This window comes from Micromonospora sp. URMC 103 (genome assembly GCF_051386435.1).
GTDB lineage: Bacteria > Actinomycetota > Actinomycetes > Mycobacteriales > Micromonosporaceae > Micromonospora.
On record NZ_JBPQTR010000004.1, the window covers coordinates 1,018,086 to 1,074,593 of the forward strand.

Below are 56,508 nucleotides of genomic sequence, written 5' to 3' on the forward strand. Positions count from 1 at the left end.
ACGCTCGCGTTCGTCCTGGGCGCGTCCGTCATGATCATCGGTGGGCTCGTGGAACTCGCGCTCGGCGTCCGGGCCGAGGGGCGCTCGCTGGAGGACCTGGCGACACCGCTGAGCGCCGAGGAGGCGCAGGTGCCCGGGCAGCGCGGCGCCGGCACGCCCACGCCGGCCCCGGGCGTGGCCACGGGCTGACCCGCCGTCCCGCTCGCGCCGCCCCCGCCCGGACCTCCGGCGGGGGTGGCGCGCGTTGCGGGGTACGCCGGCTCAGAGCAGCGGGCAGGACTCCCGCCAGGCGTCGAGGGCGCGCTGCTTGCGGACGGACGCGAAGCCGTAGCCGACCGTCGTGACGCAGAAGTCGGCGGTCGAGCCCGTGTACTCGACGTGGAAGACCGGCTTGCCGGCCTCGACGAACGGCAGCAGCTTCGCGCACTGGCCCAGCCGGACGCACTCCTCGTTGACCGCGAAGTCGAAGTCGGGCGCGAGCGCGGCGACCTGGGGCACGTCGTTCATCAACCCGGGGGAGAGGTCCAGCGACCGAGCCAGCCGGGCCAGGCGCCGGTTGAACAGCAACTGGTCGTCGAAGGCCAGGGGAAAACCCGACCGGTGCAGGTACGCGTCCGCGTCGGCCAGCGCCACCGCACCGAACCCCTTCCCGCGGCAGAGCCGCAACCGGTCGGTCAGCGCCGGCTCCAGCGCATCCCACCGCCGGACGTCCAGCCAGCGGCTCTGGGGACGGCGACCGGCCGCGCCCCGGACGCCGTTCGGGAAGCGGGTCGCGTCGGGATCGTCGGGCACCACCGATCCGACGTGCACCTGGCACACCAGCCGCCGGTCGCGGGCGCGCAGCGCCGCGGTCTCCGCCGTGGTGGTCCGGACCGGGTCGAGCAGGAAGACGTTCGCGTCCACGTCCGTGTCGAGCCGGCCGGTGAGCTGCCACTGCCACTGCCAGTGGCGGGCCGACCCGGCCGGCCACGGGGTGGGCGCTCCCGGCGGGGCGACCTGCACCCGGCACCCGTACGCCGGAGCGAGCAGGACCAGGACGGCGCCGGCGGCCAGGGCGCGCCGCAGCCGGACGGCGCGTCGCCGCAGCCGGATCCGCATCGGCAGCTCCCGGGTCCCGGACGGCGCTCCGCCGCCCGCGCCGGTACGCCGTCCCCACGCCGGCGTACCTCACCCGGTGCAACGAGCGCGGACCGGCCGGCGACTCGCCGGGTCAGCGCGGCGTGGCGAAGTCCTGGGTCCAGTACGGCCCGTTGCTGCTCGCGATGCCCACGCCGATTTCGGTGAACGCGCAGTTCAGGATGTTGGCCCGGTGTCCGGGGCTGTTCATCCAGGCATCCATGACGGCGGCCGGCGTCTTCTGGTTCCAGGCCACGTTCTCGCCGTAGGTGCGCCACTCGTAGCCCACCCGCTCGATCCGCTCGCCCGGGTCGCTGCCGTCGCTGCCGTCGTGCGACATGTCCTGGTGGTCGGCCTGGTCCTGGCTGTGCCCCTGGGCCGCGGTCATCAGCTTGTCGTCGATGCTCACCGGGTTGCAGCCGGCCTTCGCGCGCTCGGCGTTCACCAGGTCCACCACCTCACGCGCCTGGGCGCTCACGCCGGTGGCCGGGGCGGCCGTGGTGCTGCCGGTGCTCGGCGCGGCGCGGCGCTCGACGCCGCCCCGCGACGGCGCCGTGGTCCGCGACGCCGCCGGGGTGGGCCGGGTCGTGGTCCGGCTGGCCGACGGGGCGGGCCGGACGGTGCTCGGCGAGGCGGTCGGGGAGGGAGCGGTCGGCGGCTCGACGGGCGCCTCCTCGGTGGGCAGGGCCGGCGCGGCCGCCACGGTGTCGTCGACCGCGCTCGGGCCGGGTGAGCCGCCCTCGTCGCCGCCGGGAAGGGCGAGGGCGCCCACACCGAGGCTCACCACGAGGGTCGCCGCCGCGGCGGCGCCGCCGATGAGCAGGGGCCGGGGGAAGCGCCGCCCGGACGTCCGGTGCCGTCCCTCGGAGCCGGCCGGCCCGGCGTCGGCGGGCCGCTCCCAGGTGTCACCCGGTCGGGCGGCGCCCCCGTCCGGCCGGTGGGTGTCGTGCGGGGTCACCGGATGCATCGGCGCCGTGGCGTCGACCGCCCGCAGCGCGCCCGTGGGCGCCTCGTCCCACCCGCCGGGCCGCGGCCCGTACGCCGGGCTCCCGGCGACGTGCCCGTCGACGCGGTCGTCGGTGTGCCCGGCCGCCCAGTCGTCGGTGTGGCCGGCGGCCCAGTCGCCGGTGTGCCCGGCCGCCCAGTCGCCGCCGGTCCCGCCGGCCCAGTGGCTCTCGGACGGCCACGGCCCGCCGTCCCGCCGGTCGTCCGCGGGTCCGTCCGCCGGCCACCCTGCGGAGCCCCGCGGGTGGCCGGCGGACCCGGGACGGGCCTGCTCGCCGGCCCAGCCACCGGTGGGGAGGTCCCGGTGGTGGTCGCCGGTCGGGCGCCCGTCGTGCGGCGCCGGCTCCTCGTGCCACCGGCCGGCCGGCGCGCCGCGCCACGCCTCCGTCGCCTCCTGGCGCCAGGTCTCCGTCGGCTGGTCGAGGCGCCGGTCGTACGCCGGCTCGTCGTGCCGCCCGCCGTCGGGCTGGTCGCGCCACGCCTCGGCGGGCTCGTCCGGGTCGTCGCCGAACAGGTAGGCCGACCTCGGTGCCGGACGATCGGTCAGCCAGGCGGGCTCGCCGCGAGGGGGCTCCGGGCGCCGGGTCGCGCCATCCGGGTCGTTCGGGTCGGTCCAGCCGTACACGCCTCAGCCTCCAGGGGTCGGTTGCGGGCCGGCAAGACGCTACGGGTGCGCCGCGACCTGCGGCAACGTGGCTAAGAAAGAGTTAAGGGGAACTCGGACGCCGGGGTGCGGACTTCGCGCCATTGCGGGCGTACAGTTAGGGTGTCCGGACAGAGCGTGTCCGTGCCTCCTGGCAAACCCCCCGGCGAGTGGGCAGGTCGACGTGGAGATGATCTACGGCCTGCGGGAACTTGACGAAGGAGGGGTTTGCGGCTCAATATATAGGTGTCGCCAGTCGCGCCCGGCCATGCCCAGATACAGCTGGAATGGCAGTCGCGAACACGTGGGCGCGCGTTGGCCGGCCTTTCCGGCAGCGCATATCAAGGAGTCAACATGGCGAAGGCCCTCTACGGCCACGTAGGTGCAGCGCCCGACCGGCGTCTGCTCGACGAGGTCACCCGGCTGCGTGCCAGGGTTCAGGCACTGGAGTTCGAGCTCGCGCGTGTGCGTGCCGAGAACGATCGGCTCGCCGCCGCCGCGGCGGAGGCGGATGATCTGCTCCGGCTCGCCGAGCCCGCACTGACCTGATCCAGACACGCGGAAAACTGAATCGCACCACGCAGAAATCGCGCGCCGACACCTGTGTGCCGGCGCGCAGCTTTGTCTCCGCGCACCTTTGCGGCCGCCATTCTTTCGATCTTGCCGAGAACCGGCACGGAAGTGCGCCGGGCGCTATCCGGAATGCGCCGCCGCGCCACGGGCCGCGAACGGCCCCAACCTTTTGCGAAGGACGCGTCCGCGAGGCAATTTCGGCACCGCCGCCAGCCGGGTCCGGGCCGCTTGGCCCGCGTACGGGGCGGGTCGCGTACCGGCGCCCCGGGTGTCCCGGGTTAGTCTGCGGGATCAGCAGGTGCGCAGCCGGCGACGGCACGGCGGCCACCGGACGAGGATCGAGAAGGTGCATCTCAAGAGCCTGACGGTGAAGGGATTCAAGTCCTTCGCCTCCGCGACGACGCTCAAGCTGGAGCCGGGGATCACCTGCGTGGTCGGCCCGAACGGCTCCGGCAAGTCCAACGTCGTCGACGCCATCGCCTGGGTGCTCGGCGAGCAGGGCGCCAAGGCGCTGCGCGGCGGCAAGATGGAGGACGTCATCTTCGCCGGCACGGCGGGCCGGGCGCCGCTGGGCCGCGCCGAGGTCACCCTCACCATCGACAACACCGACGGCGCGCTGCCCATCGAGTACACCGAGGTGTCGATCACCCGCCGGATGTTCCGCTCGGGCGAGAGCGAGTACGAGATCAACGGCGACTCGTGCCGGCTGCTCGACATCCAGGAGCTGCTGTCGGACTCCGGCATCGGCCGGGAGATGCACATCATCGTCGGTCAGGGCCGGCTCGACGGGATGCTGCACGCCAAGCCGGAGGACCGGCGCGCGTTCATCGAGGAGGCGGCCGGCGTCCTCAAGCACCGCAAGCGCAAGGAGAAGGCGCTGCGGAAGCTCGACGCGATGCAGACCAACCTCAACCGGCTCACCGACCTGACCACCGAGCTGCGCCGCCAGCTCAAGCCGCTCGGCCGGCAGGCGGAGGTGGCCCGCCGGGCCGCGGCCATCCAGGCCAACCTGCGCGACGCCCGGCTGCGGCTGCTCGCCGACGACCTGGCCACGCTGCGGACCACGCTCGACAAGGAGATCGCCGACGAGACCGCGCTGCGGGAGCGGCGCGAGCAGGTCGAGGCCGAGCACGACGAGGTGCAGCGCCGCCTCGGCGAGCTGGAGGCGGCCCTCGCCGAGGACGCCCCGCTGCTCGCCGCCGCGCAGGACACCTGGTACAAGCTCTCCGCCCTCCAGGAGCGGTTCCGCTCGATCGAGCAGCTCGCCCGGGAGCGGCTGCGCCACCTCAGCGCCACGCCGGACGACGAGCGGCCCGGCCGCGACCCGGACCAGCTCGAGGCCGAGGCCGAGCGGGTGCGCGAGCAGGAGGAGGAACTGCGCGCGGCCCTCACCGACGACCAGATCCGGCTCGCCGAGGCCGTCGAGCACCGCCAGGAGCTGGAACGGCAGCTGGCCGCCGCCGAGCGGGAGCTGGTCGCGGCCGCCAAGGCGATCGCCGACCGGCGCGAGGGCCTGGCCCGGCTCACCGGCCAGGTGAACTCCGCCCGGGCCCGCACCACCAGCGCCGGCGAGGAGATCGAGCGGCTCGCCGCGGCGCACGCCGACGCGCTGGCCCGGGCCGAGAAGGCGCAGGCCGACGTCGACGCGGTGGCCGCCCAGTCCACCGAGGCCGACCGGGACAACGCCGACCTCGACGAGCGGCACGCCGAGGCGGTGGCCGTCCACGAGCGGGCCCAGGCGGCGGTGCGATCCCTCTCCGACGCCGAGCGTGCCGCCGAGAAGGACGCCGCCACGTGGAAGGCGCGCGAGGAGGCCCTCGCGCTCGGCCTGCGCCGCAAGGACGGCGCGGGCGCCCTGCTGGCCCGCGCCGGTGACGTACCCGGCCTGCTCGGCAGCCTCTCCGGCCTGCTCACCGTCGCTCCCGGACACGAGGCCGCGCTCGCCGCCGCGCTCGGCGGGCTGGCCGACGCGGTGGCCGTGACCGGGGTGGACGAGGCCGTCGAGGCGATGCGGCTGCTGAAGATCTCCGACGCCGGGCGGGCCGGCCTGCTCGTGGGCAGCCCCGCCGGCCCGGGCATGGACGGCACGGCGGACGCGCTGCGCCCCAAGCTGCCCGACGGCGCGCGGTGGGCGCCAGACCTGGTCGAGTGCGCCGAGCAACTGCGGCCGGCGGTGCACCGGGCGCTGCGCGACGTGGCGCTCGTCGACGACCTCGCGGCGGCCGCCGAGCTGGTCGCCGACAACCCCGAACTGCGGGCCGTCACCCCGGACGGCGACGTGGTGGGGGCGTACGCGGCGGCCGGCGGGTCGGCGAAGGCGCCCAGCTTCATCGAGGTGCAGGCCGCCGTCGAGGAGGCGCGGGCCAACCGGATCACGGCCGAGCAGACCGCCGCGGAGCTGCGCGACCGACTCGTCGAGGCGCGGGCCGAGGTGGCCGCCGCCAAGGACGCCGTACAGCACGCCGCCGCCGCCAAGCGGGAGGCGGAGAGCCACCGCAACGCCGCGGCCCGGCGGCTGGCCGAACTCGGCGCGGCGGCCCGGTCGGCGAAGGCGGAGACCGAGCGCCTCGGCGAGTCCCGTTCCCGGGCCGAGGCCGCCCGCGAGCGGGACCTGCTGACCCTGGCCGAGCTGGAGGAGCGGCTGCGGCTGGCCGAGGAGACCCCGGTCGACGCCGAGCCGTCCACCGAGGAACGGGACCAGCTCGCCGCCATGGTGCCGCAGGCCCGGCAGAACGAGATGGAGGTCCGCCTCGCGGTGCGTACCGCCGAGGAGCGCGTCTCCTCGATCGCCGGTCGGGCCGACTCGCTGCGCCGGCAGGCCACCGCGGAGCGCGCGGCGCGGGAACGGGCGGCCGCCCGGCGGGCCGCGCGGACCCGGGGCGCGGGCATCGCGCGGGCCGTCGCGGGCGGGGCGCGCGAGGCGCTCACCCGGCTCACCACGTCCATCGCCACCGCCGAGGAGCACCGGGACGAGGTGGCGCGGGAACGCGCCGCCCGGGAGGCCGAGCTCCAGGAGGTACGCGGCGCGGCCAAGCGGCTCGGCGCCGAGCTGGAGCGGCTGACCAGCCAGGTGCACCGCGACGAGGTGGCCCGCGCGGAGCAGCGGCTGCGCATCGAGCAGTTGGAGGCGAAGGCGGCCGAGGACTTCGGCCTCGACGTGGAGAGCCTCGTGGCCGAGTACGGCCCGGACCAGCCCGTCCCGCCCACGCAGGCCGACGTCGCCGCCGCCGAGCGCGACGGCCTGCCGGTGCCCGAGCCGGTCCGTTACGAGCGTCCGGTGCAGGAGAAGCGCGCCGCCAAGGCGGAGCGGGAGCTGGCCCTGCTCGGCAAGGTGAACCCGCTCGCGCTGGAGGAGTTCGCGGCGCTCGAGGAGCGCTACAAGTTCCTCTCCGAGCAGTTGGAGGACCTGAAGGCGACCCGTCGGGACCTGCTCACCGTCGTCAAGGACGTCGACGACCGGATCCTCGAGGTCTTCGCCAGCGCGTTCGCCGACACCGCCCGCGAGTTCGAGCAGGTCTTCGAGGTGCTCTTCCCCGGCGGCGAGGGGCGGCTCGTGCTCACCGACCCGGACGACCTGCTCACCACCGGCGTGGAGGTGGAGGCCCGGCCGCCCGGCAAGAAGATCAAGCGGCTGTCGCTGCTCTCCGGCGGCGAGCGGTCCCTCACCGCGGTGGCCATGCTCGTGGCGATCTTCCGCGCCCGGCCCAGCCCGTTCTACATCATGGACGAGGTGGAGGCGGCGCTCGACGACGTGAACCTGGGACGGCTCATCACGCTCCTGGCACAGTTGCGGGAGAAGAGCCAGCTCATCGTCATCACGCACCAGAAGCGCACCATGGAGGTCGCCGACGCGCTCTACGGGGTGACCATGCGCGGCGGGGTCACCCAGGTGATCAGCCAGCGGCTCAACCGGGCCGCGGAGGACGGGCAGGAGAACAACGGGTGAGTCGGGAACGCGCCACGGCGCTCCTCGTGGACTTCGACGGTGTGCTGCGCCGGTGGGATCCGGCGGTCGCCGCCGGGGTGGAGCGCCGCTACGGCCTCGCCCAGGGGGTGCTCACCGAGATCGCGATGCAGTGGGGACGGCTCCAGCCCGTGCTCACCGGCCAGGTGAGCCACGCCGACTGGGTGACCAGCGTGGCCGACGCGCTGGCCGAGCCGGCCGGCGGGGTCGAGCGGGCCCGGGCCGCCGTCGAGGAGTGGCAGCGGTACCGGGGCGAGGTCGACACCGCCGTGCTCGACTTCGTCCGGGAGGCGCGCGCCGCCGGCATCCGGGTCGGCCTGGCCACGAACGCCACCGACCGGCTCGACGACGACCTCGCCGCGCTCGACCTCACCGACGAGTTCGACGCCGTCGTCAACTCGTACCGGCTCGGGGTCAACAAGCCCGCCAAGGAGTACTTCCAAGCCGCCTGCCAGGCCGTGGCCACACCGCCGGACCGGGTGCTCTTCACCGACGACGAGGACTGGTCGGTCCGGGGCGCCCGGGCGGCCGGGCTGTCCGCGCACCGGTGGACCGGCACCGGCGACCTGCGCTACCTGCGGGCGGCGCTCGCGTACTGAGCCGGGACGGCGGGGCGGCCCCGGTCGGCGGGGATCAGTCCAGGCCCGGCACCTCCGTCACGGTGAACGGTGGCGTGGGCACGGCGGCGTTGAGCTGACTGTTGACCCAGAGCAGGCGACCCGCGTCCCGGGCCAGAGTGGTGGGCGACTGCTCCAGCGGCGCCGGCTGCGAGCGAGCGACCACCCGGGCGGCCCGCCGATCGGCGTCGAGGATCGCCACGTTCACCGCGAAGTGCCAGCCGCCCCGTCCGTCGGGGAAGTTCACCACCCCGTAGAGCCGGTCGCCGTGCAGCAGCAGGCCGTCGGCGCCCATCTGACCGCCGCGCACCTCGACGACGGTGGCCGTACGACGCCGCAGGTCCACCCGGTAGAGGCGTTCGCTGCCGGGATCGCCCGTGCCCTGGTCGGCGACGAGGGCGAGCCGGCCGTCCGCCGTGGCGACGATCCCGTTCAGGAAGCCCGGCGCCGCGGGCAGGTCGTGCGCCGTGAGCCACGGGGTCAGGTCGCCGACCGCGGCGCCGTCGAGGGCCGCGCGCCAGACGGTTCCGGTGGCCGAGTCGGTGACGTAGACAGCCTCGTTGGTGACCACCAGGTCGTTGAGTGCGGCGCCGGCGAGGGCCACCCGCCGGGCCAGCAGGAGACCGCTCGGTGAGTACACGAAGAGGGTGCCGGTGTCCCAGCCGGCGACGAAGAGCCGCCCGCGCCGGTCCGTGTGCACTCCGGCGGCGCTCGTCCGGCCGTGCGAGCCGGCCGGCAGGAACGGCCGGAGCACCGGCTCACGGATGTCGCCCCGGTAGACGGCGCCGCTGGTGACGCTGGTGACGTACATGACGCCCTCGGCGGTGACGGTGATGCCCTCGGGCCGTACCCCCGCCTCACGTGACACGACATAGGTGTCCGGGCGGCCGGCGGGGGCGTCGACGGGGTGTCCGACGGCGACGACCAGAAGGCTGAGAGCGGCGGCGGCCGCCGCGAGTGGAGTGGTCATACGGGGAGGCTCCGCCGTCCTCGTTCCGGCCACCACGCCCTTTCGGTCGAGGCTGAAAGGTGGCTACGGTCGGCGGCATGGTGACCCTGCACCTGAACGCCGCGGATCTCAGCCGGACCACCGTGCGGTCCGTGCCGTCGGTGCTGCTGGAGTTGGCCGCCGCCGGGCAGCGCCTCTTCCGGGCGGCGGTGCCGGAGCATCTCGTTCCCTGGCGGGCGCGGACGCGGGCGGCGCTCCGCCCCTCGATGCGCCCCTACCTCGACCTGTGCCGCCTGCCGGGATGGTTGCCGGACTTCGTCACCCCGCCGGGCCTCGGCGGCGTGTTCCCGACCGCCCTCCGTGACGTGGCCGGCACGCCGCCGGCGCGGCTGGCGCTCGAACTGGCCCCCCGCGTCGAGGCCGGCGACCTGCCGTCACGGGTCGCTGCCCTGGCCCGCGCGGAGCCGGTCGCCCGGCAGGCTCTGCTGGCGGCGATGCGGGCGTTCCACCACGTGGCGGTGGCGCCGTACTGGGCGGCGATCACCGGAGCGGTGCAGGCGGACCGGGTCTTCCGGGGGCAGGCTCTGGCCGAGACGGGGATCGACCGGGTCCTGCGCGACCTCAGCCCCGTCCTGTCCTGGCGCGCGAACGGGACCGGATACGAGCTGTCGTACCGGTGCGAGCACGGGATCGAGCTGGACGTGGTGCCGGACGGCCGGGGTGTGACGCTGGTGCCGAGCTACTTCCTCGCGCAGCCCAGCATCCTCGACGACCCGGACGGTCCGCTCGTCCTGGCGTATCCGGTGCGCCCCACCCGGCGGGAGCCGGCCACCGGTGAACCGCTGGCCGCTCTGCTCGGGCGGACCCGGGCGACGGTGCTGGGAATGACCGCCGACGGTCCCAGCACCTCGCAGTTGGCGTCGGCGCTGGGCATCTCCGTCGCGTCGGCCAGTCAACACGCGTCGACGCTGCGGGCGGCCGGTCTCATCACCTCGCACCGTGACGGAGTGACCGTTCGCCACACGCTCACTCCGCTGGGCGGGCACCTGCTGCGGGCGGGGCGGCCCGGGTGACGCGCGGGTGGTTCAGTCGCCGGTGACCCCGTCGATGCGCTCCCGGATCAGGTCGGCGTGGCCGTTGTGCCGGGCGTACTCCTCGATCATGTGCACGTAGACCCAGCGCAGGCTGAACGTGCGCTTCTTCGGGCCCACCTCGGTGAAGGTTTCGTCGAGCGACCGGCCGGCCGCGGCGGCTCGCGCCAGCTCGACCTCCCGGTGGAAGGTCGCGAAGTCCGCCGCGGCGTCGGCCTCCTCGACCGTGAAGTCGGCGTCCGGGTGCTCGGGGGTGAAGTACGGGTAGTCGACCGGCTGGCCCGCGAAGTTCTCGCGGAACCACCACGCCTCCACCTCGGCCATGTGCCGGACGAGCCCCAGCAGGGTGAGCCCGGACGGCTCGACGCTGGCGGTGCGCAACTGCTCGGGGGTCAGGCCCGCGCACTTGAGCAGCAGGGTCTGCCGGTGGTAGTCGAGCCAGCTCTCGAGCATGGCGCGCTCGTCGCCGACGGTGATCTCAGGGGTCCGGTCGATGGCCGGTGCGGTCCACGTCATGCCGGACATCCTGGCGGGTGGCCCCGACAACGCGCGACGGGGTTTGGTCAGGGCACCACGACGACGGGCCAGCGGCCGGTGCGCACCAGCCGGGTGGCGACGGAGCCGACCAGCCGGTGACCGGCCTGCTCCGACGCGCCGACGACCACCATGTCCGCCTGGAACTCGTCGGCGGCGTCGCGCAGCTCGACGTACGGGTCGCCCCGTCGGCAGACGAAGGTGATCGGCAGGCCCAGTTCGCGTGCGCCCCGCTGGATCTCCTTGCGGATCTCCGCGGTCAGCTCGTCCTGGGTGCGCTGCACCGCCCCGGCGTCCACCCCCGGCAGCAGGGTGGTGAAGCCGTTCGGCGAGTTCACGAACACGACCACGAGTGCCGCACCCTGCCGTCGGGCCAGGCCGGCCGCGTACGAGCCGGCCCGTTCCGACGTCCGGGTGCCGTCCACACCGACGAGGACCACCCGGGGACCGTCCGTGCCGCGCTCGAACGGCAGCGGCCGCGCCTGCGGGCCGTACTCCTCGCGGTCGGGCGCTCCGACGCTCATGATCCTCTCCCTCACTCGGCCGTACGCCCGGCGGCGACGGTGACGGTCGACTCCCGTTCAGGTGCAACGCCTGCGGCGTCGCCGTTGTGCCGGCGCAGCGGCACCTCCTTGATGAAGCTCACGGCGATGAGCGCGATCAGCGCGAGCGGCGCCGCGGCGAGGAAGATGTCGCCGGCCCCGTGCCCGTACGCGCTCTCCACGACGGCGCGGATCGGGGCGGGCAGTGTGCGGACGTCGGGCAGCGCCCCTCCGCCGGCGGAGCCGGAGGTCGTCACACCGAGCCGTCCCATGCCCTCGGCCAGGTAGCCCGTGACCTTGTGGGCGAGCACCGCGCCGAGCGCCGAGACGCCGACCGCGCCGCCGAGGCTGCGGAAGAACGCCACGACCGAGCTGGCCACGCCGAGTTCGTGCGCGCCCACGGTGTTCTGCACCGCCAGGACCAGGTTCTGCATGGTCATGCCGAGCCCGACGCCGATCAGGGCCATGTAGCAGCTCAGGAGCGGGAAGCTCGTGTCCGCACGCAGCGTGCCCATGAGCGCGAAGCCGGCGGTGAGCAGCGCCGAACCGGTCACCAGGTACCGCTTCCAGCGGCCGGTCCGGGTGATCACCCGGCCGGTCAGGGTCGACGAGACCAGCAGGCCGAGGATCATCGGCAGCGTCATGAGGCCGGACATCGTGGGGCTCTGCCCGCGACTGATCTGGAAGTACTGGCCGAGGAAGACCGAGGCGCCGAACATGCCCACGCCGACCGCGACGCTCGCGACGGTGGCCAGGGCGATGGTGCGGGAGCGGAACAGGCGCGGCGGGATCATCGGCTCGGCGGCCCGGGTCTCCACCCGGATCGCGAGCGCGCCGAGCAGCAGCGCGCCGCCCACCATGGCCACGGTCGGCAGGGACAGCCAGGCGAACTGGTCGCCCGCGAGGGAGACCCAGATCAGCAGCACCGACACCGCGGCGGTGATGAGGGTGGCGCCCCACCAGTCGATCTGCGCCTTGCGGCGGACCACCGGCAGGTTCAGCGTCTTCTGGAGCACCACGAGCGCGGCGATGGCGAACGGCACGCCGACGTAGAAGCACCAGCGCCAGCCGAGCCACGAGGTGTCGACGATCACGCCGCCGACCAGCGGGCCGCCGATGGTGCCGACGGCCATGACGGCGCCGAGGTAGCCGCTGTACCGGCCGCGCTCACGCGGGGCGATCATGGTCGCCATGATCACCTGGGCCAGAGCGGTGAGACCGCCCGCGCCGACGCCCTGGAGGACGCGGCAGGCGATCAGCTCGGCGGTGCCCTGCGCGGCGCCGGCCAGCACCGAACCGAGAACGTAGATCAGCAGCGCCACCTGGACCAGCACCTTCTTGCTGGTGAGGTCGGCGAGCTTGCCCCAGATGGGGGTGGTGGCGGTCGTCGCGAGCAGGGCCGAGGTGACCACCCAGGTGTACGCGGACTGGCCGCCGCCCAGCTCGGTGATGATCCGCGGCAGCGCGTTCGAGACGACCGTCGAGGAGAGGATCGCGACGAACATGCCCAGCAGCAGGCCGGAGAGCGCCTCCAGCACCTGCCGGTGGGTCATGTTCGGGGCGGCCGCCCGCGTGGGCGCTGTCGCCTGGGTCATCGTGGCAGCCTCCGGAAGGAAGTCGAAGGGACAGGGTGGGCGAGCCGCGGGGTGTGACGCCCGAGGCACACATTGCCCGAGGCAACCGTATGCATTGGTTGCCTGAAGCAACAACTAGTCGGACGTCACGGGTATTCCGTGCGGTCGTGGATCGACCCGCGCGTGCCGTCCGGCGACGTCAGGCGCCGCCGATCAGGACCAGGCGTCGTTGAACCGGGCCAGCAGCCGGCCGAACTCGGCCACGTCCTCGGTGGGCCAGCTCTCCAGCACCCGCCGGATGTGGCCCATCCGTGCGGCCCGTGCCGCGTCGAACCGGTGCTGCCCCTCCTCGGTGAGGCTCAGCTGGGAGGCCCGCCGGTCGGTCGGGTCCGGCGTCCGGCGGACCAGGCCGAGCGCCTCCAGCCCGCGGATCTGCCGGCTGAGCGTGCCCTTCCCGATCCCCAGCCGGCCGGCCAGCTCGGTGAGCCGGACCGACTCGTACCGGCGGAGCCAGAGCAGCAGCCCGTACGCGTTCGGTTCGAGGTTCGGGTGCACCTCGCGGGCGACCTCCCAGGAGACCGCCCGGCCGCGCCGCAGCAGCGCCGTCAACTCGTGCTCGACCTCGCGGAGCGTCTCCGCCTGCTCGTCCACGCCGTAGAGGGTACGGTCCCGGACCGCTCAGGCCGCGTCGGTCAGCCGTTGCCGCATCACCGGCCGCAGGTGCCCGTCCTCGGTGGTGCCCTCGACGGTCACCTCCGCGCCCCGGCCGCGGTGCACGAGGGTGGCGACGGCGTTGCCGAAGTACGGGCCGGCCAGCTTCCGCCAGCGCACACCGGGACGGCGTACCCCCGCCGAGCGGGCCAGCGCCCGGGCGGCCCCCGCCGGGCCGGGCGACCAGCCGAGCCGCATGAGCGGACGTATGGCGGCGGGCACCTGGTTGTGGATCGGCGAGCAGGTGAGCTGGTGCACCGGTGTCGTCACGGCCGGGTCGTCGAAGCGGGCCCGGGCCACGTACGAGTGGTGCACGTCACCGGAGAGCACGCTGATCGACGCGGGCGGGGCGTACGCCGGCCCGGCGCCCACCGGGTCGCCCGGCGCGCCCGGCGTGCCGCTGCCGATGTGGGCGAACGTGGCGCCGAGCGCCTCGAAGGACCGGCGGAACGCCGCCCAGTGCTCCAGGTCGAGCGCCCGGCGCAGCTTCTCCGACAGCCGGGCGACCCAGGGCCGCCCGGAGTCCGCCAGCTTCTCGTTCCACGACTCCACGTGGTGGATGCCGGGCGGCAGCAGCCAGGGCAGCGACGCGCCGACCACGAGGTGGTCGTAGACGCCGTACACCTGGTCGAGGAACCAGGACCACTCGCCGGGGGGCAGCATCGCGCGGTTGCCGGCGTCGAGCACCCGGCTGCACCGGTTGTCCAGCATCACGAGCCGGGTCCGGCCGAGATCCAGCGCGTAGCTCCACTGGTACTGCACGGCCCGCCAGCGCTCGGTGTCGTGGGCGAGGTCGGACTCCTGGTCGACGCGGTGCCCGAACTCCCGCAGCACCCCGGTGGCGTCCTCCGCGGCGCTGACCTTCGCGAAGACCGGGTCGGCGGCGATCTCGTCGGGGGTGAGGTTGCCCAGGTGCTGGTAGACCCAGTACGAGGCGAGGCCGCTGCCGATCCGCTCCGCCCACCACGGCTGCCGCCGCAGCTCGGCACGCCAGGAGGCGGAGGTGTTCCAGTCGTCGATGATCTCGTGGTCGTCGAAGATCATCACGCTCGGCACGGTGGAGAGCAGCCAGCGGATCTCCGGGTCCCGCCACGACTCCAGGTAGAGCTTCGTGTACTCGTCGAAGCTCACCACCTGGTCGGTCGGCGCCCCGCGCGGCCGCCGCCGGCGACGCCGGAGCAGCCGGCGCACCGTGGGCGAGGTCTCGTCGGCGTAGACCTGGTCGCCGAGCAGCACCAGCAGGTCGGGGAGCGCGGCCGGGTCCGGGTCGGCGATCAGCCGCCGGGCGTACGCGTCCAGCGCGTCCGGGGGCAGCTTGCGGGCCGTGGCGTGCTGGGTGGTCTCCCGGCAGGAGCCGAAGAGCAGCCGGACCGGCTGGTCGCGGTCGTCGGCGGCGCGGGTGCGGATCACGCTCGGCGGGAAGTGGGAGCGGGGCACCGGCCACGCCACCTCGTCGTCGATGAGCACCTCGTACGTCGTGGCGCTGTCCGGGGTCAGCCCCTCCACCACGACGAGCGCGTAGTGGTGGTCGTACGCCGAGAAGGTGGGCGCGGTGCCGGTGGCGCCGTCGGCCGTGCGGACGGTGACCACGGCGGGCGCGGAGGTCTCGACCCAGACGGTGGCCCGCGTGCCGACGACCCGGCGTAGCAGCGGGCCGATGAGCAGATGTGCGGCGGGCATGGCGGACCTCCGGGATGAGCGGACTTCATCTTTACTACCCGGCCGGCGGTCGCACCACTGCTGGCTGTGACCGAGCCTACGCCGCGTCCGGACGTGTTCCCGGGAGCGGTGGCTGGGACGTCCTCGCCGGCATCTGACAGGATTTCGGCATGACGGAATACCTCCTCATCGCACTCGCCCTGCTCGGCGTGCTGATCCTCGGCACGCTCGGGCTGGTCGTGCCGCGCCTGCGCCGCCGCCCGGAGCCACCGCTGCCGACGACGGAGGTCGAGACACGGGCGGAGGAGGACCTCGCCGGCCCGCCGGTCGAGGCGCCCGAGGCCGAACTGTCGACGGGCGTGCTCGTCGAGCCGCCGCCCGTGGTGGAGGCGCCCGCGCCCGTGCTGGAGGTGCCGGAGCCGACCGCCGGCCGGCTCGTGCGGCTGCGCACCCGCCTGTCCCGCTCGCAGAACGTCTTCGGCAAGGGCCTGCTCGGCCTGCTCAGCCGGGAGCACCTCGACGAGGACACCTGGGAGGAGATCGAGGACAGCCTCATCACCGCCGACGTGGGCGTCGACGCGACCCGGGAGATCGTCGATCGGCTGCGCGAGCGCACCCGGGTGCTGGGCACCCGCACCGTCGGTGAACTGCGCGCGCTGCTCGCGGCCGAGCTGGTCAACGCGCTCGACCCGACGCTGGACCGCGCGCTCCGGACCACGGGCCGCGACGGGGTCCCGGCCGTGCTGCTGGTGGTCGGGGTCAACGGCGCCGGCAAGACCACCACCTGCGGCAAGATCGCCCGGGTGCTCGTGGCCGACGGCCGCAGCGTGGTCCTCGGCGCGGCCGACACCTTCCGCGCGGCGGCGGCCGACCAGCTGGAAACCTGGGGCGGGCGGGTCGGCGCCGAGACGGTGCGCGGCCCGGAGGGCGCCGACCCGGCGAGCGTCGCCTTCGACGCCGTCCGGCGGGGCATCGACACCGGCGTGGACACCGTGCTCATCGACACGGCCGGCCGCCTGCAGAACAAGGTCGGCCTGATGGACGAGCTCGGCAAGGTCAAGCGGGTCGTCGAGAAGCACGGGCCGATCGACGAGACCATCCTCATCCTGGACGCCACCACCGGCCAGAACGGCCTGGAGCAGGCGCGGGTGTTCACCGAGGTCGTCAACGTCACCGGCGTGGTGCTCACCAAGCTCGACGGCACCGCCAAGGGTGGCATCGTGATCGCCGTGCAGCGCAAGCTCGGCATCCCGGTGAAGCTCGTCGGCCTCGGCGAAGGGCCGGACGACCTGGCGCCGTTCGACCCGGCGCAGTTCGTCGACGCGCTCCTGGGCACCGAGACCGCGGCGCGGGACGCGTAGTCTCGGGTGAGCACCGACGATCGCGCGTACGCGGGTTGGCGCGACCCCAGCCACCCCTCGCAGCGCCTGGGGAGACCGTACGTGACCTCGCAGGAGATCCCGCTGCACGGCGGCAACGTGAGCACCGTCGTCCGGGTCGGCGACACGGTCCGGCGCAACGCCGGCCCGTGGACCCCCGCGGTGCACGCCCTCCTGCGCCACCTGGAGTACGTCGGGTTCACCGGCGCCCCCCGCGCGCTCGGCATGGACGAGCGCAACCGGGAGGTCCTGTCGTACCTGGAGGGGGAGTGCGGGGAGTACCCGCTCGCCCCCCACTGGGTGACGGACGAGGCGCTCGTGACGGTCGCCACGATGCTGCGGATGTTCCACGACGCCCAGTACGGCTTCGCCCCGCCGCCGAACGCGGTCTGGCGGTCGTTCGGGCCGCCGCCGCCGGACACCGAGGTGATCTGCCACCACGACGCGGCACCGCACAACGTCATCTGGCGGCCGGACGGCACCCTGGGGCTCATCGACTTCGACCTCGCCTCGCCCGGCGCGCGGATCTACGACGTGGCGTACGCGGCGTGGACCTGGGTGCCGATCTTCTCCGACCGGGACTCGATCACGCTCGGCTGGAAGCACCCCGACCGGCCGCGCCGGCTGCGCCTCTTCGCCGACGCGTACGGGTTGATCCCGCGGGACCGGCACCGGCTGATCCGCACCATCCGCAAGCGGATCGTCGACCACGTCGAGGGGATCCGCCGGATGGCGGCCGCCGGCGACCCGGCGTTCGTCCGGATCGTGCACAAGGGCCACCTGCGCCGGCCGATGCGCGACCTGCGGCTGCTCGACTACGAGCGGCACGCCCTGGAGAACGCGCTGCGCTGACCTCCGGCGGTGGATCACGCCGGTCGGCCGATCCACCGCCGTCCACGTCTCGTGCCGTCACACGCACGAAACAGCCCGTCACGGAACGGAAACCGGCCGGGGTCGCTGGGTGAAACAGCCGGCGACGAGGCTTCCCGCAGCCGGCGTACGGGCGACGCTGCCCCGGAAGCCGCGAAGGAGGGAACCTCACCCATAGGAGGCCAGCGTGCCTGACGCACCGACGATCGACCCCGGCAACACCGTGTGGCTGCTGGTGTCGACCGCGCTCGTGCTGCTCATGACGCCCGGGCTGGCGCTGTTCTACGGCGGGCTCAACCGGGCCAAGGGCGTGCTCAACATGATGATGATGAGCTTCACGGCCATCGGGCTCATCTCCGTGCTGTGGTGGCTATACGGCTTCAGCATCGCCTTCGGCAGCGATGTGAACGGGTTCTGGGGCGACCCGGCCGCGTACCTCGGCACCCGGACCTTCCTCGCCGAGACCGACCTCTGGGGCGCGACCGCCGACAACCCGAGCGGGATCGGCGTCCCGCTGTACGTCTTCATGGCGTTCCAGATGGTCTTCGCGGTGATCACCGTGGCGCTGATCAGCGGCGCCGTGGCCGACCGTGCCCGGATCGCCGGCTGGCTGCTGTTCGCCTTCGGCTGGGCGACCCTCGTCTACTTCCCGGTCGCGCACTGGGTCTGGGGCGGCGGCATCATCGGGGGCGATCTCCACGCGCTCGACTTCGCGGGCGGCACCGCCGTGCACATCAACGCGGGCGCCGCGGCGCTGGCCGTCGCGCTGGTGCTCGGCAAGCGGCTGGGCTGGCCCCGGGAGGGCATGAAGCCGCACAACATCCCCCTCGTCGCGCTCGGCGCGGGCCTGCTGTGGTTCGGCTGGTTCGGGTTCAACGCCGGCTCCGAACTCACCGTCGACTCGGTCGCCGGGCTGGCGTTCCTCAACACCCAGCTGGCCACCGCCGCCGCCGTGCTCGGCTGGATCGCGGTCGAGTGGGTCAAGGACCGCAGGCCGACAATGGTGGGCGCCTCCTCGGGCGCCGTCGCCGGGCTGGTCGCCGTCACCCCGGCCTGCGGGTTCGTGGCACCCTGGGCGTCCGTGCTGCTCGGCCTCGTCGCCGGCGCCGCCTGCGCGTTCGCGGTCGGCCTCAAGTACCGGCTCGGGTTCGACGACTCCCTCGACGTGGTCGGCGTGCACTTCGTCGGCGGCTGGATCGGCTCGCTCTGGCTCGGCCTGTTCGCCACCAACTCGGTCAACGGGGCGATCACCGACGTGGTCGGCGCCTCGGACGGCCTGTTCTACGGTGGCGGGCTGACCCAACTGGGCCGGCAGGCCCTCGCGGGCCTGATCGTGAGCGTCTGGTCCTTCGGCGTGGCCTGGGCTATCGCCTTTGCCATCGAGAAGACCATCGGCTTCCGCGTCCGCGCCGAGGCCGAGGTCGGCGGCATCGACATCGCCGAGCACGCCGAGAGAGGGTACGACCTCTCCCCGGCGGGCGGGAGCGGCGGCGCCTTCGCGATGGCCGGCATCGCACCGGCCGCGGCGTCCCCGGGAGCCGCGACGGGCGGCGGTACCCCGGCGGGCGAACCCGCCGAGCCGGTCGGCGAGAAGGTCGGCGGTTAACGTTTCTCCGATGGAGGGGTTGGACATGAAGCTGGTGACCGCGGTCATCAAGCCCTACCAGCTGGACGCCGTGAAGGAGGCCCTGCACGCCCTCGGCGTGGCCGGCCTGACGGTCAGCGAGGTCCAGGGGTACGGGCGGCAGAAGGGGCACACCGAGGTCTACCGGGGTGCCGAGTACACGGTCGAGTTCCTGCCCAAGATCCGGGTGGAGGTGCTCACCGACGAGATCGACGTCGAGAAGGTCGTCGACGCCATCGTGGGCGCCGCCCGCACCGGCAAGATCGGTGACGGGAAGGTGTGGGTGACGGCGGTCGACGAGGTCGTCCGCGTCCGCACCGGCGAGCGCGGCCTGGACGCCCTGTAGGACGCCGCCATGACCTCGTCGACCGGGCACGCCGCGTCGGGAACCCCCGCTCCCGCCCGCGCCGACCGCCCGGTCGACGGGGTCGTGGCCCGGCGGGGCATCGGTGCGGCGGCGCGGCAGCGGCGGGCCGCCGCGTACGACGCGTTCCTCGCCCCGCTGCTGCCGGCCCGGGCCGGGCTGGCGCTCGTCGCCGTCGGCGGGCTGGGCCGGCGGGAGTGCGCCCCGCACGGCGACCTCGACCTGCTGCTCCTGCACGCCGGAGTGCCCGGCGTCGACGAGGTGGCCGCCTCGATCTGGTACCCCCTCTGGGACGCCGGCCTGCGGCTGGACCACTCGGTCCGAACCGTGCCCGAGGCGCTCTCGGTGGCCCAGGACGACGTCAAGGTCGCCCTCGGACTGCTCGACGCCCGGCTGGTCGCCGGCGACCCGGCGCTCGCCGGCACGCTGGTCCGCGCCGCCGCCGACCACTGGCGGCGCACCGCCGTACGCCGGCTCCCGGGCCTGCGCGAGATCACCGCGGCCCGCTGGCAGGCCCACGGGGAACTGGCCTTCCTGCTCGAAGGGGACGTCAAGGAGGCGGCCGGCGGGCTGCGCGACGTCGGTATCCTGCGGGCCGTCGCGACCGCCGGCGTCACCGACGCGCTGCGCCCCGCCGTACGGGCCGCGCACGTGCGACTGCTCGACGTCCGGGACGCCCTCCACGAGCAGGCCGGCCGGCGGGTGGACCGCCTCGTCGCCCAGGAGCGCGACGGCGTGGCCGCGCGGCTGGGGCTGCGCCGAGCCCGGCTCGGGGACGTCGCGCCGGACGCCGGTGGCCGCGACGGGGACGTCCTGCTGCGCCGGGTCGCCGGCGACGCCCGTACCGTCAGCCACGCGCTGGACGACGCGTTCCGCGCCGCCGAGCGGCTGCGCGGTGGCCGGTCCCGCGTCGGCGCCGCCCGCCCGGTCCGCCGGCCCGTGGCGCGGGACGTCGTCGAACACGACGGCGAGCTGGTGCTGGCCCGGACCGCGATCGGCGCCCGGCCCGACCCGAGCCTGTCCCTGCGAGTCGCCGCCGCGGCGGCCACCACCAATCTTCCGATCGCCCGGGCCACCTGCGAGTGGCTGGCCGCGTACTGCCCGCCGCTGCCCGCGCCGTGGCCCGCCGAGGCCCGGACCGCGTTCGTCACCCTGCTCGGCGCCGGGCCCCGGCTGGTCACTGCCTGGGAGACGTGCGACCGGTACGGGCTGGTCGACGGCTGGCTGCCGGAGTGGACCCGGCTGCGCAGCCTCCCGCAGCACAACCCGGTGCACCGCTTCACGCTCGACCGGCACCTCGTGCAGACGGCGTGCGAGGCCGGCCGGTACGCCCGCGAGGTGGAGCGCCCCGACCTGCTGCTGCTCGGCGCCCTGCTGCACGACGTCGGCAAGGGGCTCGTCGGCGACCACAGCACGGTGGGCGTCGGCGTGGCCGAGGCCGTGGCGGCCCGGATCGGCCTGCCGGCGCCGGAGGTGGCCCTGGTCGGCACGCTCGTCCGCCGGCACCTGCTGCTGCCCGACGTGGCCACCCGCCGGGATCTCGCCGACCCGGTCACCATCTCCCGCGTCGCCGAGGCGGTCGGCGACCCGGCCACGCTCGACCTGCTGCACGCCCTGGTCCGCGCCGACGCGGCGGCCACCGGGCCGGCCGCCTGGTCGACGTGGAAGGGACGGCTCGTCGCGGAACTGGTCGCCCGCGTCCGTACGGCGCTCGACACCGGTGCCCTCCCCGCCCCGCCCGCACCGGACCCGGCGCTGCTCGCCGAGCCGCTGCCGGTCGTACGGTTCACCGGGGACCGGGTGGCGGTCGCGGCCGCCGACCGGCGCGGCCTGCTCGCCACGGTGGCCGGCTGCCTGGCCCTGCACCGGCTCGAGGTGGTCTCCGCGGACGCCTCGACGGTCGACGGGCGAGCTCTCGTCGAGTGCCGGGTGCAGCCCCGCTACGGCCTGGCGCCCGACCCCGTGGCGCTCGGCGCCGACCTGCGCCGGGCGGTCGGCGGCGACGTCTCGGTCACCCAGCGGCTGCGCAAGCGGGCCCTCGCAGGCCGCGGTTCCGGGGCCGCCCCGCGCGTCGTGTGGCACCGGGAGGCGGCCACCGACGCGGTGCTGCTGGAACTGCGCGCCGCCGACGCCGCCGGGCTGCTCTACCGGGTGACCCACGCGCTCGACGAGGCGGGCGCGCAGGTCCGCGCCGCCCGCATCGCCACGCTCGGCGCGGACGTGGTGGACGCCTTCTACCTGGTCGGGAGCTGGCCCGACGGCGCCACCCGGGCCCGCCTGGAGGCCGCCGTCCTCGACGCGGTGTGAGTCGGAGGTCGCCGCCGGGCGGCCTTCGTGGCCCGTCCGCTACGTCGGGGCGCGTAGTCGGGAAGCCGCGCGCCGGCCGACGTGCCGGGGCCCGGCGCGCGGAACCCTCGACGCATGAACCTGCCAGTGCAGACCGAAGGACTCACCAAACGGTACGGCGGCCTGACCGCCGTGCAGGATCTCGACCTGACCGTCCGGGCGGGCGAGGTGTACGGCTTCCTCGGCCCCAACGGCGCCGGCAAGACCACCACCCTGCGCATGCTGCTCGGGCTGGTCCGTCCCACCGCCGGCACGGTCCGGCTGCTCGGCCGGCCACCCGGGGCCGGGCAGCTGGCCCAGGTCGGGGCGCTGATCGAGGGGCCGGCCTTTTACCCGTACCTGTCCGGGCGGCAGAACCTGCGGGTGCTGGCGCGCCACGCCGGCGCTCCCGAGGCGCGGGTGCCGCTCGTGCTCGACCTCGTCGACCTCGCCGACCGGGCCGGCGACCGGTACGCCGGCTACTCGCTCGGCATGAAGCAGCGGCTCGGTGTGGCCGCGGCCCTGCTCAAGGACCCACGCCTGCTCATCCTCGACGAGCCCACCAACGGTCTCGACCCGGCCGGCACGGCCGACATGCGACGGCTGATCCGCCGGCTGGGCGCGGCCGGCTGCACCGTGCTCCTCTCCAGCCACCTGCTCGGCGAGGTCGAGCAGATCTGCGACCGCGTCGGGGTGGTGTCCCGGGGCCGGCTCATCGCCGAGGGCAGCGTCGCGGACCTGCGCGGCGTCACCGGCCTGCGGCTGCTCGCCGAGCCGCTGGACGGCGCGGCCGAGCGCGTCCGGGCCCTCGTGGGCGCCGAGCGGGTGCGGGTGGTCGACGGTGCGCTGGAGGTCGCCGTCGAACCGGACCGGGCGGCCTGGCTCAACACGGAACTGGTCCGGGCCGGCGTGGCGGTGCGGGAGCTGCGCCCCCGCGAACGCGACCTGGAGCAGGTGTTCTTCGAACTGATCGAGAAGGAGACGGCCGATGTCCGGTAGCTTCCAGGCGGAACTCGTCAAACTGGTACGGCGGCCGGCGACCTGGCTGCTGCTCGCCATCACGCTGGCGCTCGCGGTGCTCTTCACGTACGTCTTCCCGTACGCCGGCTACGCCGCCGGCACGGCCGGCCCCAACACCGGGCGCGGCCTGGCGGCGTTGCTGCCCGACCGGTTGGTGGGCAACTCGCTGGGCGGGCTGCCGGTCTTCCTCGGCGCGATCGTGCTGATCCTCGGCGTTCTGGTGGTGGGCGGCGAGTACGGCTGGGGCACCTGGAAGACGGTGCTGTCGCAGGGGCCGTCCCGGCTCGCCGTCTACGCCGCCAAGCTGCTGACGCTGGCCGTCGCGTCCCTGGTCGTGGTGCTGGCCGTGTTCGGCGTCGGTGCGCTGAGCAGCGTGTTCATCGCGGCCGCCGAGGCGCAGCCCGTGCGTTGGCCCGGGTTCGGCGACCTGCTCACCGGGATCGGGGCGGGGTGGCTCATCGCGACGATGTGGGCGATGCTCGGTGTCGTGCTGGCCGTCGCGCTGCGTGCCGTGGCCCTGCCGGTCGGGTTGGGGCTGGTGTGGATGCTCGCGGTGCAGAATCTGCTCACGGCCATCGCCGCGCCCCTGCTCGACTGGGTGGCGCAGGTGCAGAAGGGCCTGCCGGGCCCGAACGCCGGTTCGCTGGCGGCGGCGCTGGGCGCCTCCTCGGACACGCCCGGGGTGTTGTCGACGGTCGGTGGCGGGCAGGCGGCCCTGGTCGTGGCGGGTTACCTGGTCGCGTTCGCGGCGGTGGGCGGGTTCCTACTGCGTCGCCGGGACATCGACTGACGGATGGGCACGGTGGAGAGCGACGGGAGGGGCGGCGTGGACCGGCAACGGCCCGGGTGGCGGGAGGGCGTCGGCGACGCCGCCCTCGCCGTCGCGCTGCTCGCCTTCGAGGTCGCGGGCACCGATCCGTCCGCCGCCCAGCGGGGCGTCACGGCCGACGCACGGGCGTACGTCCTCGTGGTGGTGGCCGCGCTGGCGCTCGCGGTCCGGCGGCGGTGGCCGTTCGTGACGCTGGCGGTCGTCACCGTGGCGACCACCGCGTACCTGCTGCTCTACCCGTACGGGCCGATCCTCGTGTCGTTCCTCGTGGCGGTCTACACGGTCGCCGCGCACCGCTCCCTGCGACCGGCGGCCACCGGCGGCGCCCTCGCGCTCGTGCTGCTCACGGTGCACGTCTTCGCCGGCGCCCGGCCGACCGGCCTGCTCGGGCTCATGCCCGCCGCGGCCTGGGTGGTCGTGCCGTTCGCGCTGGGGACCACCGTGCGGCTCACCCGGGACGCGGCCGCCCGCAACCGGGCCGAGGAGGCGCGCCGGCTCGCCGACGGGGAACGGCTGCGGGTGGCCCAGGAGGTCCACGACGTCGTGGGCCACGGTCTCGCCGCCATCCACATGCAGGCCGAGATCGCCCTGCACCTCATGGAGAAGCGGCCCGAGCAGGCGCAGACGGCGCTGGCCGCCATCAGCCGGACCAGCAAGGAGGCGCTCGACGAGCTGCGCGTCACGCTGGCGGTGGTCCGCCGCGGTGACGACGGCACGGCCGAGCGGGCGCCCGCGCCGGGGCTGGCACAGGTGCCGGTGCTGCGCGACCGGCTGGCCGGCACGGGGCTGCCGGTCACCGTGGAGGTCGAGGGCGAGCCGGCGGCGCTGCCGGTGGCGGTGGACCTGGCCGCGTACCGGGTGGTCCAGGAGTCGTTGACCAACGTGCTGCGGCACGCCGGCCCGGCGACCGCCACCGTACGGATCCGCTACGCCCCGGCGGAGGTCGACGTGGAGGTCACCGACACCGGTCGCGGCGCGGCCGGAACCGGTCGTGGCGCCGGCGGCTCCGGGCTGGCCGGGATGCGGGAACGGATCACCGCGCTGGGCGGGTCGTTCGACGCCGGGCCCGTCGCCGGCGGCGGTTTCCGGGTGTACGCGAGGCTGCCCGTGGAGGAGCGGACATGATCAAGGTGTTGATCGCCGACGACCAGGACCTGGTCCGGATCGGCCTGCGGGCCCTCGTGGAGAGCGAGGAGGACCTGAGCCTCGTCGGGGAGGCCGCCGACGGGCTGGCCGCCGTGGCCGTGGCCCGCCGGGAGCGCCCCGACGTGATCCTCATGGACGTGCGGATGCCGGGCGTGGACGGCATCGAGGCGACCCGGCGGATCGTGGCCGACCCCGAGCTGGCCGGCACGCGGGTGATCGTGCTGACGACGTTCGAGCTGGACGAGTACGTCTTCGACGCGCTGCGCCACGGCGCCAGCGGCTTCCTCACGAAGGACACCCGGCCGGCCGAGCTGCTGCGGGCGATCCGGCTGGTGGCCGAGGGGGAGGCGCTGCTCTCGCCGTCGGTGACCCGCCGGGTGGTCCGCGAGTTCGCCACCCGGCCGTCCCGGGTGCCCCGCCCGCACCCCCGGCTCGGCGCGCTCACCGACCGGGAGCGCGAGGTCGTCGGGCTGGTCGGCGAGGGGCTGAGCAACGAGGAGATCGCCGAGCGGCTCGTGGTGAGCCCGGCCACGGCGCGTACCCACGTGAGTCGGGCGATGGTCAAGCTCGCCGCCCGGGACCGCGCCCAGCTCGTCGTCTTCGCGTACCAGTCGGGGCTGGTCCAGTCGTGATCGTCTGGCTGAACGGCGCCTTCGGAGCCGGCAAGACGACGGTGGCCGCGCGGCTGTGCCGGGCGCTTCCCGGCGCCCGCCGGTTCGACCCCGAGTGGGTCGGTTTCGTCCTGCGCCGGACCCGTCCGGTCCCCACCGGTGACTTCCAGGACCTGGTCGCCTGGCGGCGCTGGACGGTACGGATCGTCGGGCTCGCGGCCCGGCGGCCCGGCCCGCTGGTGGTCCCCATGACGCTGCTCCGCCCCGACTACCGGGCCGAGATCCTCGACGGCCTGCGGGAACGGGGGACGCCCGTGCGGCAGGTCGTGCTCCGGGTGCCCGCCCCGGTGCTCCGCGCCCGGATCGACGCCGACCGCGTGGAGGTCGCCGCCCGCGCCTGGCGGCACCGGCACGTCGAGCGCGCGCTGCACGAGCTGACCGGCCTCGCCGAGCGGGAGGTCGACACGATCGAGATCGACAACCACGGCCGCACGCCCGAGGAGGTGGCCGCGGAGATCGCGGCGCTGCTCGGCGGGCGGACCTGAACCCGGGTCCGGGGCCCCGGCGCGCACGATCAGGCGCGAACCCTGATGTCGTGGCGTCCCGGGCGTGCCGGAGGCCACGACATCCCGGAAACAGCGCGATCATGCGGCGCGGAGCGTGGGTGTCTGCGGCGGGCTACCCTAGCGGTGGCCGGACTCGAGGGAGCCGGCCGGCTTGTGCCCGCCGAAACACTGACATACGGGATGTTCGCGTGTTTGACACCTTGAGTGACCGCCTCTCCGGGATCTTCACCAAGCTCCGCGGCAAGGGCCGGCTCACCGACGCCGACATCGACGCCACCGCGCGCGAGATCCGCCTCGCGCTGCTGGAGGCGGACGTCGCGCTGCCGGTGGTCAAGGGCTTCATCGCCAACGTCAAAGAGCGGGCGCGTGGCGCGGAGGTCTCCCAGGCGCTCAACCCGGCCCAGCAGATCGTCAAGATCGTCAACGAGGAGCTGATCAACGTCCTCGGCGGCGAGGGGCGGCGGCTCCAGTTCGCCAAGCAGCCGCCGACCGTGATCATGCTGGCCGGTCTCCAGGGTTCCGGTAAGACGACCCTCGCCGGCAAGCTCGCCCGCTGGCTCAAGGGCCAGGGGCACCAGCCCATGCTCGTCGCCGCCGACCTCCAGCGCCCCAACGCCGTCGGGCAGCTCCAGGTGCTCGGCGGTCGGGCCGGCGTCGAGGTGTACGCCCCGGAGCCCGGCAACGGCGTCGGCGACCCGGTGCAGGTGGCCCGGGACTCGATCGAGCACGCCCGCCGGGCCGCCCGGGACATCGTCATCGTCGACACCGCGGGCCGGCTCGGCATCGACGCCGAGATGATGCAGCAGGCCGCCGACATCCGCGACGCCGTGAACCCGGACGAGGTCATCTTCGTCATCGACGCGATGGTCGGTCAGGACGCGGTCCGCACCGCGGAGGCGTTCCGGGACGGCGTCGGCATCACCGGCGTGGTGCTCTCGAAGCTCGACGGCGACGCCCGCGGTGGCGCGGCGCTGTCCGTCCGGGAGGTCACCGGGCAGCCGATCCTGTTCGCCTCCACCGGCGAGAAGCTGGAGGACTTCGACGTCTTCCACCCCGACCGGATGGCCAGCCGGATCCTCGGCATGGGCGACGTCCTCACTCTGATCGAGCAGGCCGAGGCGGCCTTCGACGCCGATCAGAAGGAGAAGATGACCGCCAAGCTGATGGGCGGCGAGCAGTTCACCCTGGAGGACTTCCTCGACCAGCTCATCGCGGTCCGGCGGATGGGCCCGATCGCCAACGTGCTGTCCATGATGCCGGGCATGGGGCAGATGAAGGACCAGCTCGCCGAGCTGGACGACAAGCACTTCGACCGGGTCACCGCGATCATCCGGTCGATGACCCCGGCCGAGCGCACCAACCCGAAGATCATCAACGGGTCGCGCCGGGCGCGCATCGCCAACGGCTCCGGTGTCACCGTCATGGACGTGAACCAGCTGCTCAACCGCTTCGCCGACGCGCAGAAGATGATGAAGCAGATGGGCGGCATGATGGGCCTGCCCGGCGGCCGGCGCAAGGCGACCAAGTCGCCGAAGAACAAGCGCAAGGGCACGAAGGGCGGCGGCCGGCCGCGCACCGGGGCCGGGATGCCCGGCGGTTTCCCGGGTGGCATGCCGCAGCTGCCGGCCGGCATGGACCCGAACGACCTCGCGGGCCAGGGGCTGCCGCCGGGCTTCAAGCTGCCGAAGCTGGACTTCAACAAGCTCGGCAAGGGGGACAAGCACCCCGGCTGAGCGTGTCGTGACGGCGGGCGACGTCATCGCGCTGACCGAGTACGCCCTCGGCGCGGGCCGGGGAGTGCGAGCAGGTGCCCCACACCCGAGGACCTGTTCGTCACCGAGCGGCCGGGGAAGGTCTGCGCCGACCTCGCGGCGCTGACCGCGCGACGCGACGGCCTGGTCCCCACGGCCGGGGAGTGATCGGGTAGGACTGTGCACATGGCTCTGCATGTGCGCGGTGTGCTGCTCCCCGACGACGAGGTCCGCGACCTGTGGCTGGTCGGCGACCGGGTCACCTTCGACCCGGTGCCGGGCGCCGAGACGGTCGTCGACGGCGGCTTCATCCTGCCGGGGCTGACCGACGCGCACTGCCACATCGGCATCGCCCGCGGCGGAGCCCCCATCGTCTCCCTCGACCAGGCCCGCGAGCTGGCCCGCGTCGACCGCGACGCCGGTGTGCTCGCCATCCGCGACGCGGGCTCGCCCTACCCGTACCCCGAACTGGACGACGCCGACGACCTGCCCCGGCTGGCCCGCGCCGGCCGGCACGTGGCCCCGCCCAAGCGCTACCTACGCGACATCGGGTTGGAGGTGGGCGCCGCCGAGGTGGCCGAGACGGTGACCGCCCAGGCGCGGGCCGGCAACGGCTGGGTCAAGCTGGTCGGCGACTGGATCGACCGGGGGGTGGGCGACCTCGCCCCGGCCTGGGACGCCGCCACCATGACGGCGGCCGTCGAGGCCGCGCACGCCGCGGGCGTACGCGCCGCCGTGCACACCTTCTCCGAGTCGGCCGTGGAGATCATGGTGCGGGCGGGGGTGGACTCGGTCGAGCACGGCACCGGCCTGAGCGTGGACCTCATCGACCTGATGGCCCGGCAGGGCACGGCCCTGGTGCCCACGATGATCAACATCCGGACCTTCGGCGGGATCGCGGACCAGGCGCGCGGCAAGTTCCCCGGGTACGCCGACCACATGCTCGCCCTGCGTGACCGCTTCCCGACCGTGGTCCGGTCCGCGTACGAGGCGGGCGTGCCGATCTTCGTGGGCACCGACGCGGGCGGGGGCATCGACCACGGGCTGGCCGCCGAGGAGATGCTGCTGCTGCACGAGCAGGCGGGCATGGCCCCGGTCGACGTGCTGGCTGCCGCGTCGTGGCGCGCCCGGGAGTGGCTCGGCTTCCCCGGTCTGGTGGAGGGCGGCCTCGCCGACCTGGTCGTCTACCCCGAGGACCCGCGCGCCGACCTGCGCGTCGTCCGCACCCCGGCGCGCATCGTCCTACGAGGCCGCGTGATCCGCTGACCCGCCCGCTGACCCGCCCCCTCCGCGCCCGGGACCGCGGTGATCAAGAGGTTTGCGTCGGAATCCGCCCCGATCCTGACGCAAACCTCTTGATCACCGCGCCGGGGGCGGGGGGCGGGGGCGGTGCGGTGGGGGTGGGTGGGCGTGGGCGGTCGTTCGGGGGCGGGTGTGGGCGCATAGGATGTGCCCTCATGGCACGCGTGCTCACTCCCCGTGCGGAGGACTTTCCCCGCTGGTACCAGGACCTGATCGCCAAGGCGAAGCTGGCCGACAACGGCCCGGTCCGGGGGACCATGGTGATCCGACCGGCCGGCTACGCCATCTGGGAGCGGATGCAGGCCGAGATGGACGCCCGGATCAAGGCGGCCGGCGCGGAGAACGCGTACTTCCCGCTGTTCATCCCGGAGAACTACCTCAAGCGCGAAGCCGAGCACGTCGAGGGCTTCTCGCCGGAGCTGGCGGTGGTCACCCACGGCGGCGGCAAGCAGCTCGCCGAGCCGGTCGTGGTGCGCCCCACGAGCGAGACGGTGATCGGCGAGTTCATGGCCAAGTGGGTCGACTCGTACCGGGACCTCCCGCTGCTGCTCAACCAGTGGGCCAACGTCGTCCGCTGGGAGCTGCGCCCCCGCATCTTCCTGCGGACCAGCGAATTCCTCTGGCAGGAGGGGCACACCGCGCACGCCACCCGGGAGGACGCCCGCGCGTACGCCCGGCGGATCCTGCACGAGGCGTACGAGGACCTGATGGTCAACGTGCTCGGCATCCCGGTGGTGGTCGGCCTGAAGACCGCCCGGGAGCGGTTCGCCGGCGCGACCGCCACCTACACCTGCGAAGCCATGATGGGCGACGGCAAGGCGCTGCAGATGGGCACCAGCCACGAGCTGGGGCAGAACTTCGCGAAGGCTTTCGACATCACCTACTCGTCGGCCGAGGGCGGCCGGGAGCACGCCTGGACCACGTCCTGGGGCACGTCGACCCGCATGCTCGGCGGCCTGATCATGTGCCACGGCGACGACAACGGCCTGCGGGTGCCGCCGCGGGTGGCGCCGGTGCAGGCGTACGTCATGGTCGTCAAGGACGGCGAGGGCGTCGGCGAGGCGGCGGCCAAGCTGCGTGACGGCCTGCGCGACGCCGGTGTCCGGGTCGCGCTCGACGACCGCACCGACACCCCGTTCGGCCGCCGGGCCGTCGACGCCGAGCTGCGCGGTTATCCGGTACGCGTCGAGGTCGGCCCGCGTGACCTGGCCGCCGGCAACGCGGTCGTGGTGCGGCGTACCGACGGGTCGAAGTCCCCCACCCCGGTCGCCGAGGTGGTGGCCGCGGTGCTGGCCGCGCTCGACGCCGACCAGAAGGCGCTGTACGACGAGGCTCTCGCGAACCGCCAGAGCCGGACCGTGGAGGTGGCCACCCTCGCCGAGGCGATCGAGGCGGCCGCGACCGGCTGGGCCCGCGTGCCGTGGTCGGCGGTGGGCACGGCGGGGGAGGCCGAGGCCAACGGCCAGGGCGTCACGGTGCGCTGCCTGCTGCGGGCCGACGGCTCGGTGCCGGACTCGGAGGACGAGCCGGACCTGGTGGCCGTCCTCGCGCGCGCCTACTGACGTGCGGCCCGAATCTTCCGCCCGGCGGTTCGCGCCGGGGCGGCTGGTCGTGCACCGTAGCGTCCACCGCGGCCGGATCGGCTGGGTCCGTACCGCCCGGGTGGTCGCCGACGACGACCGGGGCCTGCTGCTGTGGGTCGCCCGCGACGCGCCGGTGGCCAACGAGGTGACCGAGGCCGGCCTCGGCATGCGGGCCGTGCCCTTCGCCGAGTGGATCGCCTCGTCGTACCGGCTGCGGGTCGGGCGGTGGAACGGGCCGCCCGTGCTGAAGTTCCTACCCACCGGGGCCGCGCACTCGGTCTGGTGGTTCCGGGACGCGGCGGGGCGCTTCGCGAACTGGTACGTCAACCTCGAGGAACCGGGGGTGCGCTGGGACGACGGCCACCTCGCCGGAGTCGACGTGGTCGACCAGGACCTCGACGTGGTCGTCCGCCCGGACCTGAGCTGGGACTGGAAGGACGAGGGGGAGTTCGTCGAGCGGTTGGCGTACCCCGACCACTACTGGGTGACCGACGAGGCGGCCGTCCGCGCCGAGGGCAAGCGGGTGATCGCGCAGGCCGAGGCGGGGGAGTTCCCGTTCGACGGGACCTGGTGCGACTTCGTGCCGCCGGCCGAGTGGGACGTTCCGCCCGAGCTGCCGGCGGGCTGGGACCGCCCTCCGGTGCGCTGAGTCGACGCTGTGGCCCGGATCACTTTTCGGGTCGACCCGTGAGCTGGGCCGTCCGGTGTGAGACATCGGCGCCGGATCTGGCAGAATGGGTCGCTGGTATCCGGCGCGCGTCCGGCGCCCTCTAACCCGGGCGCGTCGCCAGTCCACCGAGCAGTCTCCGGCCCAACCCCACTGTGCCGGTCGGCGCTCACCCGTGCACACCGCCCGTACGGGCCGGTGAGATCGCAACAGGAGCGAAACAACTGTGGCCGTAAAGATCCGGCTTCTGCGGATGGGCAAGATCCGCAACCCGCAGTACCGCATCGTCGTCGCCGACTCGCGCACCAAGCGCGACGGCCGGGCGATCGAGTTCGTCGGGATCTACCAGCCGAAGGAAGAGCCTTCGGTGATCGAGGTCAAGTCGGACCGGGTCCAGTACTGGCTGTCCGTCGGCGCTCAGCCGAGCGAGGCGGTGCAGCGGCTGCTGGAGCTGACCGGTGACTGGCAGAAGTTCAAGGGCCTGCCGGCCCCGCCGCCGCTGAAGGTCGCCCCGGAGCGGGCCGACCGCACGGCGGCCTACGAGGCCGAGGCGAAGGCCGCAGCCGGGCTGGGCGAGGCCGAGGCGAAGCCGGCGAAGAAGGCGGCCAAGGCCGCCGAGGCGCCGGCCCAGACCGAGGAGCAGGCCGGTGCGGACTCCGGCGAGCAGGCCTGACGTGGCACTGCGTCCCGCCCTGGAGCACCTGGTCAAGGGCATCGTCGACCACCCGGACGACGTCCGGGTCCGCATGGTCGACTCCCGCCGTGGCAAGCGGCTCGAGGTGCGCGTGCACCCCGAGGACCTCGGCACCGTGATCGGCCGGTCCGGCCGCACGGCCAAGGCGCTGCGCCAGGTGATCGGCTCCATCGGCGGGCGCGGCGTGCGCGTCGACATCGTCGACTCGTACTGATGCTGCTCATCGTCGGTCGGATCGGTAAGCCGCACGGCATCCGCGGTGAGGTCACCGTGGAGGTGCGGACCGACGAACCGGAAGCACGGTTCGCCCCTGGTTCTGTCCTGCGTACGGAACCAGGGGCGAAGCCCCCGGCCGAACCCGCCGCGTCCGGCGTCGTCTATCGCGTGCCCGCCGAGCTGACCGTCGAGTCGGCCCGCTGGCACCAGGGGCGGCTGCTCGTGGCGTTCGAGGGCGTGCTCGACCGCGACGTCGCCGAGGCGTTGCGCGGCACGCTGGTCGGCGTGGACAGCGCCGACGTCGCGCCTCCGGAGGATCCGGAGGAGTTCCACGACCACCAGCTCGTGGGGCTGAGCGTCGTGACGCCGGCCGGTGAGCGGCTGGGCGAGGTGGCCCGTATCGACCACGCTCCCGCCTCCGACCTGCTGGTGCTGCGCCGTCCCGAGGGCGGCACGGCGCTGATCCCGTTCGTGAAGGCGATCGTCCCCGAGGTCGACCTCGCCGGCGGTCGCGTCGTCGTCGACCCGCCCGGTGGCCTGCTCGACCTCTAGCCAGTGGAGCACCCCCGCATGCGCGTCGACATCGTGTCGATCTTTCCGGAGTACCTCGCCCCGCTGGACCTGTCGCTCATCGGCAAGGCCCGGGCCAACGGCACGCTGCGGCTGGCCGTACACGATCTGCGGACCTGGACCCACGACGTGCACCGCACGGTCGACGACACCCCGTACGGCGGCGGCCCCGGCATGGTGATGCGTCCCGAGCCGTGGGGTGAGGCGTTGGACGCCCTCGCGCCGCCGGAGGTGACGCCGCCCCGCCTGCTCGTGCCCTCCCCGGCGGGCGCGCCGTTCACCCAGGCGATGGCCCACGAGCTGGCCGCCGAGCAGCACCTGCTGTTCGCCTGCGGCCGGTACGAGGGCATCGACCAGCGGGTGCTCGACCACGCCGCCACACGGATGCCGGTCACCGAGGTCTCCCTCGGCGACTACGTGCTCTTCGGCGGCGAGGTCGCGGTGCTGGTCATCCTGGAGGCGGTCACCCGGCTCCTGCCCGGCGTGCTGGGCAACGCGGGCTCGCTGGACGAGGAGTCGCACGCCCACGGGCTGCTGGAGGCGCCGGTCTACACCAAGCCGCCGAGCTGGCGGGGCCACGAGGTGCCCGAGGTGCTGCGCTCCGGCGACCACGGGCGGATCGCCCGCTGGCGGCGGGAGGAGGGGCTGCTGCGCACCGCCGCACGCCGCCCCGACCTGCTGGCCGCGCTCGATGCCGAGCGCCTGGACAAACGGGACATCGCCGCGCTCGACCGGGCCGGATTTCAGGTGCCGCCGGGAGATGTGGCAAAGTAGAGGGGTTGCCGCAGTCGGCCGCGCCGCGGGCGGCTGCGAGGATCCTCGACCGGCGTCGCCACCCGGGGATCAGAATCACCCATCCGCGCACCGACTGACGGTGCGCCGTGAGCCTCACGAGGACGCAGCGATGAACATCCTGGACGCCCTTGACGCCCAGTCGAAGCGGGTCGACCTCCCCGACTTCCGCGCCGGTGACACCGTGAAGGTGCACGCGCGGGTCGTCGAGGGCAACCGGTCCCGTGTCCAGATCTTCCAGGGCGTGGTCATCCGCCGCCAGGGTGACGGGCTGCGCGAGACCTTCTCGGTCCGCAAGATCAGCTTCGGCGTCGGCGTGGAGCGGACCTACCCGATCAACAGCCCGGCCATCGACCGGATCGAGGTCGTGACCCGCGGTGACGTCCGCCGGGCCAAGCTCTACTACCTGCGCGAGCTGCGCGGCAAGAAGGCCAAGATCAAGGAGAAGCGGGAGAAGCAGCCGGCGAGCTGACGTCCCGCCCGCCACGCCCGAGCTGCACCCGTGCCGCGCCGACCGCACCCCACTACGCTGGTCGGCGCGGGCGCAGCCCGGCGTCGGCCCCGCCGCACGGCGGGGAGTTGTCCACCGCCGCCCGCGGGGCCTCACCGAGGCCCCCGGGCGGTGGTGTCGTTTCTGGGGATCGGGGAGTGGCGTGGCGCAGTCGGTTGACGAGGACGGCACCGTCGACCCGTGGCGTCGCCGGGTCCGCCGCGCCCGCCGTCAGATGCCGCTCTGGCAGGAGCTGCCGCTTCTTCTGGTCGTCGCGTTCTGCCTCGCGGTCCTGATCCGCACGTTCCTGCTCCAGGCGTTCTTCATCCCGTCCGGCTCGATGGAGGACACCCTCCTCGTCGGCGACCGCGTGCTGGTCAACAAGGTCGTCTACGACGTACGCGACCCCGAGCGCGGCGAGGTGGTGGTGTTCCGGGGCACCGACCGGTGGGCGCCGCAGGTGGCCGGCGAACCGGCCCCGGGGTTCCTCGGCAAGCTCGGCCGCACCGTCGGTGACCTGGTGGGGGTGAGCCGCCCCGGTGAGAAGGACTTCATCAAGCGGGTGATCGGCGTGCCCGGTGACCGGGTGCGGTGCTGCGACGAGCAGGGCCGGGTCACCGTCAACGGCACGCCGCTGGACGAGCCGTACGTCATCCGCAACTCCCCGCTGGACATCCCGCCGAGCCCCACCGAGTGCCGGTCGCGGCGCTTCGACGAGGTGGTGGTGCCGCCGGGCCAGATCTTCGTGATGGGCGACCACCGGCTGGTCTCCCAGGACGCCCGCTGCCAGGGGCCGGTGCCCATCGACAACGTGGTGGGCCGCGCGTTCCTCGTGGTGTGGCCGTCCTCGCGGTGGAACTCCCTCCCGGTGCCGGAGACCTTCGACGGCGTGGCCGGGTCGGCCGCCGCGGCGCCGGGCGGTCCGCCCCCGGTCCGGCCGTCCCTGGAGGGCGGTGTGCTGCTGATGCTCCCGCTCGCGGCCGCGCTGCGCCGTTCTCGCGCGTTCCGGACGGTGACGTCCAGCCGGGCAACGTAGGCTCCTTGGCGTGATTGACGAGCAGACCGACAAGCCGCGCAGCTCCTTCTGGAAGGAGCTGCCGATCCTGCTGGGTGTGGCGATCCTGGTCGCGGTGCTGGTGCGCGCCTTCGTCCTGCAGACGTTCTTCATCCCCTCCCCGTCCATGGAAAACACCCTCAAGATCGACGATCGGGTGCTGGTCAACAAGTTGGTCTACGACTTCCGCTCACCACACCGTGGCGAGATCGTCGTCTTCAAGGCGCCGACCGAGTGGAGCGGGAACCCCGAGGGGGAGGACTTCATCAAGCGGGTGATCGGCGTGGGCGGCGACCACGTGATCTGCTGCGACCCGCAGGACCGCATCACGATCAACGGTCAGGCGCTGGACGAGCCGTACATCTTCTCCGCCGACGGTGAGCGCGACCGGCCGGCCGACCAGGAGTTCGACATCACCGTGCCGAAGGGACGGCTGTGGGTGATGGGCGACCACCGCTCGGCGTCGGGTGACTCGCTGGAGCACTGGCAGCAGTCCGGGCAGGACATCACGGCCGCCACCATCGACGAGGACGAGGTCGTGGGGCGCGCGTTCACCGTCTTCTGGCCGGTCAGTCGGGCCACCTGGCTGACCGTGCCGAAGCAGTACGACGGCATCCCGAACTCGTAGCGACCCGGGCGGGCGTGGGCGATCGGCGGCCCGTCTGGCAGTCTGGTGCGGTGACCGTCTACACCCCTCGGCGCGCGGCGCGTGTGCTGCTGGTCGACGCGACCGGCCGGGTGCTGCTCTTCGCCGGCTTCGACCCGGCCCGCCCCGAGCACCGGTACTGGTTCACACCGGGCGGTGGCCTCGACCCGGGCGAGTCCCCGGCCGCGGGCGCGGCCCGCGAGCTGGCCGAGGAGACCGGGCTGCGGCTCACGACCGCCGAGCTGGGCGAGCCGGTCTGGCAGGACACGATCGAGTTTCCGTTCGACGGCGTGTGGTACCGCCAGGAGCAGGAGTTCTTCCTGGTCCGGGTGCCGTCCTGGGAGGTGGACACCGCGGGCTTCAACGCCATCGAGCAGGCCACCACGACCGGCCACCGCTGGTGGTCGGCCGCCGAGCTCACGGAGACCGACGAGCGCTACTACCCGTCCGACCTCCCCGGCCTGCTGGCCCGCGTCTTGGGCGGCGAGTCCGGGGGCGGGCTCGCCGGGGGTGGTGCGTCGTGCTGACCCCGCCGCGCACCGTCGTGCGCCGGGAGGCCGGGCTGTATGCGCTGGAACGCGCGCTGCAGCGGCGCGGTTTCCGGCACGTGGCGGGCGCCGACGAGGCGGGCCGGGGCGCCTGCGCGGGTCCGCTGGTGGCGGCCGCCGCCATCCTGCCCGAGGGGCGCCGCGGTGAGATCGAGGGCCTCGCGGACTCCAAGCTGCTGACCCCGGCCAGCCGGGAGCGGATCTACGAGGAGGTCGTCGCCCGGGCGCTCGCGTACGCCGTGGTGGTCATCCCGGCCGAGGAGGTCGACGCCCGCGGGCTGCACGTGTGCAACCTCGCCGCGATGCGCCGCGCGCTCGCCTCGCTGAGCACGCGGCCGGAGTACGTGTTGACCGACGGCTTCGGCGTCGACGGGCTCGACGTGCCGGGTCTCGCCGTCTGGAAGGGCGACCGGGTGGCCGCCTGCGTGGCGGCGGCGAGCGTGCTCGCGAAGGTCACCCGGGACCGGATGATGGTGGAGCTGGACGCCACGTTCCCCGCGTACGGCTTCGCGGAGCACAAGGGTTACATCACGCCCGAGCACAGCGCCGCCCTGCGGGAGCACGGACCGTGCCGGGAGCACCGCTTCTCGTACGTGAACGTGGCGAGCGTGTCGGGCCGCGACGGCCAGCCGCCCCGCGCCCGCCGGCCCCTCCTCGCCGGCCGGCACGTGGCGGCCGCGGACGACGGCCCGGAAGGGCTCTTCGAGTTGGCTGCGGAGGGTTTGTCCGAGCCTGACCCGGCGGGGCCGCCCGAGGGCGCGGACGAGCCGATGGAGCGCTCTTGCGCCCCAGGGAGTACCGTCGGCGTGGCGTTGAGCGAGCGGCCTCGGCCGCCGGCGCCGGTGGGGGAAGATGTGGTCATGGAAGGCGGAGAGCGATGAGCGCGGAAGATCTCGAGAAGTACGAGACCGAGATGGAGCTGCAGCTCTACCGGGAGTACCGCGACATTGTCCGCCAGTTCTCCTACGTGGTGGAGACCGAGCGCCGGTTCTACCTGGCGAACCAGGTCGACCTGCACGTGCGCAACTCCGACGGCGAGGTCTACTTCGAGGTCGAGATGCACGACGCCTGGGTGTGGGACATGTATCGTCCTGCCCGTTTCGTCAAGAACGTCCGGGTGATGACCTTCAAGGACGTCAACGTCGAAGAGCTGGAGAAGCCGGACATCTCCCTGCCCGCCGACTCCGGCTTCGGCGGCTGACCGCACCGCGACCTGCCGGCGCCCCGCCGCCGGTGAACCCCGCGCGCGCGAACCGGCGTCCCCACCGCCGGTTCCGCCCTCCTCGCCGCCGCCCTGTCGCGGGTGCCCGGCCTCGCGGCGGTGCCCTGCCTGGCTGCGCTCGCCTCTCGCCGGTGATCATGAAGTTATTGCCGGCCGGGACGGCGTGTCGCGGCAATAACTTCATGATCACCCGGCGGAGGGGCTGGCCGTACGGGGTGGGTGGCCGTTCCCGGTGGTTACTCGGGGATGACGGCTACCTCGACTCGCTGGACCAGGTTGTTGGCGAAGCCGCCCCGGTTCCACGGCTGCTCCACCGGCTGGGTCCGCCCCGACGCGTCGGTGGCCCGGGCGCCGAGGACGTGGCGGCCCGGCTCCGCCGTCCACTCGTACCGCCAGCGCCGCCAGGCGAAGTCTCCGCCGGTCGGCTCGTCCAGTGTGGCCGGCGCCCAGGTCGCGCCGCCGTCGGTGGTCACCTCGACGCCGACGATCGGGGCGTGACCGGACCAGGCGCGACCGTCCAGGGTGCACGGCCCCGGGCGGACCACGCGGGTGCGGGACATGAAGTCGGGAAAGCCGGGCGGCCGGACCAGGGCGCGTGGCTCGATCCGGGTCACCGGCACGCCCGGGTCGCCGGCGTCCTGCCGCAGCCGGTACGCCGACGCGTTCTGGTAGCCCTGGAACTGCTCGGTCAGCACGCTGATCGAGCGGAGCCACTTCACGTGCGCCATGCCGTACCAGCCGGGCACGATCAGCCGCAGCGGGGCGCCGTGCTGCGGCAGCAGGGGAGCGCCGTTCATCTCGTACGCCAGCAGCACCTCCTCGCGCAGCGCGTCCGTCACCGGCAGCGCGCGTTGGAAGTCCTGCTCGACGCCGCGTTCGACACCGTGGTCGGCGCCCGTGAAGACGACGTCGACGGCCTGCGGGTCGATCCCCGCCTCGCGCAGCAGCGGCGCCAGTGGCGTGCCCGTCCACTCCGCGTTCCCGACCGCTTCCACCAGCCAGGGCTGGCTCACGGCACGCGGCTCCAGCAGGGTGCGGCCGTTGCCGGCGCATTCGAGCGTGACCCGCCGGGTGACCCGGGGCCGCTCGCGGAGCTCCGCGAGGCTCACGGTCAGCGGCCGGTCCACCGCACCGTCGACGGTCAGCGTGTGCGTCTCCGCGTCCAACTCCGGGATGTCGTAGTGGATCAGCAGGTAGTGCAGCCCGGCCGGGGTCACGTCGTAGCGCAGCGCCTCCAGCGGGATGCCGTGGTTGCGCGCGGCGAGCTGCAACTCCTCGGTGGTGATGCCCTCTCCCGGCTCGGCGAGCCGGGCGGGCCCGCTGACCTCGCTCACGGCCGGCACGTTCAGGTCGTCGACGGTCGTCATGCTGGTCTCCCCGTCCCCACGGCGGCGGCTCCACCGTGCCCGAACCCAGCTTAGGGCGGCCGATCCGCTCGCCCCGGACCCGGTTCGCCGTGGCCAGCTCGCCCGCCCTCGCCGTGCCCGGCGTCGGCGCCCCGTCCATGCCCGGCGTCGGCGCCCTGCCGTGCTCGCTGTCCGCGCCCCAGCACGATCGTGCTGGTTCCGGGATGTGGTGGCCTTTTCGAGCGCCGGATGCCACTACATCCAGGATCGAGCGTGATCTCCAGGAGTCCGGCCGGCGGTGTGTCCGCGTCGCTTCTCAGGTGCGCTCGACGAACTCGAACATGCGCACACCGGCCGGGAGTGGCCGGGGCCGGCCGAGGAAGCGGTGCACACCCACGCCGACCCCGTCGGCCGGAGTGGTCACCGCCACCGGGACGAACCCCTCCTCCTCGAACCAGCGGCAGATGGCGGGCACCAGGTCGGGAGCGCGCCGGTGCCGCGTCCAGAGGACTGTGCCACCGGTCGCGCAGAGCGCCGCGCAGTGCCGCACGGTGGCGTGGATGTCGCCGTCCGACACGTTGCCGAACACACCGCACACGAGCACGAGATCGGCCGGAGCGAGGTCGGCGTACGCGTCGGTGCGGGCCGCGTCGCCCACGAGGACCTGCACTCCGCCCAGCCCGGCGTCGCGGGCGGCCGCGGTGGCGATCTCGGCGTTACGGGGATCCCGCTCGACGAGCCGGGCGGTCACGTCCTCGCGGCGCGGATGGGTGGCGAGCACCGGGATGAGGTCCCGCCCCTGACCGGCGCAGAGGCTGATGACGCGCAACGGGCCCGCGGGCGCGCGGTCGAGCGCGTCGCGGACGTGCCGCCGCACCTCGGTCAGCCGGCGGGCCAGTGACGACCCGGCCCGGTCGTAGTCGTCGTGCCAGGCGTACCAGTCCCGCGTCATCCGTGCAGCCTAGGCGACACCGCATAGCAGATCGACAACGCCCGCGGGGAGTGTCCACAGGGCACCCGCTTGTCCACAGGGGAGGTGTGGAGCAGGGCGGGTGGGCGTCGAGGCGGGGCACGCTGCGTTCATGCGACCACCGTCCGCCCGCACCACCGCCCGTCCTCCCGTCCGGTCGCGTGGCGCCGTCGCGCCGCGTGGCGCCGTCGGGCCGCGTGGCGCCGTCGGGCCGCGTCGCGCCGTCGGGCCGCGTCGCGCCGTTGTGCCGCGTCGCGCCGTTGTGCCGCGTCGCGCCGTTGTGCCGCGTCGCGCCGTTGTGCCGCGTCGCGCCATCGGGCCGCTGTGCCTCGCGCTGCTCCTGGCCTCGGCGTGGACCGCTGCGGCACCGGTCGGCGCGGCGCCGGTCGGCGAACGCCACGGACCCCGGGCGGTCCGGGCCGTCGCGCTCACGCCGGTCCCCACACCTCCCGGGGCTGCCGATCCGGCGCTGACTCCGGTCCGCGCGCGTTTCCACGTAGCCGATCCGGCGCTCGCGGGCTCGTTCCGGTGGCCGCTGGACGGCACGCCACGGCCGGTACGCCGCTTCGACCCGCCACCGCGACCGTGGCTGCCGGGACACCGCGGGGTGGACCTGGCTGCCGCGCCGGACGCGCCGGTGCGGGCCGCGGGCGTCGGAACCGTGCTCTTCGCCGGCATGGTGGCGGGACGGCCCGTGGTCAGCGTGGGACACGCCGGCGGGCTGCGGACCACGTACGAGCCGGTGCGGCCCGCCGTCACCGCCGGCGAGCAGGTCACCGCCGGAGCGTCGCTGGGCGTGCTGCTGCCCGGCCACCCCGGTTGCCCCGCCGAGGCGTGCCTGCACTGGGGGCTGCGGCGCGGCGAGGAGTACCTCGACCCGCTGGCACTGCTCGGCCTCGGGCCGCTCCGGCTGCTGCCGATCGACGGCCTGCCCGCGTGGCGGCCCGCCGGCCGGACGTCCGGTCCGGGTGCGCCGGCTGCCTCCCGTCACGCCTCCACACGGGCTCGTTCGCCCGCGGCTTCGTCGAGGATCCCGGCGGTCGCCGGTCGTTCGCCGCCAACGTGGGTGGACGACGGTGCTGCGTCGCCGGTCAGCGCTGGGCGAGCAGCGGGGGCAGCCGGACGGCGAGGCGCTCGTACTCGTCCGGCGAGTTGTAGACCTGCCCGCAGAGCCGCAGCCAGCCCTGGTCGTTCCAGGCCATCACGGCGACCTCGGTGGCGAGCCGTTCGGCGATCCGTTGCTGCAACGCCCGCGCGCCGTCGATGGTGGTGGCGATGCCCGGTGGCAGCGGGATGATCCGCATGGCGACCTCCGGTCCGCCGGGGTCCGGCAGGTGGGTGGGTGCCACGCCGAGGGCGTCGCCCACGACCCGCTGGGCGTACGCGGCCAGCGCCGCGTTGTGGGCGCGTACCCGGTCGACGCCGAGGCTGCGCAGGGTGAACAGCCCGGCCGGTGCGGCCAGCCAGGAGGTGTAGTCGAGAGTGGCCTGCCATTCGAGGCGGGCCGGGAAGCCCGTCTCCTGTTCCCAGGAGACCACCAACGGCTCGATCCGGTCCCTCCACGGCGGCGCCACCACCAGCACGGCGGTGCCGCGTGGCGCGTACCCCCACTTGTGCAGGTTGCCCACCCAGAAGTCGGCGCCGACGCTCGCCACGGTGGCCGACAGCATGCCGGGCACGTGCGCGGCGTCGACGAGGACGGGCACCCCGTGTTCGCGCGCCAGCCCGACGATGGCGGCGACCGGGAAGAGCCGGGCGGTCGCCGAGGTGAGCTGGTCGACGACGAGCAGCCGGGTACGGCCGGGGCGCAGGGCGGCCCGGACCGCCTGGACGATTTCCTCGTCGGTGGCCGCCAGCGGGATGGGGAGCACGCGGCTCTCCGCCCCGGTGCGCCGGCACTCCCGCTGGATGGAGAAGCTGACGGCGCCGTACCCGTGATCGGTGCTCAGGATCTCGTCGCCGGCGCGCAGGCCCAGCGACTGGAGCACCACGGCCACACCGGTGGTGGCGTTGCCGACGAGCGCCGTGCCGTCGGGGTCGGCGCCGAGGAAGGTCGCGAGGTGCCGGCGGGTGTGCGCGACCCGGTCGACCAGCCCCTGCGTGAAGAAGCGCAGCGGGTTGGCCTCCATCTCGTCGCGCAGCCGCTGCTGGGCGCGCTGCACCCCGATCGGCACCGCCCCGAACGAGCCGTGGTTGAGATGGCTGACCGCCGGGTCCAGCGAGAAGAGCAGGCGGGCGCCCGGAATCGGCTCGGGAGGCTGCGGGACGCTCACCCGGTGATCGTAACCGTCCGTCGATCACCCCCGGTGGGTTCGGGTCAGGCGCGGGGGTGGGCCTGGCGGTAGGCCGCACGCAGCCGCTCCACCGACACGTGCGTGTAGATCTGGGTGCTGGCCAGCGATGAGTGGCCCAGCAGCTCCTGCACCGCGCGCAGGTCCGCACCGCCTTCGAGGAGATGGGTGGCGGCCGAGTGGCGCAGCCCGTGCGGGCTGGTCCGGGGCAGCCCGGCGGCCTCGGCGTAGCCGCCGACGATCCGCCGGGCGGTGGTCGGGTTGAGCCGGCCGCCGCGGGCACCGAGGAGCAGGGCGTCACCCGAACGCGGCGTGGCCAGGACGGGCCGACCGTGGCGCACCCAGTCGTCCAGGGCGCGCTGTGCGGGCACCCCGTACGGCACCGTCCGCTCCCGGCCGCCCTTGCCGAGCACCCGTACCACCCGCCGGGCCGGGTCGAGGTCCGACAGGTCGAGTCCGCAGGCCTCGCCGATCCGGACGCCGGTGGCGTAGAGCAGCTCCAGCAGCGCCCGGTCGCGGTGCCGTACCGCGTCGGGCACCGCCGGCGACGGGTCCGGGGCGTGCTCGGCGGGGACGGCATCGGGGACCGGTCGGGCCGGGGTCTCGACCAGCGCGGCGGCCTGGTCGGCGCGCAGCACGCCGGGCAGCTCCCGCCGGGCACGCGGGCTGGCCAGCGCGGCGCCCACGTCGGTCGGCAGCAGCCCGCCGCGGTGGGCCCAGGCGCTGAACACCCGGGCCGAGGCCGCGCGGCGGGCCAGCGAACTCCGGGCGGCGCCGGTCGTCCGCAAGCGCGCCAGCCAGCTGCGCAGCACACCGAGGTCCACGCCCGCGACCTCGACGCAGCCCATCCGGGCGGCGTGGTCGAGCAGCGAGACCACGTCGGTGACGTACGCCCGCACGGTGTGGGCGGAGCGGTTGCGTACGCGGGCCAGGTGGTCGGCGAACTCGTCGACAGCGTCGCGCATCGCGGGCGGAAGCGCCTGGTGCGCGTCGCGCGTGCCGCCCGCGCCCCGGCTCATCGCCGGCCCGCGTGTCGACCGGGCCGGGCCTGCGGAGACGCGGCCCCGCGTCGGCGACGGTCCAGCGGAGGCCGCAGCGTCGAACCGGCTGTCATGGCGCCAGCCTACGGGCGCAGTACCGGACATGCCGGGGTGGCGCTCCCACCGTCGCCCCGTTCACCCGGGTCGCCGTGCGTTCCTCCCGGGCGCCGGCGCGAGCGCGTACCCGTCGTCGCGGCGGACCACCATCGCGAGCTCCTCGAGCAGCGACAGCTTCCGCAAAACCGTGCGGACGCCCACACCGGCGCGACCGGCCAGCCGTTCCGCGCCGACCGCTCCCCGACGGGGCATCGCCTCCAGCACCGACCGCGCGTCGTCGTCGAGCGCGTCGATGGGCCGGTCCGGCCCGCGCGCCGGCGGCGCGAGGTCGGCCCCGATGCGGCCCACCTCCTCCAGCACGTGCGCCAGGCCCGTCACCAGGCGGGCGTCCGGGTGGTCCCGGAGCAGCTCGTGGGTGCCCACCGACATGGCCGAGGTGACCGGGCCGGGCACCGCCATGGCCGGGCGTCCGATGGCGAGGGCCCGGTGTGCGGTCTGGGTCGCGCCGCTGCGGGCCGACGCCTCGACCACCACCGTGCCGAGGGTGCCGGCCGCGATGACCCGGTTGCGGATGAGGAAGCGCGGACGCAGCGGTTCCGCGCCGGGCGGCCACTCGCTCACGAGCAGCCCGGTGTCGGCGATCCGGTCGAAGAGCGCCGCGTTGCCCATCGGGTAGGGCCGGTCCACACCGCACGCGAGAACCGCGACCGTGACGCCACCGGCGTTGAGCGCGCCCCGGTGCGCCGCGGCGTCGATGCCGAACGCGCCCCCGGACACGACCGTCCAGTCCCGATCGGCCAGGCCGTACCCGATCTCCGTGGCGACGTGCGTGCCGTAGCCGGTGGCGGCCCGGGCGCCCACCACGGCCACCGACCGGTCCAGCGCGTCGACCAGCGGCCACGACCCGCGGACCCAGAAGCACAGCGGCGGCGCCGTCTCGGTGTCCACCCTGCGGTACGCGCCGGAGAGCCGGAGCCGTTCCAGGTGCGCCAGACGCGGAGGCCACTCCTCGCTCTCGGGTGTGACGATCCGCGCGCCGAGCCGCTCGGTGCGCGCCACCGCCTCCGCCGCGACCGCCCGCGCGTCGCCGTCGGCGACCCGGCGGCGACCGTGGCGCGCAGCTTCTCGTCCGGCGCCCCGCCGTCGAGCAGCAGCTCCAGCGCCGCCACGGGACCGAGCTCGGCCACCAGCCCGTGCACCGACCGGGTGCCCGGCTCGCTGAGCCACGTGAGCGCGATCCGCGCGAGCGTCCGCTCCTCCTGGGTGCTCATGTCGCGTCCCCCGTCCGCAGTTGGATGGCCTCGAGCACGTCCTCCCGGTCCGGCCGCTCCCGGCCGTCGAGGTCCGCGATGGTCCAGGCCAACACAAGGATGGCAACATGGCGTAGGTGGACACCGTGATTTACCTCCGACAGAGCCAGGACCGGACCGGGGATGAGCTGGGCGTATCCCGCCAGCGGGAGGACACGCGGAAGCTGTGCGAGCTTCGCGGCTGGCGCGTGGTGGCGGAGTACGTGGACAACGACACCAGCGCGGCGGGCAAGCGCCAGCGGCCAGGGTTTGAAGCTGTCCTGGCCGCCGTCCAGGAGGGCCGCGCGGCGTGCGTGGTGGCCTGGGACATGACCCGCCTGACCCGCAACGCCAGGGACCGCCTCCGCCTCCTGGAGCTGGGCAAGCGCCAGGGCCTCACCGTGGCCTTCGTGCGCGGGACGGACCTGGACCTCAGCACCCCGGCGGGCCGGCTCACGGCGGACATCCTGGGCTCCGTGGCTCAGCATGAGATCGAACAGAAGTCGGACCGCCAGAAGCGGGCCGCGCTCCAGGCGGCGGAACAGGGCCGCCGCATCGGAGGCCGCCGACCCTTCGGGTATGAGGCGGACGGCGTGACCATCCGGGAGTCGGAGGCCGCCGCCATCCGGGACGCCTATGAGGCTGTCCTGGCCGGCGTCCCGCTGGGCCGCATAGCGGCGGACTGGAACGCGCGGGGCCTCACCACCCCCCAGACGAAGCGCGACGGCTCCCCGTCGCTCTGGTCCGCCCAGACGGTCCGCCCCACGCTCCTGAATCCCCGGTACGCGGGCCTCCGGGCCCACGTCACGGAAGCGCTCCGAGAGGCCATGGACCCCCGGGCGGCCAGGCTAAAAGCCATCGTGGGGCCGGCGGCCTGGGAGGGCCTGGTGTCGGAGGAGACCTGGCGCGCGGCCGTGGAGCTGATCACGGACCCGTCCCGGGCCAACCCAGCGCGCGGCGGGAAGGGCCTCCTGACCGGCGTGGGGCTGTGCGGGGTGCCGGAGTGCGGGGCCACCGTCCACCGTGGCGCGGCACCGGCCAGGAGAGGAAAGGAGGGTCACCCCACGTACCGATGCCGGGCCGCCCTGGGCCACGTCGGGCGCGCGGTGGGTCCGGTGGACTGGTGGGTAACAGAGGTTGTCATCGGACGCCTGGAGCGCCCGGACGCCGCCCTCCTCCTGGCCGATGACAGCCGGCCAGACGCCGCGAAGCTCCGCCGGGAGGCCCGCGCGCTCCGGGTCCGTCTGGACAACCTGGCGGGGCTCCTGGCGGACGGGGTGCTCACTGAGGCTGGCGTCCGGCGGGAGTCCGCGAAGCTCCGCGCGAAGCTGGCGGAGGTGGAGGCCGCCCAGGCGGACGCCGGACGGGCGGACATCCTGGGGCCGCTGATCAACGCTCCGGACGTGCGGGCCGCCGTGGAGGCCCTGGACACGGACCGGCTCCGGGTGGTCATTGACACGCTGATGACCGTGCGGCTCCTTCCGCCTGGCCGTGGGGTCCGGTTCGGCCAGGACATGGCGGCCTGGGAGCGCCAGGCGGAACGGATCAGCGCGTCCATCGTGATCGACTGGCGCTGAGTTACGCCCGGCCAGTCCAGGCGACCGCTAGGACTGACCGGGCGTACGTGTCGCGTAGTGGTCTGGCCGGTTACCGGCCATCCGGCGGGCCTTCAGGCGGTCCCGGGCCCAGGCCAGGGAGCGGCATGCATCCTCCTGGCCGGCGCACCGTTCGCAGTAGCCCAGAATCCAATGCCGCCGGATGATCACCTTCGCCAACTCTGGCACCCAGACTTCCCGGGGTAGCTCCCTCTCGATCATGCCCACCTCCTGAAACGGCAGGTCCGGGCACGGAGCCCCGCTCACGTACCCGGACCGCTACTGGGTGTTGCCTGTCCAGGGGACCGGATGGCGATACCCCCTGTCAAGTATGGAAGTGGACTGGCTACGCATCCGGACTGGTCCTGATCAGCGCTTACGGGTGACCTCACCAGGGGTTTCAGGTTCGTAAGGGGGTCATGTCGAGATGCTTCGGGGATGGCCTGGCGGCGGAGGTTGTACGGCTCAGCGGAGCTACAGGAGCGCCTGGGCGTGTCGCGCGTCCGGGTAGTCCAGCTCACCAGCCGTCCCGACTTCCCGGAGCCCTTCGATCACCTGGCCGGCGGGACCGTCTGGCTGGTGGAGGACGTGGAGCGCTGGATCACGGAGCACCAGCCATGGAAGGCCAGGGGAGCGGACGAACCACCACCGCCGGAGAGCTGAGCGGGACGCCAGCCCCACTCAGGAGAGCAGACACGGAACGGCCCACCCCCGGAGGCATGGGGGCGGGCCGTTGTCCGTGCGGGGCTCAGGCGGCGGCCTTCACCTTCCTGGCCGGCTTCTCCTCCGGCTTCGCGGCGTAGCGGGACAGCGGGGCCAGCGTCTCCGCCACCTTCTCCCGGACCTCCCGCGCGGCGGCCCGCGAAGCGTTCACCTGGCCGGAGAGCGTGGAGCCCTGGGCGAAGACCCGGCGCGCGTGGAGGGGCTTCTCCACGTTGGCCCGCATGGCGTCCACCGCCATCAGGTCACCCAGGGCGGCGTCCAGCGCGGCCAGCGCGGCGTCCATCCGGCCCAGCGCGGCCCGCCCCTGGCCGCCCAGGTACGCCAGCCACTCCGCCCGGTTGTCCTCCACCGCCTTCACCACGGCGGCCTGGGTCTGCGCCAGGGCGTCCTCCGTGCCCTGGGCTACCGCCTTTGCGGCCTCCGCCTCCAGCTCCAGGTCCCGGATGGCCAGGGCGGCCTTCGCGGCGTCGGTGGCGCGGCCAGAGAGGGCGGCCTGGGCGGCCTCCCTCCGGAGGTCCTGGGGAGCGGTCTCTGCCCGCTCCTGGGCCTCCCTGGCCGCCCGGCTCAGCTCCGCGGCCTTCAGCGACAGCGCCTGATACGCGGCCAGGGAGGACTGGACGGCGGGGTGGACGTGGCGACCCGGGACGCTCACGTGGAGGCCCGCCGCGCTGAAGCTGACCGGCTCCGACTCCCAGACCTTCGGGGCCTCCTCGCCGTCCGCCAGCGGCTGGAGCGGGCCGGCTCCGGCGGGGAAGGGCTGGGTGAGCCCCCAGAGCTGGCTCAGGCCGTCTCCGCCGCGCTCCACCAGTTCCTTCGCCCGGCGCTCCCCGTCCACGTTGCGGAGCGGGCACTGGTGGCCCTGGTGCTCCTCGCCGGTCCCGGGGGCCACCTGAATGCGGCCACCGTGGCCGATGACCATGAGCCGGCTGTCCGTGCCCCGGGTCTGGGTCACGAAGTGGCCGTAAGGCCGTGTCGGGACCCGGCGCTGGGGGCCGTCCCAGAACTGGTCCAGCGGGTCACACGTGCAACCCTCCAGCGCGGCCCCCGCCTCCCTGGCCTGGAACATGGCCCAGCCCAGGATGCCCTCTGCCTGGCCGGGGGACACGGCGGTCATGCCGCTCATGTTCACGGTCCAGACGCCCAGCTCCGGGGAGTAGCGGACCCGCTCATCCTTGATCATCAGTTGCTCTCCTTCAGTCCGAGCATGAGCCGGCGGCGTGCCTTCGCCGGGTCGGTGGGGGTCTGGTCAGTGGTGGCGGTCTCCGCCGGCTCCCGGGCGGGCTCCTCCTGGACGGCGGCCAGCATGGCGCGGCGGCGGGCGGCGGCGTCCCGCTTCACCTGCGAGACGACGGCCCGGGTGATCTGGGCGGGGGACTTCCCTGCCTGAGCGGCCAGCATGGCCACGCGGCGGAGCCTGGCCTGAGCGGCGGCGTCCGGGGCGGTCACTGGTCACCTCCAGCGAGGCGGGCCATGGCGGCCAGGGCGGTCTCCTGGACGCACTCCGGGCAGCGGGCCCGCGTGGGCGACAGCGGGCGGACCCGGGGGAGGGCCACGCCAGCCTCACTCAGGCGGGCGGCGGCCTCCTCACTCAGGCGGAGGGACGCCTCCCGCTCACCGGGGACCGTGGGGACCCGGACGGGACCCAGGGGGACCCGGTGGGTCCTACAGCGGTCATGGGACCCGGGACCCAGGAGGCGGGAGGACCCGGACCCAGGACCCAGCTTCAGGGGGCTCACCGCTGGACCCCCAGGGTCCCCAGGTCCTGGGTCCCGGGACCCAGCTCATGCTGGACCACCACGGCGGAGGGGAGGCGGAGGCCGTAGAGCTGGACCCGCTCCCGCTCCAGGGACAAGAGCGCGTTGATGGCCCTCAGCTCCTGGTCCACGTCCAGCGCACCGGAGTCCAGGAGGACATTGACCCGGCGCATCCAGCCGTTAAAGCGGGCCTCCGACTGGCGGCGGAGTGTGTCCGCCTCCTGGGCGGGGATGCGCTGGAGGGCGGCCTGGACGCGCCGCGCGGCGGTTGCCCGGCTGACCTCCAGGCGCTCCGCGATGGTGTCGATGGAGTGGCCGGCGTTGCTCAGCTCCAGAGCGGCTATCTCCTGCTCACGGCGCTGTCCGGCGGTCATTCGGGGCATAGTCTCAATGTATCAAGGTTTGTATCAACTAGACAACGGAAAGTCGCACCATAATGACTCTTATGTGCGTCCGCCGTGGACTGCCCAGCCAAGCCCAGCCAGGCGAAGATGGCCCCTGGCCTGGGGATTCCGCTGAGCGGTCGCCCAGCCCCGCCCAGCCAGCGGCCAGGGCAACCAGGGGCAACCAGGCGAAGATGCATGCTGGCCTGGGGATTTCGTTGCCCCATGGGGCAACCAGGGGTAGCCAGCGCCCAGTCACCGGGCGGCGGGCCCCCTGGGTCCGGGTCCTCTATGGACTTTCGGCGGCCGCTCGCTGGCCAGGGTCCAGGACCGCCGCGACAGGTCTACATAGGACTAAGGGAGGACCCAGCGGGTCCTCCGGGTCCGGGTCCTTCAGGCGGCCAGGGCGGGGGACATCGGGAGGGGGCCGGTCCGGCCAGCGGCCCGCCAGCGATGCCGAAGGGCCTCCACCAGTCGGCAGTCCGTCACCCAGACGCCGCTCAACTCCAGCCGGCACCGGGCCTCCCAGGCACTAGCGTCCAGCGGGACGCCACACAGCTCCAGCTCCTCCAGGAGTGCATCCTGGCCGCGCGGCGTGATCCAGTCCTCTTCTGGCCGCTCTCGCTGGCCGATGTACTTACCCCGCACCAACATGTCGCCACCATACGGGCGGGGGGTATGCCTGAGCCCCCGACGCGGTGCCGGGGGCTCAGGCGGCCAGGAGACCTCAGGCCCGCTGTGCCAGCTCCGTCCGGATGCGGACCAGCGTCCGGGCCCGCATCTCCTGAGCCACCCTCAGGGCCTCTTCCGGCGTCTCGCCCAGGGCGTACAGCTCCTCTTCATCGACCAGGCCGGACTTCGTGATGGGCCGGGGAATGTTCTGCGAGTCGTCCATCCAGAGGCCGTAGACCACCTCGGCCTCCACGCTCTCCCCGGCCTCCTCCAGTGATGCCAGGTCCGTCTCAAGCTGGTCCGTGGAACGCTGAGCCAGCCCCGGGCGGCTGAGCCTGGCCAGCTTCCGGTCCGTCGCCCAGGCCGTCCAGAGGGGCTTGGATACGGAGATCACGATGGGGTCGGTCATGGGTCTGTCTCCTTCGGACTGAGCCGGCTCAGGCGGCCAGAGTAGGGCTGGCACGTACCTGGCAGCCAGAGGCGCCTCCTCCTCTGGCCGGGTACTTCACGCACTTACCTCCAGAGGAGGAGGTAAGTGCGAGTGCTAAGTGTTCAAGTAGTGCGTAAGTGCGTGTAAGTGTTTTCCCAGGTCAGAGCCGGTTTCCGGGTAAGTGCCCGGTGAGTGCGGTCAAGTGCTGCACTTACCGGGCACTTACCCTGGCCGCCTACTCCTGGCTGTCCGCGTACTCAGCCACCACCCAGCGGGAGCCCTCCTTGACCAGGAGGCCCTTCGCCTTCAGGGCCTTCGTGGCGGAGTCGAAGGACGTGGGGGTCATGGCCGGCTGGTCCAGGTGCTCCCGGTGCGCCTTGACCCACTGGAGCGCCTGGGCGCGCGTGGCCCCGTCCTCATCGGAGTGCTCCAGCATGGCCTCCATCACGTCCCGCTGGTTGTCCGTGAGGTTGGCCCGCCAGTCGGGGGCGTCCTCCACAGCCTGGGCCAGGTTGAAGGCATCGAAGGGCTCCAGCGTGAGCGTGCCCAGCTCCTCCCCGCTCTCCGGGTCGGTGCCCAGGTCCACCTTCTGGAGGGTGATGGGCAGGCTCCAGCCGTCCTCCCCGTCCTTCTGCTTCTCCACGGAGACCTTCGCGGCCAGGGTGCTCCGGGGCTTCGCCCGGATGACCTTCAGCTCCGTGTCCTGGGCCCCGTCAATGGCGGAGGCCCCACGGGCGTCCCCGCCGTTGCGGCCCGTGTGGTGGACCACTAGGACACACGCGCCCGTGGCCCGCTTCAGCTCCTCCAGCCGTTCGATGAAGACACCCATGGCGGTGTTGTCGTTCTCCTCCATGCCCACGGTGTTCCGGGCCTGGGTGTCGATGACCACCAGCACCGGACCCAGCTCCCGGCACGCCTCCACCAGCGCGGCCCACGCCTGGGGGTCGGACGCCTGGACCGGCTCCGGCAGGGTCAGGACGTCCGGGGTGGCCCCGTAGACCTTCCGCCAGGCCCGCATCCGGAGCGTCATGCCGGAGGCCCCCTCCGCCGCCACGTAGAGGACGCGGCCCCGGGTCACCTCCCGGCCCCGCCACGGGAGGCCAGCTCCCACGTGGGCGGCCAGGTCCAGGGCCACAAAGGACTTGAAGCTCCCGGGCTCCCCGATGATCCAGGTCAGCGACTCCAGGTTGACCAGTCCGCGCACCAGGGGCCGGGGACGGGGCCGGCACTCCAGCGCGTCCGGGTCCAGCATCTTCTCCAGGAGCGCGGCCACCCGGTCCGGCTTCGCCTCCTCCTGGCCGCCCGGGGGCAGCTCCGCCCGCCGTACGGCCTTCCAGGGGTCCAGCGGCGGCCGGGTCCCGTCCAGCACGGGGATGAACTTCTCCGCCGTCCAGGTGGACGCCTGGTGCTCCGGGTCGTACGCGGTGTGCCCCAGCGCGTCCGTGAGGAGCCGGAAGGCTTCGTCCGCCGTCCAGAAGGTGGGGACGAAGTGGGAGAGCGTGACGGCGGCCCGGTTGGCGGCCTCTTCGATACCGCCGATGCGGGCGGCCTGAAGTTCCACCAGGTAGGGCCGCACGAAGTCCTGGGCCTGGGCCTGGGTGAAGGCACGCTCTCCGCCCTGGCTGGCGCTGCTGGCCGTGAAGAAGGGGTCCGCCAGGTCCACCTCCTGGCGCTGAGCCAGCACGCTGGGAGCGGACCGCCGGGCCTTCGCGGCGTGGACCCGGGCCACCAGGCCCTCCGTGGAGCTGTCGGAGCCCCGCCACTCCTCCAGGGCCTCCAGGTCCGGCTCCTGGGTCCAGCGGTACGCCACCAGCTCCCCGGTCACCTTCGACCGGCGTTCGGTCGGAGCGATGTAGACGAAGCCCCGGCCCCCCTCCGGCGTGCCAGCCTGGAGGTCCAGGCCCGGCATGAAGTCCGTGGCCTTCCGGAGCCCGGTCACGCTGATGAGGTCATGAGTCCCGCCGGACGGGGTGGCCTGGCGACCGAAGGAGCGCGGCCAGTGACCGGCGGCCCGTACCTCCGCCTCACTGGCTTCCCCGCCGTTGCGCGGGTCTACGTCCAGGAAGTCCGCCGCGTGCCCGCCCACGGCGGCCAGGGCCCACCCCGGACGCCAGCGGTCCAGCAATGCCTCATCCGGCCGGGTGGCCTCCCAGCCCTTCGGGAGGTGGTATTCCCCGGGCCGGCTGGAGTTGGGGGCCGCCGCGAAGACTGGGATGCCGGCCCGGATGAGCTGGCGCGCGATATCCAGCGCGCGGGCCTGCTCATCAGTCGTGATCAAGGCTGAGCTGGTAGCCTGGGCGGTAGACGAAGTGACGGGAGAGCCGCCCTGGCCGGGGCGGCTTTTCTGCGCGCTCATCGGGCCGCACCTCCGAAGATGGCCCGGAGGCGGGCGGTCTGCTCAGGGGTCAGCTCCGGGGCCCGCTCCACGACGGCGGCCACGCAGGACGCCAGGTGAGCCTTCCGGGCGCGCTCCTTCCGCCATTCCGGCGTGGTGCGCTGGGTGAGGGTGCGCGCGGCGCGCTTGGCTGCGGTCTCAGTGGACACGACAACGCTCCAGGGTTGCGGAGTGTTGCGCGTGCCTCCGGCTGGCTGGCCGGCGCGCGGGATACGGCCTACAGGACCTATCGACCCCCGGTAGCCAACCGGTTTATGTCTGGGGCCGTCGTGCGGACCTTGCGCCATGGTGGCGCTGGTATCTCGCTCGTGCCTCCTACCCTAGCCGCTTCTGGGCCTAGCCGCTACTCCGTTGATCTACGTTTCCGCAGGTCAGGGCAGTTGTGATGTGGACTGATTGGACAGTCTGCCCAGGTGGCGGAGCTGGGACCGGAGGATTTCCTGTCGGAAGAAGTTACGCCATGTCCCTATCCACGGGAAACGGATGATCCGGTCGAAGCCCCGGGCGGAGATCGCCCCGGAGTCCAGGCGCCCCCGCAGCTCCGCCGTGTCCCGGGAGGGCAGCCGCCAGGGCGGCCGTCGCAGGTGCGGGCCCGGGATCTCCGCGTTGAGCCGGTGCCCGAGGCCCGCCCACCGCCGCGCCGCCGCCTCCCGGGCCGCCGCCACCCGGCGGGCGACGACCGCGGAGGACTCCCCGCCGCCGTCGCCGGCCATCAACTCCGCCGCCCGGACCGGCGGCAGCGTCACCTGCACGTCGATCCGGTCCAGCAGCGGCCCGGAGAGCCGGCCGAGGTAGCGCCGCCGGGTCAGCGGGCTGCACTCGCAGTACGCGTCGCCGGCCGGCTTCGCGCACGGGCAGGGATTGGCGGCGAGCTTGTGGATGGTGTTTGAGGGCTGTCCAGTGTTCAGATGCAAGACCGGGAGGCTCGGCCCTGCGATCAGGGAAGGCGGTCGCCATCCGACGCACCGTGTCACAGATTGTGAAGAGTACGTTCGCCCGCACCGCACCACGATCCGGCGGCTTAACCGCTGCGAGCCGGCGACCGTCGTGATCCGGGAGTAGCCGCAACCTCTCGCAGGCTCAAAAGCGTCAAGCCGGAGTCCGCCAAACCCCTGTTCAGTGGGCTGAGCTGCCTAATCTCGACATCTAGGAGGCTCGCTGCCGCCTCGGCATGGCCTCCTGAGGCGGACGGTGGCGGCGCCAACCGAGGCCGCAGATTCCCAGACGGACGGACACGGCTCTTGTTGCTTCCGCCTGGGTCACAGTTGCCCGAGGCGCGGCTGCCGCGCGACGATGTGATGATGGACGCAGAAGCTGCTCGGTGCGGCTGGCAAGTCCGCCGCTTCAGGTCTGAGCTGCCTGCTCCCTCGTCGCTGCCGCCGACCCTGGCCCTTATGGAAGAGGACCTCGAGGCCTGGCTCGTTGACATTGACATTCCGGTCGGTACGCCGTTTCTGATCTCACCACTATTCGAGTACGACGTAACACTGAATTCGTTCTTCTATTCAGCGTATATGGTCGGCAACTCGCGCACGACCCAGTTGGGCTATGCAAGGGATTTGGCTGCCTTTCTGACATTCTTGTGGTGCTGTCGAGGTGGCCGGTCCTGGCGAGATGCGGACGAGGCCGACCACGTCGCCTATCTGGTCTGGCGGCGGAAGGACCGGTCCGGCCCCCCGAGTGAGTGATGCCACCTGGGATCGGGAGGTGGCTGCAGCCAATTCCTTCTACCGCTGGCAGGTGGAGGCAGGCAACCTGCGGGTAAACCCGATCCCCCAACGGCCGACCCGGTCCAGACCTGTGGAGGCCGGGCGGATCGCCGCCCAGGCCAGCCAGACTCCAGCAACCTATAGCCACGGTGCTGGCCGGAAGTGCATCACATGGCTGCCCGCGTCGTCCTACCGCAGATGGCGTGACGTGGGGATGCGCGGCTACACCACGGCGGGGCTGCCTGATCCCCGATTTCGCGGCCGGTGGGCTAGTCGCAACGCGGCGTTCTGCGATCTGATGGTGCGGACCGGCCTGCGGTTGTCCGAGCAGGCAGCATTAACGGTTTTCGAGGTGCCGCTGGACCGCGGTTACGGTGGCTACCGACGGTTCTGGTTGCCGCCCGCGGCTGCCAAAGGGGGCTCGGCGCGCTGGATCTACGTGCCCATGTCGGTGATCGCTGACCTGATTGCCTACTTCGAGATCGACCGCGCCACTGTGATTGCGGAGGCTCGCGCGGCGGGTCGCTACGCCCGCATGCGTCGGCCGCTAGTCGTGCCCGATCCAATGCGGCCGGTCGCGGTCAGGCATCACGTCGGTGGCCGCCAGCGCATCAAGATCGCCAACTTGGACGACGAAGACCGACAGCAGTTACTGATCGACGGGCCGGATGGGCTAGAACCGGCTGCGTTCTGGTTATCTGAGTACGGCCTGCCGGTGGCCGTGCCGACGTGGAAGCACCTGTTCGCCACGGCTAACACCCGTTGCCAGCGAAAGAGCCTCTCCCTGCGTGCCCATCCTCACATGCTCCGACACACATACGCGGTGCTCACGCTTGAGCAGCTGCAGCGGGGGCACATCGATGTATTGGGTGAACAAACGAGCGTGCAAAGGGCCCAGTACACCCGCGTCTTCGGCGACCCCCTGGACTGGGTCCGACGTCGGCTGGGCCACCAATCCGTCACCACCACGCAGATCTACCTGGACTCCCTTGCCGAACTGGAGATGGAGACCCGTATGGCGCTAGTCCCGGACGACTGGGAAGACCCCCGTGACATATCCTTCGATGATCTGGTCGAAGATCGGCCTGCGTCTGGCGCAGGATGAGCGGCCGGGGCACCACTGGCATCGGAAGGCCAGCTCCCCTGCCTGTCGGGCTATACCAGCCCGAGCCCGCGGTGCATGGCGCGAGTGAATCCCTGGTAGTGGAGTTCGCTGGCGAGGACGGCCGCCGGCACAGTTTCAAGGTGGGAGAGCTGCCGCTGCCCGGCTGGCACACGGCGTTGGCGGCGGCCTGGCAATCACGCATTGGCCCTGCAGGTGGACTGCGTACCCTTGCATCGGCGATTGGAGGATGGGGCAACCTCGTTCGACTTGTGCGCTTTCTGGACAGCGCGCCGCGCCCGCCCACTGACCCATCCGAGTTGACCGAAGCGCATCTAGACGCGTTTCGCCGCCATCGGCAGGCAACCATAGGCAATGGCTACGCCTGGCGCGAGATCCGGGAGCTTGGCGTGTTGTTCCGAGCGCCGTCCCTACGCGACTGCGTACCAACGCCGGCGTTGGACTACCTGCGGCGCAGGATGGTGAAGAGCAAACCAAACCCGAAGCCCGGCTACTCCGACAACGAGCTGCAACGGATCGTTGCGGCCGCACGGGCCGACGTCGCCCGCCTCCGCGACCGCCTAGAGACGACCGAGACACTGCTCGAACGCTACAAGCGGGAACCGGACACGCTGGCCGACCACGACCGCGACCGCGCCGCAGCTCTTGCCGCGATCGCCGCGTCGGGGCTCGTCCCGCTACCGCCGGGACATCTCGTCCAACAAGCAGAGCCGCGCCATCGACTGGCCCAGCAACTGTTTGTCACACGCGCAGATCTGGTGCCGATGCTGGTGCTGCTCGTGGCCACCACCGGCTGGAACCTCGAGTCGGTCAAGGAGCTGCCAGCCGAGCATCGCATCCTAGAAAACCGCGCTGTCGAACTCTTCGTCACTAAACGCCGCCGTGGCCCTCACCGGTGGCGCCAGGTCGTCACCTGGGAGATCGGCCCGCAGGGGCGGGAGCTGCACACTCCTGGCGGCCTCTACCTACTGCTACACCGTTTGATGGCACGCAGCCGTGACCTTCTCGATTCAACTCCAAGCTTCTGGGCGGTATGGCGCAACATGCACCGACCCTGCGCCCGCGACACCCACGAACATCACAACCCGTTCGGGAGCCTGCTGAACCGAAATATTTACGCACCCCGATGGATTGCCCTCCACCGCCTCACGGCAGACCCGCCCCTTCCCAGGTCCCTGCTTCCAGCAAATGATGATGGATCTGAAGATGACCTCCAGCCACTGAAACTGGATTTCAACCGGCTCAAGACCAGCATCGAGGTCCGGCGTGCCAAACAGACCGGAGGGCACCTCCCCTCAGTGGCACGGAGCAATACGCTCCCAGTCTTGTTCAGTAACTATCTGCGCCCGACCCCACCACTATCGATTGGGCTCAAGGTGTAGTCACCGACGCGTTCGGCGATGTCGAACAAGCCGCTTGGGCGGCCCACGAACGAGCTTTGAACCGAGCTGGCGGCAAGCTCCGCGTCGTCTCAAGCGATGCCA

The 56,508-nt window shown here is 73.4% G+C and carries 53 protein-coding genes and 4 pseudogenes (2 of these 57 running past the window's edge); 36 read left to right on the plus strand and 21 right to left on the minus strand.

The features are described from left to right. Positions 1-189: the end of an MFS transporter gene (locus tag ACSNOA_RS08415; protein WP_436657368.1), read on the plus strand. The gene continues 1,314 nt to the left of window position 1, outside the view; the window shows 189 of its 1,503 coding nt (coding positions 1,315-1,503); its start codon lies beyond the left edge, outside the window; the stop codon is at positions 187-189. Positions 190-261: 72 nt separating this feature from the next. Here the strand turns inward: ACSNOA_RS08415 and ACSNOA_RS08420 are convergent, their stop codons facing one another. Further along, on the minus strand, positions 262-1,098 hold the full coding sequence (locus tag ACSNOA_RS08420) for an endo alpha-1,4 polygalactosaminidase (protein ID WP_436657369.1): 837 nt from the start codon (positions 1,096-1,098) through the stop codon (positions 262-264). A gap of 112 nt (positions 1,099-1,210) precedes the next feature. Beyond that, the gene (locus tag ACSNOA_RS08425; protein ID WP_436657370.1) at positions 1,211-2,746 is read right to left on the minus strand and encodes a CAP domain-containing protein; all 1,536 of its coding nucleotides are present in this window, start codon (positions 2,744-2,746) and stop codon (positions 1,211-1,213) included. Between the two features lie 372 nt (positions 2,747-3,118). Here ACSNOA_RS08425 and ACSNOA_RS08430 point away from each other — a divergent pair, with 372 nt between their 5' ends. The 3 genes from ACSNOA_RS08430 to ACSNOA_RS08440 all read left to right on the plus strand — a co-directional run bounded on the left by ACSNOA_RS08430 (position 3,119) and on the right by ACSNOA_RS08440 (position 7,900). Continuing rightward, positions 3,119-3,313 (plus strand): hypothetical protein, encoded by a 195-nt coding sequence (locus ACSNOA_RS08430; protein ID WP_436657372.1) that lies wholly within the window; start codon positions 3,119-3,121, stop codon positions 3,311-3,313. A 370-nt stretch (positions 3,314-3,683) separates the two neighbouring features. Further along, complete coding sequence (gene smc / locus ACSNOA_RS08435) at positions 3,684-7,283, plus strand: chromosome segregation protein SMC (RefSeq protein ID WP_436657374.1); 3,600 nt, start codon at positions 3,684-3,686, stop codon at positions 7,281-7,283. After that, on the plus strand, positions 7,280-7,900 hold the full coding sequence (locus tag ACSNOA_RS08440; RefSeq protein ID WP_436657375.1) for an HAD-IA family hydrolase: 621 nt from the start codon (positions 7,280-7,282) through the stop codon (positions 7,898-7,900). Before smc ends, ACSNOA_RS08440 begins: the two co-directional genes overlap by 4 nt. A gap of 34 nt (positions 7,901-7,934) precedes the next feature. Here ACSNOA_RS08440 and ACSNOA_RS08445 read toward each other — a convergent pair whose 3' ends face one another. Continuing rightward, positions 7,935-8,888, minus strand: coding sequence for an SMP-30/gluconolactonase/LRE family protein (locus ACSNOA_RS08445; RefSeq protein ID WP_436657376.1), 954 nt, complete (start codon positions 8,886-8,888; stop codon positions 7,935-7,937). A 77-nt stretch (positions 8,889-8,965) separates the two neighbouring features. Between ACSNOA_RS08445 and ACSNOA_RS08450 the strand changes: the two genes are divergently transcribed. Further along, positions 8,966-9,940 (plus strand): ArsR/SmtB family transcription factor, encoded by a 975-nt coding sequence (locus tag ACSNOA_RS08450; protein ID WP_436657377.1) that lies wholly within the window; start codon positions 8,966-8,968, stop codon positions 9,938-9,940. Positions 9,941-9,952: 12 nt separating this feature from the next. Here the strand turns inward: ACSNOA_RS08450 and ACSNOA_RS08455 are convergent, their stop codons facing one another. The 5 genes from ACSNOA_RS08455 to ACSNOA_RS08475 all read right to left on the minus strand — a co-directional run bounded on the left by ACSNOA_RS08455 (position 9,953) and on the right by ACSNOA_RS08475 (position 14,999). Then, positions 9,953-10,474 (minus strand): DinB family protein, encoded by a 522-nt coding sequence (locus tag ACSNOA_RS08455; RefSeq protein WP_436657378.1) that lies wholly within the window; start codon positions 10,472-10,474, stop codon positions 9,953-9,955. A 47-nt stretch (positions 10,475-10,521) separates the two neighbouring features. Then, positions 10,522-11,016 (minus strand): universal stress protein, encoded by a 495-nt coding sequence (locus ACSNOA_RS08460; RefSeq protein ID WP_436657379.1) that lies wholly within the window; start codon positions 11,014-11,016, stop codon positions 10,522-10,524. Positions 11,017-11,027: 11 nt separating this feature from the next. Then, positions 11,028-12,629 (minus strand): MDR family MFS transporter, encoded by a 1,602-nt coding sequence (locus ACSNOA_RS08465; protein ID WP_436657380.1) that lies wholly within the window; start codon positions 12,627-12,629, stop codon positions 11,028-11,030. 192 nt (positions 12,630-12,821) lie between these two features. Beyond that, positions 12,822-13,259: a MarR family winged helix-turn-helix transcriptional regulator gene (locus ACSNOA_RS08470; RefSeq protein ID WP_436657381.1), complete on the minus strand. Its 438-nt coding sequence runs from the start codon at positions 13,257-13,259 to the stop codon at positions 12,822-12,824. A 27-nt stretch (positions 13,260-13,286) separates the two neighbouring features. Then, positions 13,287-14,999 (minus strand): alkaline phosphatase D family protein, encoded by a 1,713-nt coding sequence (locus tag ACSNOA_RS08475; RefSeq protein ID WP_436657382.1) that lies wholly within the window; start codon positions 14,997-14,999, stop codon positions 13,287-13,289. A 149-nt stretch (positions 15,000-15,148) separates the two neighbouring features. On the opposite strand from ACSNOA_RS08475, the gene ftsY reads away from it, so the two are divergent. From ftsY to ACSNOA_RS08595, 24 genes are all read left to right on the plus strand, one after another. Continuing rightward, positions 15,149-16,339, plus strand: a complete 1,191-nt coding sequence (gene ftsY, locus ACSNOA_RS08480; protein ID WP_436657383.1) for a signal recognition particle-docking protein FtsY — start codon at positions 15,149-15,151, stop codon at positions 16,337-16,339. A gap of 6 nt (positions 16,340-16,345) precedes the next feature. After that, positions 16,346-17,209: a phosphotransferase gene (locus ACSNOA_RS08485; RefSeq protein ID WP_436657384.1), complete on the plus strand. Its 864-nt coding sequence runs from the start codon at positions 16,346-16,348 to the stop codon at positions 17,207-17,209. Between the two features lie 205 nt (positions 17,210-17,414). Continuing rightward, positions 17,415-18,833, plus strand: a complete 1,419-nt coding sequence (locus ACSNOA_RS08490; RefSeq protein WP_436657385.1) for an ammonium transporter — start codon at positions 17,415-17,417, stop codon at positions 18,831-18,833. A gap of 25 nt (positions 18,834-18,858) precedes the next feature. Further along, positions 18,859-19,197, plus strand: coding sequence for a P-II family nitrogen regulator (locus tag ACSNOA_RS08495; RefSeq protein ID WP_281599076.1), 339 nt, complete (start codon positions 18,859-18,861; stop codon positions 19,195-19,197). Between the two features lie 9 nt (positions 19,198-19,206). After that, entirely contained in the window at positions 19,207-21,522 is a 2,316-nt protein-coding gene (locus ACSNOA_RS08500; RefSeq protein ID WP_436657386.1) for a [protein-PII] uridylyltransferase, read from the plus strand. 114 nt (positions 21,523-21,636) lie between these two features. After that, positions 21,637-22,539 carry an ABC transporter ATP-binding protein gene (locus ACSNOA_RS08505; RefSeq protein WP_436657387.1) on the plus strand — a complete coding sequence of 301 codons (903 nt, stop codon included), beginning with the start codon at positions 21,637-21,639 and terminating at the stop codon, positions 22,537-22,539. Continuing rightward, positions 22,529-23,350 (plus strand): ABC transporter permease, encoded by an 822-nt coding sequence (locus ACSNOA_RS08510; RefSeq protein ID WP_436657388.1) that lies wholly within the window; start codon positions 22,529-22,531, stop codon positions 23,348-23,350. Before ACSNOA_RS08505 ends, ACSNOA_RS08510 begins: the two co-directional genes overlap by 11 nt. Before the next feature lie 3 nt (positions 23,351-23,353). Next, complete coding sequence (locus ACSNOA_RS08515; RefSeq protein WP_436657389.1) at positions 23,354-24,514, plus strand: sensor histidine kinase; 1,161 nt, start codon at positions 23,354-23,356, stop codon at positions 24,512-24,514. Then, a complete protein-coding gene (locus ACSNOA_RS08520; protein ID WP_436657390.1) occupies positions 24,511-25,167 on the plus strand; it encodes a response regulator transcription factor in 657 nt (218 codons plus the stop codon). The genes ACSNOA_RS08515 and ACSNOA_RS08520 overlap by 4 nt, the downstream gene beginning before the upstream one ends. Next, positions 25,164-25,691, plus strand: coding sequence for an AAA family ATPase (locus ACSNOA_RS08525; RefSeq protein WP_436657391.1), 528 nt, complete (start codon positions 25,164-25,166; stop codon positions 25,689-25,691). Before ACSNOA_RS08520 ends, ACSNOA_RS08525 begins: the two co-directional genes overlap by 4 nt. A gap of 209 nt (positions 25,692-25,900) precedes the next feature. Beyond that, the gene (gene ffh / locus ACSNOA_RS08530; protein WP_436657392.1) at positions 25,901-27,445 is read left to right on the plus strand and encodes a signal recognition particle protein; all 1,545 of its coding nucleotides are present in this window, start codon (positions 25,901-25,903) and stop codon (positions 27,443-27,445) included. 204 nt (positions 27,446-27,649) lie between these two features. Further along, positions 27,650-28,729, plus strand: coding sequence for an amidohydrolase family protein (locus ACSNOA_RS08535; protein WP_436657393.1), 1,080 nt, complete (start codon positions 27,650-27,652; stop codon positions 28,727-28,729). Between the two features lie 191 nt (positions 28,730-28,920). Then, positions 28,921-30,327: a proline--tRNA ligase gene (gene proS, locus ACSNOA_RS08540; protein ID WP_436657394.1), complete on the plus strand. Its 1,407-nt coding sequence runs from the start codon at positions 28,921-28,923 to the stop codon at positions 30,325-30,327. Position 30,328: 1 nt separating this feature from the next. Next, a complete protein-coding gene (locus ACSNOA_RS08545) occupies positions 30,329-30,997 on the plus strand; it encodes a DUF402 domain-containing protein (RefSeq protein WP_436657395.1) in 669 nt (222 codons plus the stop codon). Between the two features lie 244 nt (positions 30,998-31,241). After that, on the plus strand, positions 31,242-31,688 hold the full coding sequence (rpsP, locus tag ACSNOA_RS08550) for a 30S ribosomal protein S16 (RefSeq protein WP_436657396.1): 447 nt from the start codon (positions 31,242-31,244) through the stop codon (positions 31,686-31,688). Next, complete coding sequence (locus tag ACSNOA_RS08555; protein WP_199853371.1) at positions 31,663-31,923, plus strand: RNA-binding protein; 261 nt, start codon at positions 31,663-31,665, stop codon at positions 31,921-31,923. The genes rpsP and ACSNOA_RS08555 overlap by 26 nt, the downstream gene beginning before the upstream one ends. Before the next feature lie 2 nt (positions 31,924-31,925). Next, positions 31,926-32,477 carry a ribosome maturation factor RimM gene (gene rimM, locus ACSNOA_RS08560; RefSeq protein ID WP_436658349.1) on the plus strand — a complete coding sequence of 184 codons (552 nt, stop codon included), beginning with the start codon at positions 31,926-31,928 and terminating at the stop codon, positions 32,475-32,477. 18 nt (positions 32,478-32,495) lie between these two features. Further along, a complete protein-coding gene (gene trmD / locus ACSNOA_RS08565) occupies positions 32,496-33,269 on the plus strand; it encodes a tRNA (guanosine(37)-N1)-methyltransferase TrmD (protein WP_436657397.1) in 774 nt (257 codons plus the stop codon). 130 nt (positions 33,270-33,399) lie between these two features. Then, positions 33,400-33,759 (plus strand): 50S ribosomal protein L19, encoded by a 360-nt coding sequence (gene rplS, locus ACSNOA_RS08570; RefSeq protein WP_436657398.1) that lies wholly within the window; start codon positions 33,400-33,402, stop codon positions 33,757-33,759. Positions 33,760-33,940: 181 nt separating this feature from the next. Next, the gene (gene lepB, locus ACSNOA_RS08575) at positions 33,941-34,813 is read left to right on the plus strand and encodes a signal peptidase I (RefSeq protein WP_436657399.1); all 873 of its coding nucleotides are present in this window, start codon (positions 33,941-33,943) and stop codon (positions 34,811-34,813) included. 10 nt (positions 34,814-34,823) lie between these two features. Continuing rightward, positions 34,824-35,459 (plus strand): signal peptidase I, encoded by a 636-nt coding sequence (lepB, locus tag ACSNOA_RS08580; protein ID WP_436657400.1) that lies wholly within the window; start codon positions 34,824-34,826, stop codon positions 35,457-35,459. Positions 35,460-35,509: 50 nt separating this feature from the next. After that, a complete protein-coding gene (locus tag ACSNOA_RS08585) occupies positions 35,510-36,004 on the plus strand; it encodes an NUDIX hydrolase (RefSeq protein WP_436657402.1) in 495 nt (164 codons plus the stop codon). Next, entirely contained in the window at positions 35,998-36,906 is a 909-nt protein-coding gene (locus ACSNOA_RS08590; protein ID WP_436657403.1) for a ribonuclease HII, read from the plus strand. Before ACSNOA_RS08585 ends, ACSNOA_RS08590 begins: the two co-directional genes overlap by 7 nt. Further along, positions 36,903-37,226 carry a DUF2469 domain-containing protein gene (locus tag ACSNOA_RS08595; protein WP_007075222.1) on the plus strand — a complete coding sequence of 108 codons (324 nt, stop codon included), beginning with the start codon at positions 36,903-36,905 and terminating at the stop codon, positions 37,224-37,226. The genes ACSNOA_RS08590 and ACSNOA_RS08595 overlap by 4 nt, the downstream gene beginning before the upstream one ends. A 257-nt stretch (positions 37,227-37,483) precedes the next feature. Here ACSNOA_RS08595 and ACSNOA_RS08600 read toward each other — a convergent pair whose 3' ends face one another. Then, complete coding sequence (locus tag ACSNOA_RS08600) at positions 37,484-38,614, minus strand: sulfite oxidase (protein ID WP_436657404.1); 1,131 nt, start codon at positions 38,612-38,614, stop codon at positions 37,484-37,486. 295 nt (positions 38,615-38,909) lie between these two features. Then, positions 38,910-39,545, minus strand: coding sequence for a class I SAM-dependent methyltransferase family protein (locus tag ACSNOA_RS08605; RefSeq protein WP_436657406.1), 636 nt, complete (start codon positions 39,543-39,545; stop codon positions 38,910-38,912). Positions 39,546-39,876: 331 nt separating this feature from the next. Between ACSNOA_RS08605 and ACSNOA_RS08610 the strand changes: the two are divergent. Beyond that, positions 39,877-40,491, plus strand: a pseudogene (locus tag ACSNOA_RS08610) (murein hydrolase activator EnvC family protein); the annotation flags it as partial. Positions 40,492-40,654: 163 nt separating this feature from the next. Here the strand turns inward: ACSNOA_RS08610 and ACSNOA_RS08615 are convergent. From ACSNOA_RS08615 to ACSNOA_RS08630, 4 genes and pseudogenes are all read right to left on the minus strand, one after another. Continuing rightward, positions 40,655-41,836, minus strand: a complete 1,182-nt coding sequence (locus ACSNOA_RS08615; RefSeq protein WP_436657408.1) for an aminotransferase class V-fold PLP-dependent enzyme — start codon at positions 41,834-41,836, stop codon at positions 40,655-40,657. Between the two features lie 44 nt (positions 41,837-41,880). Beyond that, positions 41,881-42,873, minus strand: a complete 993-nt coding sequence (locus ACSNOA_RS08620; protein ID WP_436657410.1) for a tyrosine recombinase XerC — start codon at positions 42,871-42,873, stop codon at positions 41,881-41,883. Between the two features lie 156 nt (positions 42,874-43,029). After that, positions 43,030-44,222 (minus strand): annotated as a pseudogene (gene dprA / locus ACSNOA_RS08625) (DNA-processing protein DprA). Then, positions 44,219-44,323, minus strand: a pseudogene (locus ACSNOA_RS08630) (hypothetical protein); the annotation flags it as partial. The pseudogenes ACSNOA_RS08630 and dprA, both read right to left, overlap by 4 nt. Before the next feature lie 15 nt (positions 44,324-44,338). Here ACSNOA_RS08630 and ACSNOA_RS08635 point away from each other — a divergent pair. Continuing rightward, the gene (locus tag ACSNOA_RS08635; protein ID WP_436657412.1) at positions 44,339-45,817 is read left to right on the plus strand and encodes a recombinase family protein; all 1,479 of its coding nucleotides are present in this window, start codon (positions 44,339-44,341) and stop codon (positions 45,815-45,817) included. Positions 45,818-46,327: 510 nt separating this feature from the next. Beyond that, on the plus strand, positions 46,328-46,498 hold the full coding sequence (locus ACSNOA_RS08640) for a DNA-binding protein (RefSeq protein ID WP_436657414.1): 171 nt from the start codon (positions 46,328-46,330) through the stop codon (positions 46,496-46,498). Between the two features lie 85 nt (positions 46,499-46,583). Here ACSNOA_RS08640 and ACSNOA_RS08645 read toward each other — a convergent pair whose 3' ends face one another. The 7 genes and pseudogenes from ACSNOA_RS08645 to ACSNOA_RS08675 form a co-directional block, all read right to left on the minus strand. Continuing rightward, positions 46,584-47,738 carry a hypothetical protein gene (locus tag ACSNOA_RS08645; RefSeq protein ID WP_436657416.1) on the minus strand — a complete coding sequence of 385 codons (1,155 nt, stop codon included), beginning with the start codon at positions 47,736-47,738 and terminating at the stop codon, positions 46,584-46,586. Next, a complete protein-coding gene (locus ACSNOA_RS08650) occupies positions 47,738-47,962 on the minus strand; it encodes a hypothetical protein (protein ID WP_436657418.1) in 225 nt (74 codons plus the stop codon). The genes ACSNOA_RS08645 and ACSNOA_RS08650 overlap by 1 nt, the downstream gene beginning before the upstream one ends. Positions 47,963-48,290: 328 nt before the next feature. Next, on the minus strand, positions 48,291-48,695 hold the full coding sequence (locus ACSNOA_RS08655; protein ID WP_436657420.1) for a hypothetical protein: 405 nt from the start codon (positions 48,693-48,695) through the stop codon (positions 48,291-48,293). A 727-nt stretch (positions 48,696-49,422) separates the two neighbouring features. Continuing rightward, positions 49,423-49,776 (minus strand): hypothetical protein, encoded by a 354-nt coding sequence (locus tag ACSNOA_RS08660; protein WP_436657422.1) that lies wholly within the window; start codon positions 49,774-49,776, stop codon positions 49,423-49,425. A 256-nt stretch (positions 49,777-50,032) separates the two neighbouring features. Beyond that, complete coding sequence (locus tag ACSNOA_RS08665; RefSeq protein WP_436657423.1) at positions 50,033-52,075, minus strand: AAA family ATPase; 2,043 nt, start codon at positions 52,073-52,075, stop codon at positions 50,033-50,035. A 74-nt stretch (positions 52,076-52,149) separates the two neighbouring features. Further along, positions 52,150-52,341 carry a hypothetical protein gene (locus tag ACSNOA_RS08670; protein ID WP_436657425.1) on the minus strand — a complete coding sequence of 64 codons (192 nt, stop codon included), beginning with the start codon at positions 52,339-52,341 and terminating at the stop codon, positions 52,150-52,152. Positions 52,342-52,662: 321 nt separating this feature from the next. Then, a pseudogene (locus ACSNOA_RS08675) lies at positions 52,663-53,094 on the minus strand (ATP-binding protein); the annotation flags it as partial. Positions 53,095-53,457: 363 nt separating this feature from the next. Here ACSNOA_RS08675 and ACSNOA_RS08680 point away from each other — a divergent pair. From ACSNOA_RS08680 to ACSNOA_RS08695, 4 genes are all read left to right on the plus strand, one after another. Continuing rightward, positions 53,458-53,880, plus strand: coding sequence for a hypothetical protein (locus ACSNOA_RS08680; protein WP_436657427.1), 423 nt, complete (start codon positions 53,458-53,460; stop codon positions 53,878-53,880). A 19-nt stretch (positions 53,881-53,899) separates the two neighbouring features. Beyond that, positions 53,900-55,006, plus strand: a complete 1,107-nt coding sequence (locus ACSNOA_RS08685) for a hypothetical protein (protein WP_436657428.1) — start codon at positions 53,900-53,902, stop codon at positions 55,004-55,006. Between the two features lie 140 nt (positions 55,007-55,146). Then, positions 55,147-56,406 (plus strand): hypothetical protein, encoded by a 1,260-nt coding sequence (locus ACSNOA_RS08690; protein WP_436657430.1) that lies wholly within the window; start codon positions 55,147-55,149, stop codon positions 56,404-56,406. A gap of 56 nt (positions 56,407-56,462) precedes the next feature. Next, positions 56,463-56,508 carry the start of a hypothetical protein gene (locus ACSNOA_RS08695; protein WP_436657431.1) on the plus strand. The gene runs 398 nt beyond the window's last position, so 46 of the gene's 444 nt are visible here — the first part of the coding sequence; its start codon is at positions 56,463-56,465; its stop codon lies off the right edge, out of view.

What these genes read in the sequence shown, in the direction of transcription:
- ACSNOA_RS08420 (WP_436657369.1), bottom strand. Translation starts at nt 1,098, where the DNA reads ATGCGGATCCGGCTGCGGCGACGCGCCGTCCGGCTGCGGCGCGCCCTG.
- ACSNOA_RS08500 (WP_436657386.1), top strand. Translation starts at nt 19,207, where the DNA reads ATGACCTCGTCGACCGGGCACGCCGCGTCGGGAACCCCCGCTCCCGCC.
- ACSNOA_RS08430 (WP_436657372.1), top strand. Translation starts at nt 3,119, where the DNA reads ATGGCGAAGGCCCTCTACGGCCACGTAGGTGCAGCGCCCGACCGGCGT.
- ACSNOA_RS08450 (WP_436657377.1), top strand. Translation starts at nt 8,966, where the DNA reads ATGGTGACCCTGCACCTGAACGCCGCGGATCTCAGCCGGACCACCGTG.
- ACSNOA_RS08645 (WP_436657416.1), bottom strand. Translation starts at nt 47,738, where the DNA reads ATGATCAAGGATGAGCGGGTCCGCTACTCCCCGGAGCTGGGCGTCTGG.
- rplS (WP_436657398.1), top strand. Translation starts at nt 33,400, where the DNA reads ATGAACATCCTGGACGCCCTTGACGCCCAGTCGAAGCGGGTCGACCTC.
- ACSNOA_RS08655 (WP_436657420.1), bottom strand. Translation starts at nt 48,695, where the DNA reads ATGCCCCGAATGACCGCCGGACAGCGCCGTGAGCAGGAGATAGCCGCT.
- ACSNOA_RS08475 (WP_436657382.1), bottom strand. Translation starts at nt 14,999, where the DNA reads ATGCCCGCCGCACATCTGCTCATCGGCCCGCTGCTACGCCGGGTCGTC.
- ACSNOA_RS08510 (WP_436657388.1), top strand. Translation starts at nt 22,529, where the DNA reads ATGTCCGGTAGCTTCCAGGCGGAACTCGTCAAACTGGTACGGCGGCCG.
- ACSNOA_RS08660 (WP_436657422.1), bottom strand. Translation starts at nt 49,776, where the DNA reads ATGACCGACCCCATCGTGATCTCCGTATCCAAGCCCCTCTGGACGGCC.
- ACSNOA_RS08465 (WP_436657380.1), bottom strand. Translation starts at nt 12,629, where the DNA reads ATGACCCAGGCGACAGCGCCCACGCGGGCGGCCGCCCCGAACATGACC.
- ACSNOA_RS08600 (WP_436657404.1), bottom strand. Translation starts at nt 38,614, where the DNA reads ATGACGACCGTCGACGACCTGAACGTGCCGGCCGTGAGCGAGGTCAGC.
- ACSNOA_RS08515 (WP_436657389.1), top strand. Translation starts at nt 23,354, where the DNA reads ATGGGCACGGTGGAGAGCGACGGGAGGGGCGGCGTGGACCGGCAACGG.
- ACSNOA_RS08505 (WP_436657387.1), top strand. Translation starts at nt 21,637, where the DNA reads ATGAACCTGCCAGTGCAGACCGAAGGACTCACCAAACGGTACGGCGGC.
- ACSNOA_RS08445 (WP_436657376.1), bottom strand. Translation starts at nt 8,888, where the DNA reads ATGACCACTCCACTCGCGGCGGCCGCCGCCGCTCTCAGCCTTCTGGTC.
- ACSNOA_RS08520 (WP_436657390.1), top strand. Translation starts at nt 24,511, where the DNA reads ATGATCAAGGTGTTGATCGCCGACGACCAGGACCTGGTCCGGATCGGC.
- ACSNOA_RS08595 (WP_007075222.1), top strand. Translation starts at nt 36,903, where the DNA reads ATGAGCGCGGAAGATCTCGAGAAGTACGAGACCGAGATGGAGCTGCAG.
- ACSNOA_RS08455 (WP_436657378.1), bottom strand. Translation starts at nt 10,474, where the DNA reads ATGACGTGGACCGCACCGGCCATCGACCGGACCCCTGAGATCACCGTC.
- ACSNOA_RS08535 (WP_436657393.1), top strand. Translation starts at nt 27,650, where the DNA reads ATGGCTCTGCATGTGCGCGGTGTGCTGCTCCCCGACGACGAGGTCCGC.
- trmD (WP_436657397.1), top strand. Translation starts at nt 32,496, where the DNA reads ATGCGCGTCGACATCGTGTCGATCTTTCCGGAGTACCTCGCCCCGCTG.
- ACSNOA_RS08605 (WP_436657406.1), bottom strand. Translation starts at nt 39,545, where the DNA reads ATGACGCGGGACTGGTACGCCTGGCACGACGACTACGACCGGGCCGGG.
- ACSNOA_RS08460 (WP_436657379.1), bottom strand. Translation starts at nt 11,016, where the DNA reads ATGAGCGTCGGAGCGCCCGACCGCGAGGAGTACGGCCCGCAGGCGCGG.
- ACSNOA_RS08620 (WP_436657410.1), bottom strand. Translation starts at nt 42,873, where the DNA reads ATGAGCCGGGGCGCGGGCGGCACGCGCGACGCGCACCAGGCGCTTCCG.
- ftsY (WP_436657383.1), top strand. Translation starts at nt 15,149, where the DNA reads ATGACGGAATACCTCCTCATCGCACTCGCCCTGCTCGGCGTGCTGATC.
- ACSNOA_RS08495 (WP_281599076.1), top strand. Translation starts at nt 18,859, where the DNA reads ATGAAGCTGGTGACCGCGGTCATCAAGCCCTACCAGCTGGACGCCGTG.
- proS (WP_436657394.1), top strand. Translation starts at nt 28,921, where the DNA reads ATGGCACGCGTGCTCACTCCCCGTGCGGAGGACTTTCCCCGCTGGTAC.